Origin of the sequence: Kiloniella majae, assembly GCF_002118315.1 — a bacterium.
GTDB classification, from domain to species: domain Bacteria; phylum Pseudomonadota; class Alphaproteobacteria; order Kiloniellales; family Kiloniellaceae; genus Kiloniella; species Kiloniella majae.
In genome coordinates, this window is the sequence record NZ_MTSZ01000001.1 from 57,672 (window position 1) to 115,342 (window position 57,671).

Annotated in this window: 58 protein-coding genes (2 of these 58 cut by a window edge); 22 read left to right on the forward strand and 36 right to left on the reverse strand. The window is 45.9% G+C overall.

All coding sequences use genetic code 11. The annotated features are described in order from the left end of the window. A protein-coding gene (locus BKB51_RS00250) for an FAD:protein FMN transferase (protein ID WP_158090097.1) crosses the window boundary here: on the forward strand, positions 1–701 show its 3' portion. The gene continues 274 nt to the left of window position 1, outside the view; the window shows 701 of its 975 coding nt (coding positions 275–975); the start codon falls outside the window, past its left edge; it ends in the stop codon at positions 699–701. Between the two features lie 49 nt (positions 702–750). On the opposite strand, the gene BKB51_RS00255 is transcribed toward BKB51_RS00250, so the two are convergent. The 7 genes from BKB51_RS00255 to BKB51_RS00285 form a co-directional block, all read right to left on the reverse strand. Further along, entirely contained in the window at positions 751–1,566 is an 816-nt protein-coding gene (locus BKB51_RS00255) for an ABC transporter permease subunit (protein ID WP_085899103.1), read from the reverse strand. Then, positions 1,563–2,465 carry an ABC transporter permease subunit gene (locus BKB51_RS00260; RefSeq protein ID WP_085899104.1) on the reverse strand — a complete coding sequence of 301 codons (903 nt, stop codon included), beginning with the start codon at positions 2,463–2,465 and terminating at the stop codon, positions 1,563–1,565. The genes BKB51_RS00255 and BKB51_RS00260 overlap by 4 nt, the downstream gene beginning before the upstream one ends. Positions 2,466–2,476: 11 nt before the next feature. Next, on the reverse strand, positions 2,477–3,622 hold the full coding sequence (locus BKB51_RS00265) for an ABC transporter ATP-binding protein (protein ID WP_085899105.1): 1,146 nt from the start codon (positions 3,620–3,622) through the stop codon (positions 2,477–2,479). Positions 3,623–3,692: 70 nt separating this feature from the next. Next, a complete protein-coding gene (locus BKB51_RS00270; RefSeq protein ID WP_085899106.1) occupies positions 3,693–4,790 on the reverse strand; it encodes a polyamine ABC transporter substrate-binding protein in 1,098 nt (365 codons plus the stop codon). An 89-nt stretch (positions 4,791–4,879) separates the two neighbouring features. Further along, the gene (locus BKB51_RS00275; protein ID WP_085899107.1) at positions 4,880–6,253 is read right to left on the reverse strand and encodes an aspartate aminotransferase family protein; all 1,374 of its coding nucleotides are present in this window, start codon (positions 6,251–6,253) and stop codon (positions 4,880–4,882) included. Positions 6,254–6,296: 43 nt separating this feature from the next. Next, entirely contained in the window at positions 6,297–7,643 is a 1,347-nt protein-coding gene (locus tag BKB51_RS00280) for a glutamine synthetase family protein (protein ID WP_085899108.1), read from the reverse strand. A gap of 79 nt (positions 7,644–7,722) precedes the next feature. Continuing rightward, positions 7,723–8,478: a gamma-glutamyl-gamma-aminobutyrate hydrolase family protein gene (locus tag BKB51_RS00285; protein WP_085899109.1), complete on the reverse strand. Its 756-nt coding sequence runs from the start codon at positions 8,476–8,478 to the stop codon at positions 7,723–7,725. A 288-nt stretch (positions 8,479–8,766) separates the two neighbouring features. Between BKB51_RS00285 and BKB51_RS00290 the strand changes: the two genes are divergently transcribed. Genes BKB51_RS00290 through speB form a run of 4 tightly spaced genes read left to right on the forward strand, consistent with a single transcriptional unit; the run spans position 8,767 to position 13,053 of the window. Beyond that, positions 8,767–10,152: a glutamine synthetase family protein gene (locus BKB51_RS00290; protein WP_085899110.1), complete on the forward strand. Its 1,386-nt coding sequence runs from the start codon at positions 8,767–8,769 to the stop codon at positions 10,150–10,152. Positions 10,153–10,154: 2 nt separating this feature from the next. After that, on the forward strand, positions 10,155–11,432 hold the full coding sequence (locus tag BKB51_RS00295) for an NAD(P)/FAD-dependent oxidoreductase (RefSeq protein WP_085899111.1): 1,278 nt from the start codon (positions 10,155–10,157) through the stop codon (positions 11,430–11,432). A gap of 49 nt (positions 11,433–11,481) precedes the next feature. Beyond that, entirely contained in the window at positions 11,482–12,030 is a 549-nt protein-coding gene (locus BKB51_RS00300) for a cupin domain-containing protein (protein ID WP_085900149.1), read from the forward strand. 54 nt (positions 12,031–12,084) lie between these two features. Next, on the forward strand, positions 12,085–13,053 hold the full coding sequence (speB, locus tag BKB51_RS00305; RefSeq protein WP_085899112.1) for an agmatinase: 969 nt from the start codon (positions 12,085–12,087) through the stop codon (positions 13,051–13,053). Positions 13,054–13,115: 62 nt separating this feature from the next. Here the strand turns inward: speB and BKB51_RS00310 are convergent, their stop codons facing one another. From BKB51_RS00310 to BKB51_RS00340, 7 genes are all read right to left on the reverse strand, one after another. Next, positions 13,116–13,544, reverse strand: coding sequence for a GNAT family N-acetyltransferase (locus BKB51_RS00310; RefSeq protein ID WP_085899113.1), 429 nt, complete (start codon positions 13,542–13,544; stop codon positions 13,116–13,118). 30 nt (positions 13,545–13,574) lie between these two features. Beyond that, positions 13,575–13,832: a YjhX family toxin gene (locus BKB51_RS00315; protein WP_085899114.1), complete on the reverse strand. Its 258-nt coding sequence runs from the start codon at positions 13,830–13,832 to the stop codon at positions 13,575–13,577. Between the two features lie 285 nt (positions 13,833–14,117). After that, a complete protein-coding gene (locus BKB51_RS00320) occupies positions 14,118–14,558 on the reverse strand; it encodes an Rrf2 family transcriptional regulator (RefSeq protein ID WP_085899115.1) in 441 nt (146 codons plus the stop codon). Positions 14,559–14,685: 127 nt separating this feature from the next. Further along, entirely contained in the window at positions 14,686–15,474 is a 789-nt protein-coding gene (gene otnI, locus BKB51_RS00325) for a 2-oxo-tetronate isomerase (protein ID WP_085899116.1), read from the reverse strand. 15 nt (positions 15,475–15,489) lie between these two features. After that, positions 15,490–16,398: an NAD(P)-dependent oxidoreductase gene (locus BKB51_RS00330; RefSeq protein ID WP_085899117.1), complete on the reverse strand. Its 909-nt coding sequence runs from the start codon at positions 16,396–16,398 to the stop codon at positions 15,490–15,492. Positions 16,399–16,480: 82 nt separating this feature from the next. Further along, complete coding sequence (locus tag BKB51_RS00335) at positions 16,481–17,482, reverse strand: GlxA family transcriptional regulator (protein WP_085899118.1); 1,002 nt, start codon at positions 17,480–17,482, stop codon at positions 16,481–16,483. Between the two features lie 294 nt (positions 17,483–17,776). Continuing rightward, entirely contained in the window at positions 17,777–18,250 is a 474-nt protein-coding gene (locus tag BKB51_RS00340) for an MEKHLA domain-containing protein (protein WP_198946580.1), read from the reverse strand. Between the two features lie 397 nt (positions 18,251–18,647). On the opposite strand from BKB51_RS00340, the gene BKB51_RS00345 reads away from it, so the two are divergent. Further along, a complete protein-coding gene (locus tag BKB51_RS00345) occupies positions 18,648–18,857 on the forward strand; it encodes a cold-shock protein (protein WP_047765275.1) in 210 nt (69 codons plus the stop codon). 241 nt (positions 18,858–19,098) lie between these two features. Here the strand turns inward: BKB51_RS00345 and BKB51_RS00350 are convergent, their stop codons facing one another. The 3 genes from BKB51_RS00350 to BKB51_RS00360 all read right to left on the reverse strand — a co-directional run bounded on the left by BKB51_RS00350 (position 19,099) and on the right by BKB51_RS00360 (position 23,282). Beyond that, positions 19,099–20,727: a thiamine pyrophosphate-binding protein gene (locus BKB51_RS00350; RefSeq protein ID WP_085899120.1), complete on the reverse strand. Its 1,629-nt coding sequence runs from the start codon at positions 20,725–20,727 to the stop codon at positions 19,099–19,101. 59 nt (positions 20,728–20,786) lie between these two features. Then, entirely contained in the window at positions 20,787–21,995 is a 1,209-nt protein-coding gene (locus tag BKB51_RS00355) for a CaiB/BaiF CoA transferase family protein (RefSeq protein ID WP_085900150.1), read from the reverse strand. 99 nt (positions 21,996–22,094) lie between these two features. Beyond that, positions 22,095–23,282 (reverse strand): acyl-CoA dehydrogenase, encoded by a 1,188-nt coding sequence (locus BKB51_RS00360; protein WP_085899121.1) that lies wholly within the window; start codon positions 23,280–23,282, stop codon positions 22,095–22,097. A gap of 271 nt (positions 23,283–23,553) precedes the next feature. On the opposite strand from BKB51_RS00360, the gene gcvA reads away from it, so the two are divergent. Continuing rightward, a complete protein-coding gene (gcvA, locus tag BKB51_RS00370; protein WP_276327903.1) occupies positions 23,554–24,459 on the forward strand; it encodes a transcriptional regulator GcvA in 906 nt (301 codons plus the stop codon). Positions 24,460–24,664: 205 nt separating this feature from the next. Here the strand turns inward: gcvA and BKB51_RS00375 are convergent, their stop codons facing one another. Beyond that, on the reverse strand, positions 24,665–24,886 hold the full coding sequence (locus BKB51_RS00375) for a hypothetical protein (RefSeq protein WP_085899123.1): 222 nt from the start codon (positions 24,884–24,886) through the stop codon (positions 24,665–24,667). A gap of 315 nt (positions 24,887–25,201) precedes the next feature. On the opposite strand from BKB51_RS00375, the gene BKB51_RS00380 reads away from it, so the two are divergent. From BKB51_RS00380 to BKB51_RS00390, 3 genes are read left to right on the forward strand one after another with little or no spacing between them, the layout of a single operon-like run. Continuing rightward, complete coding sequence (locus BKB51_RS00380; protein WP_085899124.1) at positions 25,202–25,654, forward strand: hypothetical protein; 453 nt, start codon at positions 25,202–25,204, stop codon at positions 25,652–25,654. 59 nt (positions 25,655–25,713) lie between these two features. Next, positions 25,714–27,054 carry an NAD(P)/FAD-dependent oxidoreductase gene (locus BKB51_RS00385; protein WP_085899125.1) on the forward strand — a complete coding sequence of 447 codons (1,341 nt, stop codon included), beginning with the start codon at positions 25,714–25,716 and terminating at the stop codon, positions 27,052–27,054. 36 nt (positions 27,055–27,090) lie between these two features. Continuing rightward, the gene (locus tag BKB51_RS00390) at positions 27,091–28,371 is read left to right on the forward strand and encodes an NAD(P)/FAD-dependent oxidoreductase (RefSeq protein WP_085899126.1); all 1,281 of its coding nucleotides are present in this window, start codon (positions 27,091–27,093) and stop codon (positions 28,369–28,371) included. A gap of 7 nt (positions 28,372–28,378) precedes the next feature. Here the strand turns inward: BKB51_RS00390 and BKB51_RS00395 are convergent, their stop codons facing one another. After that, positions 28,379–29,137, reverse strand: a complete 759-nt coding sequence (locus tag BKB51_RS00395) for a DeoR/GlpR family DNA-binding transcription regulator (RefSeq protein WP_085899127.1) — start codon at positions 29,135–29,137, stop codon at positions 28,379–28,381. A gap of 153 nt (positions 29,138–29,290) precedes the next feature. Then, positions 29,291–31,783 (reverse strand): DUF3772 domain-containing protein, encoded by a 2,493-nt coding sequence (locus tag BKB51_RS00400; protein WP_085899128.1) that lies wholly within the window; start codon positions 31,781–31,783, stop codon positions 29,291–29,293. Between the two features lie 374 nt (positions 31,784–32,157). On the opposite strand from BKB51_RS00400, the gene BKB51_RS00405 reads away from it, so the two are divergent. From BKB51_RS00405 to BKB51_RS00425, 5 genes are all read left to right on the forward strand, one after another. Further along, entirely contained in the window at positions 32,158–33,462 is a 1,305-nt protein-coding gene (locus BKB51_RS00405) for an extracellular solute-binding protein (protein ID WP_085899129.1), read from the forward strand. Positions 33,463–33,550: 88 nt separating this feature from the next. Next, entirely contained in the window at positions 33,551–34,429 is an 879-nt protein-coding gene (locus tag BKB51_RS00410) for an ABC transporter permease subunit (RefSeq protein WP_085899130.1), read from the forward strand. A gap of 11 nt (positions 34,430–34,440) precedes the next feature. Next, positions 34,441–35,295, forward strand: coding sequence for an ABC transporter permease subunit (locus BKB51_RS00415; RefSeq protein WP_085899131.1), 855 nt, complete (start codon positions 34,441–34,443; stop codon positions 35,293–35,295). Next, positions 35,295–36,371, forward strand: a complete 1,077-nt coding sequence (gene ugpC / locus BKB51_RS00420) for a sn-glycerol-3-phosphate ABC transporter ATP-binding protein UgpC (protein WP_085899132.1) — start codon at positions 35,295–35,297, stop codon at positions 36,369–36,371. Before BKB51_RS00415 ends, ugpC begins: the two co-directional genes overlap by 1 nt. A 54-nt stretch (positions 36,372–36,425) precedes the next feature. After that, positions 36,426–37,190, forward strand: coding sequence for a DeoR/GlpR family DNA-binding transcription regulator (locus BKB51_RS00425; protein ID WP_085899133.1), 765 nt, complete (start codon positions 36,426–36,428; stop codon positions 37,188–37,190). Positions 37,191–37,195: 5 nt separating this feature from the next. On the opposite strand, the gene BKB51_RS00430 is transcribed toward BKB51_RS00425, so the two are convergent. The 5 genes from BKB51_RS00430 to BKB51_RS00450 all read right to left on the reverse strand — a co-directional run bounded on the left by BKB51_RS00430 (position 37,196) and on the right by BKB51_RS00450 (position 40,804). Beyond that, positions 37,196–37,969 carry a substrate-binding periplasmic protein gene (locus tag BKB51_RS00430; protein WP_085899134.1) on the reverse strand — a complete coding sequence of 258 codons (774 nt, stop codon included), beginning with the start codon at positions 37,967–37,969 and terminating at the stop codon, positions 37,196–37,198. Between the two features lie 129 nt (positions 37,970–38,098). Continuing rightward, complete coding sequence (locus tag BKB51_RS00435; RefSeq protein ID WP_085899135.1) at positions 38,099–38,452, reverse strand: VOC family protein; 354 nt, start codon at positions 38,450–38,452, stop codon at positions 38,099–38,101. 61 nt (positions 38,453–38,513) lie between these two features. After that, positions 38,514–39,002 carry an SRPBCC family protein gene (locus BKB51_RS00440; RefSeq protein ID WP_085899136.1) on the reverse strand — a complete coding sequence of 163 codons (489 nt, stop codon included), beginning with the start codon at positions 39,000–39,002 and terminating at the stop codon, positions 38,514–38,516. Next, positions 39,003–39,347 carry an ArsR/SmtB family transcription factor gene (locus BKB51_RS00445; protein ID WP_085899137.1) on the reverse strand — a complete coding sequence of 115 codons (345 nt, stop codon included), beginning with the start codon at positions 39,345–39,347 and terminating at the stop codon, positions 39,003–39,005. It abuts the gene before it with no gap. Between the two features lie 86 nt (positions 39,348–39,433). Next, on the reverse strand, positions 39,434–40,804 hold the full coding sequence (locus BKB51_RS00450) for an aminotransferase-like domain-containing protein (protein WP_158090098.1): 1,371 nt from the start codon (positions 40,802–40,804) through the stop codon (positions 39,434–39,436). 109 nt (positions 40,805–40,913) lie between these two features. On the opposite strand from BKB51_RS00450, the gene BKB51_RS00455 reads away from it, so the two are divergent. Continuing rightward, positions 40,914–41,654 carry a pyridoxine 5'-phosphate synthase gene (locus BKB51_RS00455; RefSeq protein ID WP_085899139.1) on the forward strand — a complete coding sequence of 247 codons (741 nt, stop codon included), beginning with the start codon at positions 40,914–40,916 and terminating at the stop codon, positions 41,652–41,654. A gap of 123 nt (positions 41,655–41,777) precedes the next feature. Continuing rightward, on the forward strand, positions 41,778–42,209 hold the full coding sequence (locus BKB51_RS00460) for a DUF1801 domain-containing protein (RefSeq protein ID WP_085899140.1): 432 nt from the start codon (positions 41,778–41,780) through the stop codon (positions 42,207–42,209). On the opposite strand, the gene BKB51_RS00465 is transcribed toward BKB51_RS00460, so the two are convergent. The 10 genes from BKB51_RS00465 to BKB51_RS00510 form a co-directional block, all read right to left on the reverse strand. Beyond that, positions 42,193–42,459, reverse strand: coding sequence for a metal-sensing transcriptional repressor (locus tag BKB51_RS00465; protein WP_085899141.1), 267 nt, complete (start codon positions 42,457–42,459; stop codon positions 42,193–42,195). The genes BKB51_RS00460 and BKB51_RS00465 overlap by 17 nt on opposite strands. Positions 42,460–42,574: 115 nt before the next feature. Beyond that, the gene (locus tag BKB51_RS00470) at positions 42,575–43,345 is read right to left on the reverse strand and encodes a DUF7847 domain-containing protein (protein WP_085899142.1); all 771 of its coding nucleotides are present in this window, start codon (positions 43,343–43,345) and stop codon (positions 42,575–42,577) included. A gap of 96 nt (positions 43,346–43,441) precedes the next feature. Next, positions 43,442–44,215, reverse strand: a complete 774-nt coding sequence (locus tag BKB51_RS00475) for a DUF7847 domain-containing protein (protein ID WP_085899143.1) — start codon at positions 44,213–44,215, stop codon at positions 43,442–43,444. Then, positions 44,205–45,215 carry an RDD family protein gene (locus BKB51_RS00480; RefSeq protein ID WP_085900152.1) on the reverse strand — a complete coding sequence of 337 codons (1,011 nt, stop codon included), beginning with the start codon at positions 45,213–45,215 and terminating at the stop codon, positions 44,205–44,207. The genes BKB51_RS00475 and BKB51_RS00480 overlap by 11 nt, the downstream gene beginning before the upstream one ends. Before the next feature lie 32 nt (positions 45,216–45,247). Next, positions 45,248–46,255 (reverse strand): stage II sporulation protein M, encoded by a 1,008-nt coding sequence (locus tag BKB51_RS00485; protein ID WP_085899144.1) that lies wholly within the window; start codon positions 46,253–46,255, stop codon positions 45,248–45,250. Positions 46,256–46,273: 18 nt separating this feature from the next. Beyond that, positions 46,274–47,590 carry a DUF58 domain-containing protein gene (locus tag BKB51_RS00490; RefSeq protein WP_085899145.1) on the reverse strand — a complete coding sequence of 439 codons (1,317 nt, stop codon included), beginning with the start codon at positions 47,588–47,590 and terminating at the stop codon, positions 46,274–46,276. Beyond that, positions 47,590–48,546, reverse strand: a complete 957-nt coding sequence (locus BKB51_RS00495) for an AAA family ATPase (protein ID WP_085899146.1) — start codon at positions 48,544–48,546, stop codon at positions 47,590–47,592. Before BKB51_RS00495 ends, BKB51_RS00490 begins: the two co-directional genes overlap by 1 nt. Beyond that, entirely contained in the window at positions 48,533–49,789 is a 1,257-nt protein-coding gene (locus BKB51_RS00500) for a hypothetical protein (protein WP_085899147.1), read from the reverse strand. Before BKB51_RS00500 ends, BKB51_RS00495 begins: the two co-directional genes overlap by 14 nt. Beyond that, entirely contained in the window at positions 49,789–50,532 is a 744-nt protein-coding gene (locus BKB51_RS00505) for a hypothetical protein (RefSeq protein WP_085899148.1), read from the reverse strand. The genes BKB51_RS00500 and BKB51_RS00505 overlap by 1 nt, the downstream gene beginning before the upstream one ends. 289 nt (positions 50,533–50,821) lie before the next feature. Then, on the reverse strand, positions 50,822–51,373 hold the full coding sequence (locus tag BKB51_RS00510; protein WP_085899149.1) for a TetR/AcrR family transcriptional regulator: 552 nt from the start codon (positions 51,371–51,373) through the stop codon (positions 50,822–50,824). Positions 51,374–51,505: 132 nt separating this feature from the next. On the opposite strand from BKB51_RS00510, the gene BKB51_RS00515 reads away from it, so the two are divergent. The 3 genes from BKB51_RS00515 to BKB51_RS00525 all read left to right on the forward strand — a co-directional run bounded on the left by BKB51_RS00515 (position 51,506) and on the right by BKB51_RS00525 (position 54,297). Continuing rightward, the gene (locus BKB51_RS00515) at positions 51,506–52,168 is read left to right on the forward strand and encodes a cupin domain-containing protein (RefSeq protein WP_085899150.1); all 663 of its coding nucleotides are present in this window, start codon (positions 51,506–51,508) and stop codon (positions 52,166–52,168) included. Positions 52,169–52,500: 332 nt separating this feature from the next. Further along, a complete protein-coding gene (locus BKB51_RS00520) occupies positions 52,501–53,499 on the forward strand; it encodes a D-cysteine desulfhydrase family protein (RefSeq protein WP_085899151.1) in 999 nt (332 codons plus the stop codon). A 147-nt stretch (positions 53,500–53,646) separates the two neighbouring features. Then, positions 53,647–54,297, forward strand: a complete 651-nt coding sequence (locus tag BKB51_RS00525) for a GDSL-type esterase/lipase family protein (RefSeq protein ID WP_085899152.1) — start codon at positions 53,647–53,649, stop codon at positions 54,295–54,297. 223 nt (positions 54,298–54,520) lie between these two features. On the opposite strand, the gene BKB51_RS00530 is transcribed toward BKB51_RS00525, so the two are convergent. Continuing rightward, positions 54,521–54,979 carry an Lrp/AsnC family transcriptional regulator gene (locus BKB51_RS00530; protein WP_085899153.1) on the reverse strand — a complete coding sequence of 153 codons (459 nt, stop codon included), beginning with the start codon at positions 54,977–54,979 and terminating at the stop codon, positions 54,521–54,523. 250 nt (positions 54,980–55,229) lie between these two features. Between BKB51_RS00530 and BKB51_RS00535 the strand changes: the two genes are divergently transcribed. Next, on the forward strand, positions 55,230–56,144 hold the full coding sequence (locus BKB51_RS00535; RefSeq protein ID WP_085899154.1) for a DMT family transporter: 915 nt from the start codon (positions 55,230–55,232) through the stop codon (positions 56,142–56,144). Positions 56,145–56,417: 273 nt separating this feature from the next. After that, positions 56,418–57,671, forward strand: the 5' portion of a protein-coding gene (locus tag BKB51_RS00540) for a hydantoinase/oxoprolinase N-terminal domain-containing protein (RefSeq protein ID WP_158090099.1). Its footprint extends 765 nt past the window's final position; only the first 1,254 of its 2,019 coding nucleotides appear in the window; its start codon is at positions 56,418–56,420; the stop codon falls past the right edge of the window.

Here is a 57,671-nt window from a genome sequence, read left to right on the forward strand (position 1 = left end):
AAGGCAAAATACAAAACCCTACACCAGAGCTTTATCACGTGATCTCAACAGCGCATAAGGTCTCATCCCTTACCAATGGGGCTTTTGACATAACGATACAACCCATGTGGTTACTCCATAGTGAGATGCCAAACCTGACAGACCATCAGCACCATAAAATGGTCCAATCAATCAGTGAGTTGGTTGATTATAGAAATATTGATGCTTCCCCCAAACAGATATCTTTCAAAAAACGTGGCATGGCAATTACATTAAACGGTATCGCTCAAGGCTTTATTACGGATCGCATATACCAACTTTTGGGAAATCATGGCCTGACAAACAGCCTCGTAAATATTGGCGAAATCAAAGCTTTAGGAACTCATCCCTCTGGTCGAGACTGGACTGTTGCGATAGATAATAAGGGTCAGCAACTCTCGGGAAATTCTGTTAATCTGCACGCAGGTAAAGCCATTGCTACATCAACGCCTACCGGAACAGTTCTGCGAGATGGGCATTCGCATTTACTTCCAACACACCATATAAACGCTCAAGCCCTGTACAAATCAATAAGTGTTATCGCTAATGATGCCACTAAAGCGGATGCATTATCGACAGGATTATCTTTTGTACCAGCACAAGAGTTGAACAACATGATATCAACCGAACATGGCATAGAGATTATCGCGCATACACTTACTGATGAGACAATCAGGATCTAACCAGAAGATTGGCTGAGGTTGGGGACTTCATAAACACACATCTTAGACCTTAAGCCTCGGCCATCCGTTCATCTGCCTTACGTTGTGCCTCTGCCCGTTTCGTCAAAATAGATGCTGTGATAACCCCCATCGTGACAATCAAAATTAAGATTGTCGAAAGCGCATTGATCTTTGGCGTCACACCAAGTCGAACCTGACTATAGATTTTCATTGGCAAGGTTGTCGCCCCCGGCCCCGAAGTAAAAGAGGCAATCACCAAATCATCTAAAGACAGGGTAAAAGACAGTAACCAAGCAGAAATAATAGCCGGAGCCATAATCGGTAGAGTCACCTTTATAAAGGCCTGAAAAGGCGTGCATCCCAAATCGGTTGCCGCTTCTTCCAATGAGTTGTCAAAGGTAACCATCCGCGAAGAGACCACGACAGCAGCATAACACATGGAAAAGGTAATATGGGCCATCGTGATGGTCCAAAACCCCCGATCAATGCCCATTGCCACAAAAAGCAAAAGCAGGGAAAGCCCTGTTATGACTTCAGGCATCACCAGCGGTGCATAGATCATTCCGGAAAAAAGAGTGCGTCCTCGAAAGCGTCCAGCCCGGACCATAACAACAGCGGCCAAAGTTCCAAGAATTGTCGCCATTGTAGCTGACAACAAAGCTACACGTAATGTGACTAGGGCTGCATCCAGAAAAGCTTCATCTTTAAAAAGCTCGACATACCATTTGGTCGAGAACCCCGCCCATACAGTTACAAGTCTGGACTCATTAAAGCTGAAAAAAACCAGAATAAGAATGGGCAGATAAAGAAAGACAAAACCCAGAGTAAGCGATGTGGTATTAAACCATGTAAAACGACCACTCATTGTTCTGCCTCCTGCGCACGTTCTTGCTGCTTCTGGAACAAAACAATCGGGACGATCAACAATAGCAAAAGTAATACCGCAACCGCTGAGGCAACCGGCCAATCTCGATTACTAAAGAATTCAGCCCACAGTGTCTTACCAATCATTTTGGTATTAGATCCGCCAAGAAGATCAGGGATAACGAACTCGCCAATAGCCGGAATGAAAACGAGAAAAGACCCGGCAATAATACCCGGAATAGAAAGGGGCAAGGTTACTTTCCAAAAGGCGGAGATCGCTGTACAGCCAAGATCTTGTGCCGCTTCCAAAAGAGACCCATCCATCTTTTCAAGGGAGGAATAGAGCGGAAGCACCATAAAAGGCAGGTAAGAATAGACAATACCGATATAAACGGCTGTATCTGTGTTCAATATCTGTAAAGGATCATCAACGATCCCCAAGAACATCAAAAGCTGATTAAGTAAACCTTCGGTTTTCAGAATACCGATCCAGGCATAAACCCGGATCAAAAAGCTTGTCCAAAAAGGCAGAATAATCAACATCAACAGCGTTGGTCGCCATTCAGAAGGTGCCTTGGCCATGGAATAGGCCAAGGGGTAGCCAATCAATAGCGTGAGAACTGTGGAGATAAACGCAATTCTTAAACTGGATAAATAACTCGTCCAATAGAGATCATCTTCGGTTAGCCAAATGTAATTCTCGAAGTCCAGCTCTGCCAGTAAAGCCTTAAAGCCTTCCCATCCGCTTTCAAAATCAAAGGTCGGGGTATAGGGAGGAATGGCGACAGCGATATCTGAGAACGAGATTTTCAGCACAATCCCGAAAGGTACGAGAAAGAGCAGGAACAACCAAAAATAAGGTATGCCAATAAGTAAAAAGCGCCCGAGTTTCTTATCCATGATCTCCGCCCTTAATCCAAGAGGACACCGGCGGTATTACGCCAGGATAACCAGACCTGATCTTCCCAGGTAAATTCACGGTTTGCGAGACGGCGGCGGTTTGATTCCTGTGCCTTGAAAATCATGCCATTGCTAAGCCTGACATAATAGGTCGATAGATTGCCAATATAAGCAATGTCATCAATCTGTCCCCTGATCCTGTTATCTGCATCCACAGGCTCTTCGCGCGAGACATGAACTTTCTCCGGGCGAATGGCGAAACATGCGTTTTCATTTTCGGATCGGCTTGTATTATTGGCAATAGCAATTTCGGGTTGCCCTTCGGCCCAGGATAACTTGACCCCCTCTTCCGTTCTATTACCAAGTTGGCCTTCGATAATGTTTACGTCACCGATAAAGTCGGCAACATATCGACTATTGGGGTATTCATAGATAACTTCAGGTGTTGCAACCTGCATAATCTTGCCATCGTCCATAACCGCGATACGACTGGCGACGGTCATGGCTTCTTCCTGATCATGCGTGACAATCACAAAGGTCATGCCCAATTTTTCCTGAATATCCATTAGTTCAAATTGCGTCTGTTCCCGTAGTTTTTTATCAAGCGCCCCCAAAGGTTCATCAAGTAAAAGAAGTTTAGGTTTTTTCGCAAGTGAACGCGCAAGTGCAACCCTTTGACGTTGCCCACCGGAAAGTTGATGCGGTTTGCGTTTGGCAAACTTGCGCAACTGCACTAGCGACAGCATCTCCTCAACACGTTCTTGAATAAGATTTTTGGGCCATTTATCTTGCTTCAGTCCGAAGGCAATATTGGCCTCAACCGTCATATGCGGGAAAAGAGCATAGGACTGAAACATCATATTCACTGGACGCTTATAGGGTGGAACGGTGCCAATATCATCCTCGCCAAGAGAAATAATACCTTCGCTAGGTGTTTCAAACCCGGCCAACATGCGCATCATTGTCGTCTTGCCACAGCCAGAGGGGCCGAGTAAGGCAAAGAATTCGCGCTCATAGATATCAAGGCTGATATCATCAATCGCGGTGAATGATCCGAAACGCTTGGTAACATTCTTAAATCGCACCAACGGCTTTTCATTGGGATCTTCCCAAGGTTCAAAGCGCGCGGATGGTTTTTTGGCTGATGAAATATTCATAGCACCCTCAAATAAGACTCTATACAAACAAAGCATCGCCTCAAAAATGAGGCGATGCTTTTATCTGGATTTAACTGCCGCTTTTGATCTTCGTCCACGCACGTGTAACCACACGCTGAGTTTTTGGATCATAGGGTGTCAATGTATAGAGCCCTTCCATGGTACCTGAATCAGGATAAATCGCCGGATCGCCGATAACATCTTCTTCCAGAAGCTTTTGGGAAGCGAGATTACCATTCGCGTAATAAACATAATTTGAAGCTTTCGCCATCACGTCATCACGCATGATATAGTTAATAAACTTATGTGCGTTTTCAGCGTTTGCAGCATCTGCCGGAATAGCCATCTGATCAAACCACATCAAGGCACCTTCTTTAGGGATGCTGTAATCAACAATAACGCCGTTATCTGCCTCTGTCGCTCTGTCCCGCGCGATAAGCATATCGCCAGACCACCCCACTGAAAGACAGATATCTCCATTAGCTAGGGCCGATATATTTTCAGACGAATGGAATTTCTGGACAAAGGGACGAATTGACATCAATAGCTCTTCAGCTGCCTTTAAGTCAGCTTTGTCCCGACTATCCGGGTTTTTACCAAGATAATTAAGGGCCGCAGGAATCATTTCATCCGATGCATCAAGAAGATAAACGCCGCAATCTTTGAGCTTTGCCAAGTTCTCCGGATTAAAGACTATGTCCCAACTGTCAATTCGCTCAATGCCGAGACGCTCCTTAACCATATCAACATTATAACCAATACCCGTGGTGCCCCACATATAATTCACAGAATAAACATTACCCGGGTCATATTTTTCGACGCGCTCGCTCACAACATCCCAAAGGTTGCCTTTGTTGGTCAGTTTTGATTGATCAAGTTTCTGGAAAACACCAGCCTGAATTTGGCGGGCGAGAAAAGTACCGGACGGGACGACCACATCGTAACCGGAACTACCAGCAAGAAGTTTTGTTTCCAGAACATCATTTGAATCAAAAACATCATAGACCACTTTGATCCCGGTTTCTTTTTCAAAATCCGCAAGAATTTCTTCGTCAATATAATCTGACCAGTTAAAGACATTAACCACTTCTTCCGCACTGGCTTGGGTACTCACAGCTAACCCAAGTGCCAGAACACTGGTCAGCAAACCATTTCCAATTTTTTTCACGATGTAGCCTCCGTTATGTATATGTACCCGGTAAAGTTATGTGGATATCAGTCTCATTTTTTGGATGAGTTATCAATATCCACTCCCAGTTATAACTTTCCAAGATCTTTAGCTGTCAAATCAAGACAATATTTTACTTTTTCCAACAACTCGTCAATTTCCGCCTTCGTCATGACCAATGGCGGCGAAAGAACCATCCGGTCTCCACAAGCCCTCATAATCAGGCCGTTGTTAAAACAATGATCGCGACAAATGTTACCGACTTCTGAACCATTTTCAAAGAGTTCACGGGTTTCCTTGTTTTTCACCATCACCATGCCGGCAACCAAGCCATAGCCAACAACTTCACCAATCAAAGGATGGTCTTCGAGTTCACGCAACCGCTTTTGGAAATAAGGGCCTGTTTCGTCCCGAACTCTGTCAACAATACCTTCATCGCGCATAAGGCGAATATTTTCAATTGCCACAGCACAAGACGCAGGATGACCGGAATAGGTATAACCGTGATAGAACTCGCCACTTTTTTCAATAAGACTGTCGGCGACACGATCCCCAACCATCACAGCTGAGATTGGCAGGTAACCAGATGACATACCTTTTGCCATGGACATAAGGTCAGGCTTGATACCAAAGGTCTCACTGCCGAACCAGTTTCCGGTACGACCAAATCCACAGATCACTTCATCAGCAACCAAAAGAATATCGTACTTTTCACAGATCCGTTGAATTTCTGGCCAATAGGTTTCAGGTGGAACAATCACGCCACCAGCACCTTGAATTGGCTCACCAATAAAGGCAGCAACCTTTTCCGGCCCAACTTCTAAAATACGTTCTTCCAATGCTTGTGCTGCTTTCAGTCCGAACTCTTCCGGTGTCAGGTCCCCGCCATCCTTGTACCAGTATGGTTGCATTATATGCTCGATCCCTGGCATCATAAGACCGCTTTGCTCGTGCATAGGGTCCATTCCCCCAAGAGAGGCACCAGCCACCGTACTTCCGTGATAGGCATTGTTCCTGCTGATAATCACATTTCTGTCCGGTTGTCCTTCTACCTGCCAATAACGACGAACCAGACGAATGACTGTATCAACTGCTTCAGATCCGGAGTTTGCAAAAAACACCCTGTTCAAACCTTCTGGCGTAATTTCGGCCAAAAGCTGAGACAACTCGGTCGCAGGCGCATTTGTGGTCTGAAAAAAGGTATTGTAATAGGGAAGTTCCATCATCTGACGCTGTGCAGCATCAACCAGTTCCTTACGACCGTATCCAATATTCACACACCACAGGCCCGCCATCCCGTCAAGCACACGATTGCCATCAGAATCCCACAGATAAATGCCATCAGCTTTCGTAATAACGCGGGTGCCTTTTTCATTCAGGCTCTTGGTATCTGTAAAGGGATGCAAATGGTGCGCCCGATCCAGTTCCTGCCAATATTCGGTACTTTTATTTATATGGTTCATAACACCCTCTTAACTGCCGATCTCACAAACAAGATCATGGGCTCTATACATTAAGCAACAGATGTTCGCGTTCCCACGAACTGATAACTTGATGGTAATTGTTGTATTCAACTTCTTTCGTTGCGCAGTGCGCTTCGACAAAACGATCACCCAACACATCTTTTATTGGCTTACAATCCATCAACGCTGTGATCGCATCTGATAAATACAGCGGCAAACCACGTGGTAGAACATAAGCATTATCTTCGATTTTTGCCTCGGGAGTAAGGCCTTCCGTCATCCCCAAGTACCCACAAAGTAAGCTTCCTGCAATGGCGAGATAAGGATTAACATCTGACCCGCACAAGCGGTTCTCAACACGTCGGCTCTGTGGACCGGAATTGGGAACTCTGAACCCGCAACTCCGGTTATCAATTCCCCAATGCATATTTATCGGTGATTCATCATATCCAAAACGCCGATAAGAATTCACATTCGGGGCAAAAAACGGCATTGCTGCACTGGAATAGCGTTGCAGACCTGCGATGAAGTTGCCAAATAGCTCAGTCGCATTACCGTCTGCATCACTAAAGATATTATTACCCGTTTTAGCATCGACCACAGAGTGGTGAATGTGCATTGAACTACCGGGCTCATCCTTCATTGGCTTAGCCATGAAAGTTGCATAAATATCATGAGACAAGGCCGTTTGCCGTACCGTGCGTTTGAAGAGAAAAACCTGATCGGCAAGTGACAAAGGGTCGCCATGCAGAAAGTTGATTTCAATCTGCGCAGCCCCGGCTTCGTGATTAAGTGTATCTATATCCAGCCCTTGGGCCTCACAATAATCATATACGTCTTCAAACACAGGATCGAATTCGTTCACCGCATCAATGCCGTAACACTGACGGGCGGTTTCAGGTCGCCCATTTTTACCGATGGGTGGCATCAAAGGCATATCCGGGTCAGTATTTTTTTGCACCAGATAGAATTCCAGCTCAGGAGCAATGACAGGCTCCCAACCTTTTTTCTCGTAAAGCCCCAGCACTGATCGAAGGATTTGACGGGCATAGAGGTCAACGGGTTTTCCATCGGGATAAACACAATCACAAATGACCTGGGCTGTTGGCTCTTTATACCAGGGAACAGGACGTATTGTACTGGTATCAACTTCCAGAATGACGTCATGATCAGCAATATCAACCCAAGTATCTTCTTCGGGCCATTCGCCGGTTATGGTTTGTGTAAAAATACTCTCAGGAAGACGATGTCCATTACTTCCAATGCCACGTAAGAATTTTTCAGTGGGCAAGATCTTACCGCGTGGCACGCCTGAGATATCAGGTATCATGCACTCGACTTCCGTAATCTTTCGCTCTTTACACCACTGTTCTAATTCTTCAAACGTCATAAATCACCTGTTCTATTGGATATCGGTTTCCTATACGAAATCCTGTTCTACTCACCGTCAACTCATTACCGCCTACTTGTTACCGTTGCTTGGCGCGTTCCCGGCAAGCATCCCCAAAAGCTTTAAAAATCTTGTTGGAGAACTCATTATTACTGGCGTTCCATTCCGGGTGCCACTGCACTGCCAGCGCAAATGCAGAAGCCCCGGAAACGCTGACGGCTTCAACCAGCCCATCTGGGGCATAAGCTTCAACCGTCAGCCCCTCTCCTAACCGATCAATGCCTTGAGCATGTACGGAATTAACTTTAACTGTCGGACCATTGTTTAACCCTGCCAGAATTCCGCCAGATACTAACTCAATATCGTGGGCCAGCGCGAAACGGTCTTCGATCGCTCCAGTCATATCAGCCCTGTGATCCATTTTTCCGGGTTGGTCCTGCACTTTCTGGAAAAGCGTGCCGCCAAAAACAACATTCAGCTCCTGATATCCTCGGCAGATCGCCAACATTGGGATGCCTCGTTCCAATACTTTTTTGATCAGCGGTAGTGTTGTGGCGTCTCGTGCGGGATCATGCAGAGTTCCTTCGTCGCTCTGCTCACCTGCATAGTGCCTGGGTTCAACATTTGAAGGGCTTCCCGTAAAAAGCATGCCATCCAGATGATCCAACAGAGCATCACTATCCAATTGATCACCTAATGCAGGTATCCCAACTGGGATTACTTGCGCAACATTAGCACTAGCCTCGGAATAATATCGGCTTACACTATCGTACTCATTGCCGTTCTTGGGCATACGACAGGTGGAAACACCAACAAAGGCCTTACCAATACTCATTTTCAAACTACCTTGACGCAAGTGATGATCGTTATTCTGAACAGAATGATAGTTCTCATTTAAAAAAAAGAGAACAGAAAAATTTATTTTTTTAAAAAATTAATAAGAAAATTTGCATATTATCATTTAATTACAGATAAATAACAAATGATCAATATAACGAACAGCACTTAACTTGAATCCTGAAATTCAAACAAAAGAGTTCTTTTTATTGGACATCTCTTGACAAATATAAGCACAAGATGTGCATAATCTTGAAAATTGCGTAAAATCTGGGCGATAAATAAAATGAACAATACAACCGATCATTATTCTGAACAGGCTGATTTTTTAGAGGCACATCCTGAAATTGGTTTGATTGAGCTTCTTATCGCAGATGGTAATGGCATTTTACGCGGCAAGCGTATTACACGTGATAAACTAGCATCTGTTTACAAAGAAGGTATTCTTCTTCCCGGGTCGATCTTTTGCCTCGATACGTCAGGGGCCAACGTAGAAGGTACTGGTTTGGTTTGGGCCAATGGTGATGCAGATCGTGTCTGTCATGTTGTCCCCGACACGTTAAAACCAGCTCCATGGCATAGAAAAGGCCTTGCACAGGTTCTATTGACCATGCACGAAGAAGATGGTTCCCCCTTCTTTGCGGATCCCCGTCACGTCCTCAAAGGCATTATCGATCGCTTCACCAAAATGGGCCTCAAGCCAGTTACGGCTGTTGAACTTGAATTCTACCTTATCGACAAAGATAGAACCATGGCTGGTTACCCGCAACCTCCTGTATCACCGATTTCAGGATTACGGCATGCTCAGCCCGCAGTTTACGGCATTGACGAGCTTTATGATTTTGATGACTTTCTCGACGAGGTTGCTGCAACAGCAAAAGCGCAAGGCATACCCGCCGACACCATGGTTGCGGAATATGCCCCCGGACAATATGAAGTCAACCTGCACCATGTAGATGACCCTCTCCTTGCTTGCGATCAGGCTGTGTTGCTCAAACGCCTGATCAAACACGTCGCTCAACGTCACGGTATGGAAGCGACCTTTATGGCCAAGCCCTATACACAAGAATCAGGGAACGGCACCCATATCCACGTCAGCCTGCTGGACGACGACGGGAAAAATATCTTTCAGGGTAAAGGGACAGAAGACGAAGAACGCCTGAGCGATGAAATAAAATGGGCGATGGGCGGCTTGTGTGATTCCATGGCAGAATCAATGGCACTTCTTGCCCCGAATGCGAATTCCTATCGTCGTTTTCAGTTAGGTTCTTATGCCCCCCATACTCCTTGCTGGGGGATCAATAACAGAACGGTTGCCTTGCGTATTCCCGCTGGCCATCCTGCCGCAACCCGGATTGAACACAGGTTAGCCGGCGCGGACGCCAGCCCACACCTTGTCATGTCAGCGGTTTTATCCGGTATACTCCATGGATTAGAGAATAAGATAGATCCCGGCCCCCGGATTACAGGGAATGCCTATGAGGAAAAAGAAGCAACGCTGCCTAACATATGGCCAGATGCGATAGATATCTTTGAAAAGGCAGAGATATTGCCAAAATACATGGGCAAAGAATTCTGTAACGTCTTTAGCATTTGCAGAAAAACCGAACGAGAGCGCTTCAACAGCCATATATCCCCTGTCGAATTTGATTGGTACCTGAGGAGCGTTTGATAATGAACGATCAGGACTACACAAATTCCTATTATACAGCGAGTATGAACCAAAGCCATGATCGCCCAGAAATAACCGGAGAACATAGCTGCGATGTTTGCGTCATCGGCGGAGGCATGACCGGAACGTCAGCCGCGCTACACCTTGCTGAACGCGGGTATAAAGTTATCTTACTCGAGGCCAGTAAAATTTCATGGGGCGCGTCCGGGCGCAGCGGCGGCCAAATGATTATTGGCTACAATCAATCTTATCAAGACATAAAAAAGATGGTCGGTAAGGATGATGCCAGCAAACTTTGGAAAATGGGTGAAGAGGCCATGTCTCTTGCCAAAAATCAGATCAAGAAACACGCCATAGATTGCGATCTGGCATCCGGGCATTACCACGTCAGCACCAAACAACGTCATGTCGGAGAATTGGAAGAATATCTCGAGGATTTAGAATCAGCAGGTTACACAGGCTGTAAACTTCTTGATAAAAGCGAAATTCGCCAAAAAATTGACAGCGATAAATATCTATCAGGTATGTATGACCCAAATGGTGGTCACCTGCATCCCCTCAACTACACATTGGGATTGGCTGATGCCGCCAAAAAATCTGGCGCCACTCTCTACGAACACAGCCGCGTCATAAACATTGAGCACGAAAAATCACCAAGGGTCTATACGGATAAAGGTGTTGTGAACTGCAAACACGTTGCGCTTTGCACGAATGCCTACCTCGACGGTCTTGATAAAAAGCTAGACAACAAGATTATGCCCGTCGGCACTTATATTCTTGCCACAGAACCCCTATCAAAAGAAGAGGCCGCAAAGCTTATTCCAGATAACGCTGCGGTTGCCGATATTCTTTTTGTCCTCAACTACTACCGATTATCGGGCGATAGACGTATGCTTTTTGGTGGTGAGGTCAACTATTCAGGTAAAGCCCCGTCGGATATCGGTAAAATCATGCAAAAAACCATGCTTGAATATTTCCCTCAACTTGCATCAAAAAAAATCGATTATGCATGGGGTGGAAATGTCGCCATTACCGTCAACCGCCTTCCCCATTTTGGTAAACTGGCCGAAAGCACTTACTTTGCCCATGGCTTTTCAGGTCATGGCGTTGTCTTGACAGGGTTGGCAGGAAAACTGATCGCCGAAGCTATTGCAGGATCGGAAGAACGCTTTGATGTATTCAGCCGTATTCCGCATCAATCATTTCCTGGCGGGCGCTTATTAAGAACCCCTGCTCTGGTTTTGGCTATGGCTTATTATCGCCTAAGAGACCTACTATAGAGAAAATCCATTGAACGAGATAACTATTGAACGAGGTGAAACAGAACAGATGTCAGCCAGTGTTGGAAAACGCCTAAAAGCACTCCGCGCCATGCATGGCCTTTCACAGCGGGAACTTGCCCGACGTGCAGGCGTTACCAACAGCGCAATCTCTATGATTGAACAGGATCGCGTTAGCCCGTCTATCGACTCGCTAACAAAAGTACTTGCTGGCTTTCCGGTCACCATGATCGAATTTTTCTCAATGGAGCCTGAGCAGGAAGAAAAGATCTTCTACGCCGAAGATGAATTGGTCGAAATGTCCGATGGCACTATGTCAGTTCGTCTGGTTGGCGCAGCCAAAAAAGATCGTAAAATGCGTGTATTACATGAAAAATATCCGCCCCATGGCGATACTGGTGAAAAGATGATCGTTCAAGAAGGTGAAGAAGCAGGCGTTATTATTCGCGGACAACTTGAGATCACTGTTGGTAATGAAATCAAAGTCCTCAATGCCGGTGAAGCCTATTACTTTAACACAGAAATTCCTCACCGCTTTCGAAACCCCGGGGACGAGGAATGCGAAGTCGTGAGTGCAGCGACACCTCCATCTTTCTAAAACCCAACCTGCTATATTTTACAACAAGATAGAAGATCGTTCTGGAGACACAACATGACCGATATATCCGGTATCAATTCCGAAGGTGATAACGCCTTTATGGCCAAAAGCCTACTGGGTACAGATGTTGAACCCATGTATTCCGGTGCAAATTCCTTTATGCGTCGTAAATACACCCGTGATCTTCGCGACGCAGATGTCGCCATCTCGGGCATCCCCTACGACTGTGCGACCACCGGTCGTTCAGGTACTCGGTTGGGCCCACAAGCTGTCAGAAAAGCCTCTGCCAACCTTGCCTGGGCACCGCATTTTCCTTCCGGGCTTGATGTGTTCGAAACCTTGGCCGTGGCAGATTACGGTGATCTGGTTTTTGATCCCGGCGAGCCAATGACCGTTCCCGATGCCATCGAAGCCCACGCAAAAGCAATTCTGGACACAAACACAGCGATGCTAACACTGGGCGGTGACCATTTTGTCACCTACCCCATCCTTAAGGCGCACGCAGAAAAACACGGGCAACTCGCCTTGATCCAGATCGATGCCCATTCTGATACCTGGGAAGAAGATCAACAACGAATTGATCACGGCACGATGTTTTATCATGCTGCCAAACAGGGAATTATTGACCCCGCGTCTTCTGCACAGGTCGGCATCCGCACCCACAATGACAAAACCCATGGCTTCAATATCATTCACGCCCCATGGGTCCATGAAAAAGGTCCTGAAGCTGTCGTTGCTGAGATCAAGCGTATCGTTGGCGATAGAAAGGCCTACCTCACGTTCGACATTGATAGCCTGGACCCCGCCTTTGCACCTGGTACAGGAACACCAGTAAGTGGAGGCTTAACCCCACATCAGGCCCTGACAATACTTAGAGGCCTAGAAGGCATTAACATTGTCGGCGCCGATGTGGTCGAAGTATCCCCTGCCTATGATGTCAGCGACATTACCGCCCTTGCTGGCGCGACCATGGCTTTTGAAATGCTCTACCTGATGGCGGTACAAAAACAGAAAAAAGGATAAGAGCGCCCACAAATAAAACCAACAGAACAAGGGCACTCCACACGAAGTGCCCTTGTTTTTTATCAATCTTTCGCCAATGTCAGTTTCAGCGAAATCTCATTCGTTGGTTCATGGCAATAGCGATCAACTTCGACAAAGCCATAGAGATCGTAAAACCGTCGACCCACTTTGTTTTTCTCAAAGACCTCTACACTCAGAGAACCTTTCAACTTCACCACATGATTAACCAAAGCCCGGCCAAACCCCTTGCCATGAAATACCGGATCAAGGAACAACGCCCCAATTTTATCATCGATGAGGGAAATGAAACCAACAGGATTTTGATCAAAAACCAAAACCCAGGTTTCAGCATTGGGAAGGTAAATATTCGGCATATCTTTGGCGACCTGGGCGACAAATTCATCGCTCAGGAATGGATGACCAACTTTGTTTGCTTCGAACCAAATTTTAATTAGTGCTGCCGTATCGGCAATTTCGTACTTTCTAATCATAACAACATACTTCTTTCTAGCTTTACTGATTTATCTGTTGTCCAGTTGAGATCTAACGGACCGTATACCTAATCGTGTAATTCGATAGGGCTGTCCTTTTTGAGATTTCACAAAAGACCGCTTCCTCAGACGCTGAAAAACGCGATAGTTACAATCAGCAAGCACATGACCATCCCGCGTATAACAAATTACCTTTGTAATTTTGCCATTTTCACCACGCTCATAGTGGATAGCCCCACCCTGAGCGAGAACGTGTAAAACACGCTGTTCATACTTTGAAATATTCAATGGATTTTCGTTTTATGTGAGTACAGAAAAGGTATCGCTCAGCGCATAGCTTGAACGTTACAACCGTTTCAAATGTTCCCGAGGTTCAGGAACTAGCGGATTACCGCAATCTCTAACATAAAATCTCCGTAGGGCCTGTGCGGACAAAAAGATTGCACAGGCAAAGTATATCTAACAAAATCGATGTTTGCGAACAAGGTAGAAAACTTCATACATACCAAAATAAAAAAGGCGGTTATGAAAAATCATATCCGCCAGGAACAAAAACATCTCAACAAACATAAATTAGATAAATGAAATGCTTAATGCCTTTTGAAGTCCTTGTCGATTAGACATTAAGTCTTCCAAAGTATAACGAGACAGAACATCAAAAAAGGCGATAACAGCTTCGCCCAAAATCCCCTGCAAACGGCAATAGCCATCAATCTGGCAGCAACCTTTTTCTTTATCAAAACATTCGACAATATCCAGGTTGTCTTCCATATCCCGGACCACATCCCCCAGATTTATTTCTGCCGGAGACCGCGCAAGCAGCATGCCACCTTTTTTGCCGCGAATAGTTTTGAGATACCCGTCCTGAGAGAGTTGATTAACAACTTTCATCAAATGGTTACGCGAAATGTCATAGCGTTCTGAAATTTCAGTAATCGTCGTTAACTCATCACCTTTTAGTCCAACAAAAATCAGAACACGTAGTGAATAGTCAGTATAGGTCGTAAGTCTCATTTCAGGCCAAACATCTCAAGCAACAGGTATTTCAACAAACATACAGTTAATATAAACACAAAATAGGGTCGCGCCATACGGAAAACAATAGGACAGGATGACGCTACCAAAATCAGGGCAATCTTAATCAAGAAAAGATATCACGCGCCGTGTCTAACCACCCAAGTCCAGATTTGGTGTCTGCCTTGGGCGTATATTCACACCCAATCCAGCCTTCGTATTTGGCCTTTAGCAATTCAGAGAATATCCAGCCATAGTTTATTTCTCCATCAGATGGCTCATGCCGGTCCGGCACACCTGCGATCTGAATGTGCCCCACATAGTCCATTTGATGGCGGATCAACACGGAAAGATCACCCTCCATAATCTGGGCGTGATACAGATCCATCTGTAGCTTGAGGTTCGGTGCGGCGATATGATCAATAATCTTTCGCGCCTGCGCTTGATGTGACAAAAGATATCCGGGGAAAGCCCTTGTATTCAAAGGCTCAATCAAGACCATAACATTTGCTGCCCTCGCCTGCTCGCAAGCATAAGCCAGATTTGCAAGATAAACTTCGAAACAGGCTTCCAACGTCTCACCTTCGGGGCAGATACCTGCCATAACGTGCAACTTGCGACAGTTTAAATGCTCGGCATATTCCAACGCCAGCTCAACACTTAGCTGAAACTCGCCTTCCCGGCTAGGCAAAGCAGCAATCCCGCGCTCACCCTTTTCCCAATTACCAGCGGGAAGATTAAACAACACCTGCTCTAGACCTGTATCGTCCAGCCTCGCCTTTAAATCTTGTTTTGAGTATTCATAGGGAAACAGGAACTCAACACCCTCAAAGCCAGCCTCCCGTGCAGCTTTAAAGCGATCAAGAAAGGAAACTTCTGTAAAAAGCATGCTGAGATTAGCTGCGAAACGATACATAGTATTAGCCTTAGTTTAATTAAGTTTTTCAACGGCCCGGATAAAACCAGCCTGATCAAGATCACCTAGCCCACCATCGACCATTCCCTGCCACAAGGTCAACGCGGTTTCCAGCCCCGAGAGATGAAGGTCATAATGCTCTGACAACTCCACAGCCTGCACTACATCCTTGAGCTGGACAGTCGCCCTTGCCCCCGGTTCAAAGTCGCGTTCAATCATACGCTGGCCGTGCAATTCAAGGATACGGCTATCTGCAAAACCACCTAACAGAGCATTGCGAACCTTGGCTGGATCGGCACCTGCCCTTGATGCCAAGGTCAAAGCTTCGGCAACGGCATCTATTGTCATCGCGACGATCATCTGATTAGCCGTCTTGGCAATCTGACCAGCACCAAGAGGTCCAACATGATTTATATTCTGACCAAGAACGTTGAAAAGTGGCAGAGCACGATGAAAATCATCATCTGCGCCACCAACCATAATTGAGAGAGCTCCCTGCTCCGCCCCGATGGCTCCGCCACTTACTGGTGCATCCAGATATTTAGCTTCTGCTTTTTCGATCTTTCCAGCAAGGATACGCGTATTCATGACCTGGGTCGTCCCCATATCAATCACCAGGGTACCGGGATCTATCGCCAATAACAGGCCTTGATCGCTACAAATTACCTGCTCAACAGCGTCTGTATCAGTTACGCAAATGATAATAAATCCGCCATCGATTTTTTGCGCAAGTTCCGCGGGTGTTTGGCAATAGACTAGACCTCGCGCTTCATGCTCAGATGCTTTTTCACGTGTTCTGGAATGGATAAAGACCTCTGCCCCATCATCATGCAAACGCTTGGCAAAGTGCCAGCCCATTTTTCCGAGACCGACAACGCCCACCTTGATACCGGAAAGAGAAAGAGATTCAGAAGACCCAGTCATACACAAAACAATCTAACAGCTGTTTATTCCTAAACATTCTGAAAGGCTTATCCAACAAGGTCAAAATAAATTAGCTTGCTCATTAACTCACGCGCGCAAGGCGATCTTCACGAGGGGTTGATCCAAAATATCCCCTGTACGCACGCGAGAAGTATGAAAAAGATGTAAAGCCACAGGCAATAGCAACCTCACTCACGGGTAAGGCCGTTTGCCGCAGGAGTGCGCGGGCTCTCTTTAATCTCAAACGTTTGTAATATCGCTTGGGGCTGCAACCGAGATGGCGGGCAAAAAGACGTTCAATCTGACGCTTGGAGCTGCCGATTTCTTTCGCTATTTCTTCTGCCGTCAACAAGACTTCCAAATTCTCTTCCATTATGCGGACCGCTTCGGCCAACTTACCCGAGAGCTTCTGTAAAGTAAGATTGCGTTGACGCAAAGGAATAGAAGCCCCGCCCCTGACTTCATAGTTAAAGGCCTCAGCAACTTGCCCCGCAACATCTGTCCCACATTGGTGCTCAATAATATTAAGGATCAAGTCCAGACAAGCAGCTTTCCCGGTGCAGGTAATGCGTTTTCTATCCCAGGAAAAGAGCGCGTCCTGTAACTCAACAGAAGGATATAGTTCCTTGAAACTGTCGTGATATGCCCAGGGAACAGCACATTGATAGCCGTTCAACAAGCCCGCACTTGCAAGTTCATAACAAGCCCCACCAACAGCACCGACATAAACACTCTGTCGATCAAGACGTTTTAGCCAATTTACAAAATAGTCGGATTTGCCCGTCCGGACACCCCATTCACCAAATACAAGGGCGAGATCAATAGATTCATCATCGCCCACAGCCATATCCGGTTGCAAGATAAAGCCATCTTCGAGATCAATTGCCTGCCCATCCATTGTTGCAATACGCCAATGAAAAGCAGCATAACCAGCAACAGCATTTGCTGTTTTTAAAGCCTGAATAGTCAGGCTGGTATCCAACGAAGCTGTACCAGGAAGAACAACAAAGACCACCCGCTGTAAATCTCTCCGCGGTGCTTTTCTCTTTATCTGTGGTTCTGCACTATACACTTTCAAATGCATCAATGCCTCCCTTTCCTGACAGCCGTCTCCCTCTGTTTTTGGGTTCTCAGCTTTTGGCTTTTTCACTATCTAAAAAAATTATGCAGCATCCTGCGTTTTTCGCCAAACAAACATATAAAGAAATCTTTATGCAGTCAACAAAATAAAGAATTCTTTATATGTTACGTTTTATTACTTTTAATACTTAAATATCAAATAGATATAGGCAATATACAATCTAATTTTTAAAGTTAAGCAGAGAAAAATAGATTTATAAGCGACTCATTTTCACTTATTTGCGCCCACACTTTACTCTTATAAGTATGCCCAGGAACTGAAGGTTGCTGCCTGTCCCTTCTTATGCGCATCCAAATTATCACTCCCGACAACCGGTGGTACAGTCCAGATTATTGCCTTCTGGATTAAGAATCTCTTCCCTGAACTGGATATTCTAATTCCTGTATAGTTATCAAAATAGCCTTTCTCTTTGGCTTGATCCAACATAGCAGCGCGATCATCACGAAATTCAGGCTCTGCTGTTTTACGTGAAGGTGTCTTTGTAAAATCTTTCCAAGCCATTTCCCATAGATTAAGGGCTGTTAAATTCCCGTAATTGAGAACAGGGTCATCACCACCATTGTGCGACACCACAACAAATGGTGCTTCGAATAATTGCAGCCCCAAGCTCTTATCTTTTTCGGCTTTGATTAAATCTTTTCCCGTAACAATCTTAAAGCTGCCTACTAGTCTTTTGGCATGCTGCTCTTGGAATTCACTGATTCTTGTCACCTTGAATATTTTCCTTTGATTTAAATTTTAAAGAATAATTCTATTAAAATTTCTCTCCAAATAGTTGTGAAAACAACAGAAACCAAATTAATCCTTGCTTAAAATCATAATATTTCAAATAATATATGCATACGATTATTATCTTATTTTTCAAATGGGCCACCAGCTGACAAGAGAATGCCGTACATGGTGTTACTCAAAACTTTAATATGCCCAAATCCCGATAATACTTGACTTTTCTCTAAATTCGTAGATAAAGCTACTATGGTTTTAAAAGTCCCGGCCTCCTCTGCCTGCCCTACACTGGTCACTAAAGAAGATTCCCGGCCTTGCCGAACCCTTTACCAACGGCTGATTTTGGCTGTCACACAAGATAAGTAATTAGGAGTCTCTTTAAATGGCGACTGGCGTAGTAAAATGGTTTAACTCCACTAAAGGTTTTGGCTTTATCGAGCCTGATGCTGGTGGGGATGATGCTTTTGTTCATATTTCTGCTGTAGAACGTGCAGGCCTACAAGGTTTGAACGAAGGCCAACGTGTTGAGTTCGAACTAGAACGCGGCCGTAACGGCAAAATGGCTGTCTCATCAATCGCGGTTGCTGAGTAAGTCATTTTACAATCATTAATTTGATTGTTATGCAAAAGATTAAAGGGTACCGACTAGGTACCCTTTTTTCATGCCTGATTTTTAAATACTGCCGTATAAACTAAGTCCACTAAACAAATCAGACCAAATAGAATCGGGCAGTTACATCTTTACGATAACGCTGAACGCCCAGATTGTTTTTGGACCATTCAGATTCTTACCTCCCCAAAAACATTTTAGTATAAAAGTCTTAGGATTCGCGTTATTCCCAGACGTTTGGCACCTTCATATGTATAAGGGCTGGCTTGCCACTATTCCTTGCCTGCTCAAATGCTTCTGGAAACTGATCTGCATTATCTACAGTAGCACCAAACCCACCATAAGCGCGTGCAAGAGCTGCAAAATCCGGGTTGTTCAAGCGAGTTGAAATAACGCGGTTCGGGTATTCTCGTTCCTGATGCATTCGAATCGTTCCAAAACATCCATTATCAACCACGATAATGATGACATTGGCACCATACTGAACCGCAGTTGCAATTTCCTGCCCATTCATCATAAAGCAACCATCCCCCGCCAACGTCACGACAACTCTGTCGGGCTCTGCTATCTTGGCACCGATACCCGCCGGAACGCCATATCCCATCGCACCGGAAGTCGGTGCCAACTGGCTTGGATAGGAAGAAAACTGATAAAATCGCTGCCCCCAGATGGTATAGTTCCCCGCGCCATTGGTAATAATCGCATCATCCGGTAAATTTTCCCTCAGATAGCTGCTGATTTTGTGCATTGGAAAGTCTTTGATGCCAGCTTCCTCTGCAATAAAAGCCTCATAATCAGCACGAGCCTCGGCAAGCATTGCCTTCCAAACAGGCGCGTCAACAGGTTCAAGGCCTAACGCTGCTTTGGTAAAAGCAGTCAAATCGCTCAAGATCGCCAATTCTGCATTAAAAACACGGTTAAGTTCCTCTGCACCGGGCAAAACATGCACAAGCTTTTGTTTGGTATTCGGGCTATCCAACAAGCTGTATCCACTGGTTGTCATTTCCCCCAAACGCGGACCGACAACAATCAGAAGATCACTATCTTTTACCCGTGCAGCAAGCTTTGGGTTGGGCGCAATACCAACTTCGCCGATATATTGAGCGTGATGGTTGTCAAAAGCATCCTGCCTGCGGAAAGCACAGGCAACAGGTAGATGATTTTTTTCGGCAAAGGACGTTATATTTTGGCTGGCTTCTTTTGACCAACCACCACCACCAATGAGTAACAAAGGTTTTTGCGCCTCCCCCAACAACGATCTGAAATCATCCATACCTTCGGGTCTAGGTGCGGAGGCTACCTTTTTATAGGCCGGAGTATCTGCAACTGTTGCCATTTCAGTCAACATATCTTCGGGCAACGCCAACACCACAGGCCCCGGTCGCCCGGACATGGCAGTATGGAAAGCGCGATTAAGATATTCAGGGATACGATCAGCCGTTTCAATCTGAGCTACCCATTTCGCCATTTCGCCGAACATGCGACGATAATCAATTTCCTGAAAAGCTTCCCGATCTTCCTGATCTCGTGCGACTTGACCAATAAACAAAATCATCGGCGTGGAATCCTGATAGGCGGTATGAACACCTATAGAGGCATTGGTTGCCCCCGGCCCTCGTGTCACAAAACAGATCCCCGGTGTCCCTTTCAACTTTCCATAGGCTTCGGCCATATAGGCTGCGCCACCTTCTTGCCGACAGGTCACAACATTGATGTCTTTGGTTAAATCATACAGACCATCCAGAACAGCCAGATAGCTCTCGCCCGGCACACAAAAAACCGTATCCACACCGTGTGCTTGCAGGCCCTGAGCCAGAATTTCTCCGCCTGAACGTTCCTTTAGATTTACCATCAATTTTTCCTGTCCAACTTTTTGATTTTATTTTGCTAATTCGCTTTTAATCTTCTTAATTATGCAATGGCCCCGATGCTTCGCAGCTTTTCAATATCACTCTTTTCCGTGCCAAGAATATCACTGAGCACTTCGTCTGTGTGCTGCCCCAACATTGGCGGAGAAAGTTCAGCACCAGACTTGGCTTGCCCATATTTGATAGGCGTAGAAACCAATTTCTGCTGGGCACCATCCGGATGCGTATATTCCTTGAGAATGCCGCGTTGCTGCATATGTGGGTCAGCAAAAACCTGTGAAAGATCATTAATGGGTCCACAGGGCACTTTCACTGTTTCAAGGGATGAAATCCAATACTCTGTTGGCTTGTCCTTCAATATTCTTTGAACAAAAGGAACAAGCTGCTCTCTGTTTTCAACTCTTGCTGAGTTTGTTTTGTACTTTGGATCGTTAGCAAGCTCTAAGCACCCCGCAACACCACAAAAAGCTTCGAACTGACGGTCATTACCAACAGCCAAAATCATGTAGCCGTCTGAGGTTTCAAAAACTTCATAGGGCGAAATATTGGGATGAGCATTCCCTCTGCGATGCGGCACCTTTCCAGAAACCAGATAGTTCGTAGCCTGATTGGCCAACATCGCCGCCTGACAATCCATCAAGGCAATATCAATATGATCGCCTCGGCCTGTTCGTTCCCGCTTGAATAGTGCGGCAAGAATACCCGTAACCCCATACATCCCACTGAACAGATCAACAACAGCAACACCGACTTTCATCGGTTGCCGGTCAGCCTCACCAGTGATGCTCATCAAGCCGCCCATGCCCTGTATCATCAGGTCATAGCCCGCCTTGTCCGCATAGGGACCTTCCTGACCAAAACCCGTAATAGAACAGTAAATGAGTTTGGGGTTTATCTTTGACAGACTTAGATAATCAAGGCCGAACTTTTTAAGACCGCCGACCTTAAAATTTTCAATAACGATATCGCAATGAAGAGCAAGATCCTGAAGGATTTTCTGTCCCTCTGGCTTTGTCATATCCACAGCCAGAGATCGTTTCCCCCGATTGGCAGACATATAATAAGCAGACTCTTGCGTATTTTCGCCCGCCGAAGTCTTTACAAAAGGAGGCCCCCAGGCACGGGTATCATCCCCGCAACCTGGACGCTCTACCTTGATCACATCACATCCCAAATCAGCCAATGTCTGACCAACCCAGGGACCGGCTAGTACACGTGACAGATCAAGAACCCTAATCCCCTCCAATGGCATATCCTCATGGGGTACGTCATTATGGGGCATATCATCTTTCTGACTATCAGAAGGCTTTGTCACCGCTATGAATCCCGTGTCTTACATAAAGGTCCGATTTTACATAAAAGCCTGTAAGCCAGTTTGTGCCCGTCCAAGAATTAGCGCGTGCACATCATGGGTTCCTTCGTAAGTATTTACGGCCTCCAAATTCATCACGTGCCGGATGACATGAAACTCATCAGACACCCCGTTACCGCCATGCATATCGCGAGCTGTTCTGGCAATTTCCAATGACTTGCCACAGGAATTGCGTTTGATCATGGAAATAAGTTCTGGTGCGATCTTGCCATCGTCAAACAACTGACCTGCACGCACACAGCCCTGTAAACCCAAAGAAATTTCGGTTTGCATATCGGCAAGTTTTTTCTGTACCAACTGGGTCTGCGCCAAAGGGCGACCAAACTGTTTCCGATCCAGCGTATATTGACGCGCCGCATGCCAACAAAATTCAGCGGCACCCAATGCTCCCCATGCAATGCCGTAACGCGCACGGTTAAGACACCCAAAAGGCCCTTTAAGACCCGTAACTTCCGGGAACATATTTTCTTCAGGAACAAACACATTATCCATAACGATCTCACCCGTTACAGACGCACGCAGACTAAACTTGCCTTCGATCTTTGGTGTGGAAAGACCTTCCGTGCCTCGTTCCAGAACGAAACCACGGATGATGCCTTCGTCATTTTTGGCCCAGACCACCATGACATCGGAAATCGGTGAGTTCGTGATCCACATCTTCGCGCCAGACAGCTCGTAACCGCCCTCAACTTTGCGCGCACGGGTTTTCATGCCGCCGGGATCAGACCCTGCATCCGGTTCCGTCAAACCGAAACAACCGACATATTCACCCGTCGCCAGCTTTGGCAGATACTTTTGCTTCTGTTCTTCTGATCCATAAGCATAGATCGGGTGCATCACCAAAGAAGATTGAACCGACATGGCAGAACGATAGCCACTGTCCACCCGTTCAATTTCGCGGGCAATCAGACCATAACTGGTATAGCTGACACCTGCACAACCGTAACCGTCAATCGTCGCGCCCAAAAAGCCAAGTTCGCCCATTTCACTCATAATGTCGCGATCAAAGTTCTCGTGACGGTTTGCTTCCAGAATACGCGGCATCAGCTTGTCTTGAGCGTAATCCCGTGCGCTATCCCTGACCATGCGCTCTTCTTCATTCAACTGAACGTCTAACAGGAACGGATCTTCCCAATCGAATTTTCCAAGTTTAGCAGATGCAGACATGTTCTTCTTTCCGAGCTATTCGCGGCACATGAAGTGCCTTAAGATTTATGGAGCCAGTTATTTGATCATTGATTACCCCACAGAGTTTAATCAACAAGCAATGCCCCATTTTTTAGTAGATGCTGTTCAATCTAAGTTTATTGTCCCTTGTGATAAGATTAAAGGCCAACGATTATTTTTCCAAACATCATTCATTAAACTCATGACTATTACATCAAATAGCTGTACTGTCGCATGAATAATTCTTTGTCAGATATCTGAGCTTTATAACGTGATATACCGATACGTCCCTTCCCTGACCGCCCTGCGCACTTTCGAATCTTCCGCAAGGCACATGAGCTTTACGAAAGCTGCCGAAGAATTGAATGTGACGCAAAGCGCCGTCAGTCGGCAAATCAGACAATTGGAAGATGAGCTGGGCATTCGACTTTTTGAACGCGTCCGGCAAAGACTAGTCCTCACCGAAGCTGGCGCAAGCTATGTTCAGGAGGTAAGAAAAGGCCTCGACCAACTTAAATCAGCAACCCTTAACCTGTTGGCTTATCAGGGTGTTGGCGGTGAGCTATTACTGGCGTGTTTGCCGACCTTCGGTAGTCGATGGCTCATCCCGCGTTTGGGACGTTTTACGTCGCAACATCCCGAAATCAATGTGAACCTCGTCACACGGATCGAAGCTTTTAATTTTGAGAGTGAAGACATTGATGCCGCCATCTATTTTGGGGATAGTAACTGGCCCGGAACAATATCTGATAAACTCATGGGCGAAGAGATGATCCCGGTCTGTAGCCCTTCTCTGTTGGAAGATGTGGGCTCTATAGAAACACCCGGTGACCTCAGCCATCATACCTTGCTACAGCTTCGTTCCAGACCCTATGCCTGGCAAGAATGGCTCAAGGGCAAGGAAACACAGGATATCAATCCCGCTGCAGGCCCCAAGTTCGAACAGTTCCACATGATTATCAATGCGGCTCTCACAGGCCTTGGCGTCGCCCTGTTACCTGCATTCCTGATCAAAGAAGAACTGAGCAAAGGCCTTCTGACCCAGCTTTTTGATGACAGTATCCGTGGTAAGAATGCTTACTACCTCGTCTATCCCGAAAACAAGCGCGGCCTGCCACGCCTGCAAACTTTCCGCCGATGGCTGTTACGGGAAGCCGCCCGGCACGAAAAGAAATAAGCTTTTGCTCCCTAGACAAGAAACTCTAGGAATAACCAGATATACAAAGGCATAGGAACAAGCACCCAGATCAGGCTGATGGTCAGGGCTTTGATCAGTAACTTATCTACTTCTAAAGGCATTTTTCTCTCCTTTTTTCAGTGTTTTCGTCAGTGGGCCACCAGTGCTTAAAGAGGTCATTACTGACCATAAGCAATTGATACTATTATGTTGCCAATCCATACACGTACACGACGGTTCCCGCATACACAGTCGTCAACCCAACAACGATGGCCCACTTGGCATTGGCAATAAAAAATCGGACCAGCGGATCTTTTCTGGGAAAGGCCGCCTTCTCCCCTTCTTTGACAAAACCAGCTATCAACAGGATATAATTCACAAACCAAAAGGCTGTAAAAAGCTCGGCTGCTAAAACAACATATGCCATAAGCTTCTCCTTTAATGTGTCTTTATTCTTTAAACATGTATTTTATATACATGTTATATAATTAAACTCAACAGCAGATATTCGTATTGGTCAAAATGCCGCAGTCGTGACCTCTATTTATTGGATATATCGAACTGAATTTATAATTCTGAATTCGCTTTGAGAGCGAACAATTGTTCACTCTGCCAATTAAGGCTTAACTGATCGTACAAATAGGTGTTAATACTGGAGCGAAGAAGATTCAAAGGCATAAGCTATAATAGAAACTGAACTTTCGAACTATTTGTTTTAGTTCATTATCGAGACATTATTTCTATGAAAATTAAACAGCACGAAGATATTAAAGACATTTTTTCTATCTTTCATGATGGAGTTATATCAGCTTCATCACTTCATGATGAGAGCATTATATTGGACATAGAAATACAATATCTATCTGAAAGGATTAACCCGGAATATACAGGTTTCAAAGTTTCTCTCTATGGCTTTTGTGATGTCGAATTCTCTACTTGGCCAAGTGATTTAAAGTCGGATCCTGAAAAAATTACAGACATAAAGTCGATCTTCAAACCGGAGCTAGAAATATTAAGGGCAAACATCAAAAACAATAAAATCGAAGTGGTTTGCAACCAACATTCTCATGAATATGATTACTGCGGTGGAGTATTATTGTTTACCCTTAATTCGGCTGAGGTCCAAGATGCCTCAGGCAAATTTTATTCGATTGAGGATTTAGACACATTATGTACAAATTATTGGAATAAGTAGGCAAAGTAAGAAAAATTAATGCCCCTCCTCGCCTCCTTTTAAAAAGCTAATTGCACGCCATGAAATACCTTTATGATATGCACGCCTTCTCTGCCCAAAATCATGCGCAGAGCTATTGGCGGGATACAGCGCCAAAGTTAGCGGATTTTCCCAGCCTATCAGATGATACCAAATGTGAAGTGGCTGTTATCGGCAGTGGGTACACAGGCATGATGGCGGCCTATCGCTTGGCAACGAAGTATCAGATTGATGTGAAGATCTTTGAGGCCGCGCAGCCCGGTTGGGGGGCTTCGGGGCGTAATGGTGGCTTTTGTTGTATGGGGTCGACGAAGCTCAGTTATCAGCAGATGATCCGGCGGTACGGGCTAGAGGCGACACAAGATTTCTTTGCGGCGCAAAAGCAATCTGTTGCCTTTGTGAAGTCTTTTCTGGAAACCCATAACATTGATGCAGATGTTACGGGTAATGGAGAGATTGAGCTGGCCCATAAGACTAACCGCATGGTTGATCTTCGACAGGAACAAGACTTTCTGGCTCAAACCTTTGGTCACAAAACGCACCTTTTATCCCCGGATCAACTAAACGAAATGGGCTTGGCCGGTGATTTTCATGGCGGTCTTCATAATCCCACCGGATTTGGTCTTCACCCGCTAAAGTATGCCAGAGGGTTAGCCCGTCTTTTACGCGATACAGGTATTGAAATTTTTGGCAACAGCCCTGTGACCAAGTGGGAAAAGCATATTGATGGTCATCATCTTCATACGCCCCAAGGCATTGTAAAAGCCAATCACGTTATCATGGCTACAAATGGCTATACGGCAGAAAACTTATCGACCAATGCATCCGGAAAATTACTCCCGGCCCTTTCATCCATTTTGGTAACCCGTCCATTAAGTCAACAGGAACAGCAGGATCAAGGCTGGAGCAACACAACAACGGTCTATGACAGCCGTATTTTGCTTCATTATTTCCGTTTACTACCTGATGGACGCTTTCTCTTTGGCGGGCGCGGCGGAACGGATAGCTCAGCCAAAGGAGAAAAGTTAGCAGAAAAAAGAGTTAGGGAAGATTTTAAAAAGCTTTTTCCTGCATGGTCTCATGTTGAGCACACACATTTTTGGCAAGGGTTTATTTGCCTCGCCAATGATCTTGTTCCCTATATTGGCCCAATCAATAAAGACAAGACCGCTTGGACTTCACTTGCGTATCACGGTAATGGTGTGGCCATGTCAGGTTGGGCGGGAAGTGCTTTGGCAGATGAAATTGCGGGTGACAGAACCCAGAGCAAGCTACCAACCGTCTTTACCAAACGTTTCAATAAATTCCCTTTGCCTGCGCTACGTTTGCAATATTTAAAAGCAGCCTATGCCTTCTATCAAATCAAAGATGAATGGCTTTAAAGATCATCCCTAAAGAACAAGAAACAAGTAGCAATAATGACCTATCCTGATACCTATTACAGTCGGACAGCGGTTGAACATGCAACCTATCCCCCTCTCACACAAAATCTGGAAACAGATGTCTGCATCATCGGTGGCGGTCTGGCGGGGCTAAGCTGTGCACTGGAACTTCTTAACAAGGGAAAGTCCGTAACAATCCTAGAGGCGAACCGGGTAGCATGGGGCGCATCAGGGCGCAATGGCGGCTTTGTTTCATCGGGCTTTGCAGGCGGTCAGGCCATTGTGGAAAAACGGCTGGGCATTGATAAGGCGCGCGACGTTTTTGCCTTGTCATTGGAAGGCGTGAATATGGTTCGAGATAATATCGCCGACCTAAAGCTGGAAGAGGTTAACCCAAGCCCCGGTATGTTGTCCGTCATACGCTATAACGATCCGGATGGCATGAAACAACACTGCGATTATATGGCAAAACAGTATGACTATCCGCTGGATTATTTATCTCAAGACGACCTGCAGGAAAAATTCAAGACCACGCGTTACTACCAAGGCAACTTTGACAAGGGTGCATTTCATTTCCAACCACTAAATTATTGTCTCGGCCTCGCAAGGGAAATCACAAACAAAGGTGGTCTTATCTTTGAAAACAGTGAAGCCATTGAAATGAAACTCGATGGTCCAACAAAAGAAATTCACACGGCAAATGGTCATATAAAAACAAAAGACGTTGTTCTCTGCGGTGGTGGCTATTCCGGAGGTGTTTTTGATCGCCTCAGACGTGCGTTACTTCCAATCGCAACTTATGTTGTTGTCACCGAAAAACTTGGAACCCGCGTTCATGATCTGGTGAAGACCAGTGCTGCGATCCTAGATGATCGCCAGGCATCGGACTATTACCGCATCATAGACGAAGACCGTTTGCTTTGGGGCGGCCGGATCACAACCAGAACAAGCCAGCCCAAGCGCCTCGCCCAACTGTTGAAACAAGATATTACAAACGTCTATCCGGAATTGGCAGACGTGAAAATTGATATGGCCTGGACGGGTTTGATGGCCTATGCCCGCCACAAGATGCCTTACATTGGTGAATTAAAGTCCGGCGTCTGGTCCTGTACCGCTTTTGGCGGGCACGGTATGAACACAGCCCCTATTGGGGGACGTCTTGTTGCCGAGGGTATAGCCCAAACATCTGACCGCCATAAGCTTTTCAAAGCGTTTGATCTGGAATGGAACGGCGGGATATTTGGTCCTCTGGCCGCACAGAGTGTTTATTGGGGCATGAGAATATCAGACCGATGGCGTGAGGCTACGTCACGTTAATCCAGATTTAAGTCGCGATTAAAGTTTCAACCCCGGCTTCCTCAAGGGCATCCTGAAGTTCTTGAGGTGGTTCTCTATCGGTTACCAGAAGATCCATATCACCCAAATTGGAAATATGGACAATCCCTTTGCGCTCGAACTTTGTGTGATCAACGGCAACGATTACACGTTCAGAACGCTCCATGACAGCCTGACAAAATTCTTTTTCGCTGAGCCGGAAATCCATCAAGCCAGCGGGACTAACTGCACCAATAGCAAACACAGCTGTCTTGACCTGAAATGTCTTGATAAATTCAATTGCCGTAGGTCCCACAGAGGCTGCATCGTCTGTACGCAACAAACCACCCGCCATATACACTTCGTTGCCTTCGCCACTCACCAGTGTGCGGGAAATTTCTGCAGAGTTTGTCAGAATAACCAAATCGCTGTGATCGCATAACGCTCTCGCAACATAGTTGGTGGTCGATCCCGGATGTAAAAATACTGTTTCACCATCTTCGATCATGCGGGAAACCGCGGTGGCAATCTTGACTTTCGCGTCCATATTTTCCTGCATACGCATATGGAACGGCGGCTCTTTGATGTCATCCGGCATGGTTACCTTGCCGTGAGTTTTAATGACAAGCCCCTTCGCAACCATAGGCTTGATATCACGTCTTATTGTTTCTTCCGAAACCGAAAGAGACGTCGCAATTTCAGATATGGCACAGGTGCCCTTTAAACGAATTGCGCGTAAAATTTCTTGCTGGCGAGACGAAGCAGACATGATGACCCCAAAAGATAAATTCACTACCTTTATGCCGCTCGAACAACTTCATTTCAAGAAATAAGCTTAAATAACCACAAAAATCCCAATTTTTTGTGTTTTCAATTGCAAAGACTATTCCATTTAGATCTTTCTTACAGGGGCAAATTTCCCTTACTCGGTTTTTTCTGGTTTTGGCTTTTCTGGCTTAGGTTCCTCTGTTGATGGTTCCTCTGCCTCTTCTGATTTTATATTCTCTTCTTTTGGCATCTGATCTATTGCCTTCGAAAGACCAGAGACCTGTTTGATATACACATCCTGTTGCGGGAAGGGTATTTCAATATCTGCTTCCTGAAAGGCCTTGCGAATAGAAAATCTCAGGTCACTGGCAATACTCATTTTATTTTCAATATCTTTCAGGAAACACCTGAGCTCAAAATCCAACGAGCTGGCGCCAAAATCCATGAAAAGTACGTAAGGTTCTGGACGGGACAGAACACCGGGATGCTCCGTCGCAATCCTGGTCAAAATCTCTCTCACCTTCTCTTCATCAGCGTCATATGAAACACCGATACGCACTTCCAGTCGGCCAAGTTTACTTTTATGGGTCCAATTCTTCATTGTCCCGGAAATAAGATCAGAGTTCGGGATAATGACGGATGCACGATCAAAGGTTTCTATTTCAGTTGCCCGGACTTTGATTTTTTTGACGTGCCCTTCTTCATTTCCGACAACAACCCAATCCCCTTGTTTGATGGGGCGTTCAAATATCAAAATCAAGCCTGAGACAAAGTTGTTTACAATAGACTGCAAACCAAAACCAATACCGACAGAAAGCGCACCCGCGACAATCGCAATATTGGATAGATCAAGCCCCGCCGCAGAAACCCCGATTAATACGGCGAGGCCAAGACCTGCATAACCAACAGATGCTTTAATGGCATTGCGCACCCCTGAATCAAGTTTTGTCTTAGGCAAAAGACGTTCATCAAGAACATTCGCAAAAACCTTTGTAAGCGCGAGCATGCCAATAAAGAGCATGCCGGCAACAGCTATATCAATCAGAGATATCCTGACTTCACCCAGTTTAAACCCGGTCAATGCGGCCTGGATAATGCCAAAGAGGCGCTGCCCACTCATGCCCCAAATCAACAGGGTTCCAATAATGCCGAATACGATCAGAGCACAGCCAACGCACAGCACAATCCAGAAGCCAAGCCGATCCGCCCCGTCATCGTCCAGTGACAGAATATTTCTGAGACTGCGACCGATATCCGCCTTGCCCGACAGTTCATAATGCGCAACCTCATGTACAATCACGTGTATCAAGAGCAACAGCAGAAAAAGTTCCAACGTCGCAACAAGGTTGAAAACCGCAAAATGTGCCATGGGAATAAAGCCGATAAAGGCCGCAGCGATCATTATGGACATAAAAGCAACAATCGTCTTCCGAAACCTCGACCATAGCATTGAGACGCGGCTAATTTCCTCGGGCACTTCACCTGCGAGCTTCCATAAACTTTTCCTGTGCAAAAGGATCACAAGAATTGCCATGGTTGTTGCCGTAAAAAAGCTTCCCAAAAGATGTTGGCTGGCAGAGGCGTGCACGATTTCATTCACAACCCGGATCAACAAATCAACAGAAAAGGTGAAGGCAATAATAATCGCAATAATACGCACCTGTTGAGCCGCAGGGATCGCCATGGCAAGAACACGCCAGGAAGAACGCGCAGGAAAGAGCGTTGCTTTTGTTATTGCTTCTGCAATGGTAATGAAAAGCAGGCCAAGAATAATGGCTTCGACCATTTTTTCTATCTCAGGATCCAGGATATCACCCCAGACCAAAGTGCCAGCAACCAAGATCAAGAGTGTTACAGGTATTAAGGCCCGCTTTAATGCGTTCAAAGATGCCGCCAAAACCCTTTTGTGATAATCAGGGCGCACAATGTCTGCTTGCACCCCATAGCGCCGCCTCATAACGCGTAATATCAACGAGGAAACAAAGGCAGCCGCAAGAACAATGATCCATAAGGGAATCACTTCTTCCCACTCAACCTTCGCCCCCGCTGTATTCAGGGCAAGCTCAAGCTGGATAAAAAAGATTTCCCAGTCTGTCCCGCTTAATTCAAAAGCCTCGCCCCATAATGAACGGGAAATAGGAACAGGTCCCCTGCTAAACACTTCATCAACAAATCGCTGCCGTTCGATCTTGTTAAATCTTCCGACAAGCTCATCCACACGCGGAGCAATCAATTCAGCCTGTTTTATCTGACTGCTGACAACCGACAGTTCAGTTTCAAGGTTCTGCCGGATCATAACGATCTGCTCGGTCTCGGGCGTTTGATTTTGCTCCGGAACGGGTCCAAGACCTTTTAATTGTTTTGTCAGCTGGCTTTGGATCGGCTGTAGCTGAGAAATAAAGTCTCTTGATTGTATGCGAACCTGATCCAGATCGTCACGAATGCTTTCAAAATCACTTTGAGTAAGGTCACCACGTTCTAAATCTTGCGTTTTTTCATAGAGTGCCAACTCCCACGTAGAGAGCGCCTCATCAAACTTTTGGCGCAACTCATCATTGGCAACAACTGATGACGCGACAGCAAGAGAGAAAAAACAGATGCAAAAAAGTGACAATGCCTTTTGAAACATTGTGGTTATTATTTTCATAAAATTCAATTCTCAAATTCGGGTCTTAAATTCAGGCAAACTATTTGAACGAAACTATATCATATCTATAATTAGGAAAGATATCTTACCCACATATTACAATATAGACAAAACCAAGAACAATAAGTCCACTATCCATTACCACTAAATACCAATTATCCACCAAAAGGCACATGTAAAAAACAAGATCAACCATAAGTAAAATCGATTCAATAGCTTGAATTCCTAGAAAAACCTTGGAGTTGCATTTTGTCTTTTATTTGACCAATTTTTGTAGTTATAGTTTCATATGAAGGCTATAAATGGTTCAAATGAACCCGGCACAACGGGTCTAATTTATTCTTTCGATGCTTTACCCACAGGGAGTTATCTCTATGTTAAAACGTACTCTTACGGCCATTGGCGCATTTTCGTGCCTGGCAACAATCAGCGTGGCAAATGCTGCGACTGAAGTTCAATGGTGGCACGCTATGGGCGGTCGCCTAGGCGAAGTTGTTGACGAAATTGCCGTTAAATACAACGCAAGCCAAAGTGAATATAAACTCGTACCAACTTACAAAGGTGGTTACGAAGACACAATGACTGCTGGTATTGCAGCATTCCGCGCCAAGCAGCAGCCTCATATTCTTCAGATTTTTGATGCCGGTGCAGCAACAATCATCAATGCCAAAGGCGCGACAGTTGCTGTTGCTGACCTGATGGCAGAGCACGGTGCAGGCTTTAACAAAGAAGATTACCTCGCAGGTGTGCGTAACTTCTATGCTGATTCCGATGGCAAAATGATCGGCATGCCGTTCAATTCTTCCACACCTTTGTTGTATTACAACAAAGAAGCTTTCAAAAAAGCTGGCATCGCAAACCCACCCAAAACCTGGGAAGAGTTTGAAGCAATCGCTCCCAAGCTAAAAGAAGCTGGATACATTGCCCTCGCACAAAGTCACAGCCCATGGATTTTTACTGAAAACTTCCATAGCCGTCACAACCTTCAGATGGCAACAGCGAACAACGGCTATGACAGTACAGATGTAAAAATCATGTACAACAACCCAGAACTGAAAATGCACTGGGGCAAAGTAAAAGAATGGTTGGACAAAGGTTGGTACGGTTATTATGGCCGCGCATGGGGTGACAACCAGGATGCGTTCATCCAGCAGAAAACAGCTATGTGGCTCGGTTCATCAGGATCTTTTGGTGGCCTGACAAAGAGTGCTGAATTTGAGTTCGGCGGTTCTTTCCTCCCATACTGGAAGTCAATCGTGGATGAGCCTAAAGGTACTTTCATCGGTGGTGCAGCCCTTTTCGCAATGTCTGGTCATGACGACGAAGAATACAAAGGTGTTGCAGACTTCATGAAGTTCCTGACCAGCCCGGAAATGCAATATTTCTGGCACAAAGAAACTGGTTATGTTCCGATCACCAATGCTGCTTATGATCTTGCAAAGAATGATGGTTACTACAAAACAACACCAGACGCTGAAATCGGTATTCTTCAGCTGAACCAGCCTGGTGGTGACTGGACAAAAGGCTATCGCCTTGGTTACTACGTTCAGATCCGTGAAGTTCTCTACAAACACTATGATGATATTTTCGCTGGAAAATCATCTGTTGACGATGCTTTCGCTAAAATCGAAGAAGAAAGCAACGATCTGCTAGAGCGCTTTAACGCGACTTATAACTAAGACCTGATGATGAGCGGCGATCTAACTGATCGTCGCTCATCGTTTTTACGATGTTTATTATCGACGAATATGGAGCGCGCTTTCTGCTATGAAACGAGTTCAATTTAGCCACAGCCCGATACCCTATCTGTTTATCGCTCCACAAATTATTATCATTTGTATATTTTTTCTGTGGCCCGCTGCTCAGGCCATATACCAATCATTTTTACTGGAAGATGCCTTTGGCCTTTCTTCACAGTTTGTCTGGTTCAAAAACTATAAAGATACAATCCTGACGGACGCATGGCTTCAATCCGCAGGCTTTACACTTGTTTTTTCTTTTCTGGTGACCTTCCTCTCCCTCGCCCTTGCCATGTTATTGGCAGTAAAGGCAAACGAGGTCATACAGGGTGCCCGTACATATAAAACCATGTTGATGTGGGCCTATGCGATCGCCCCGCCTGTTGCTGGTTTGATGGGTAACCTGATGTTTAACCCGCTGATTGGTGATCTCTACTATTTCCTGAACGCCATGGGATGGGACTTTAACCATAAACTTGATTCATTTGATGCCGGTTTTGTTGTTGTACTCATCGCCGTTTGGAAACAGGTCAGCGTAAACTTTATTTTCTTCCTGTCCGGTCTTCAGGGTATACCTAAATCAGTTATTGAAGCTGCAACAATCGACTGTAAAAGTAATTTGCGCCGTTTCTGGACCATGACGTTCCCTCTTCTGGCGCCGACAACCTTCTTTCTTGTCGTTATCAACATCACCTACGCTTTCTTTGAAACCTTCGGTATCATCGATACTACAACAGGTGGCGCACCGGGCGGATCAACCAGTACACTTGTTTACAAAGTTTTCACGGACGGCTTCCGAGGAAACGATCTCGGTGGGTCTTCAGCCCAATCTGTTGTTCTGATGCTTATGGTTCTGGCACTGACTGTCATCCAGTTCCGTTTCATTGAACGCAAAGTTCATTACTAGGAGGGATCAGAATGTTGAAGCTCAGTTGGCATGCGATCTCGGGACACTTGATCCTTATTCTTGGAGCAATTTTTATGACAGCGCCCGTTTGGGTTGCTTTTATGTCATCAACCCATTCCGCGGAAACACTATTCAGAGAAGGCCTTCAGGCATGGCCAGGCGGCCACTTTTTCGAAAATTACAATGAAGTATTATTTGTCGAAGGTGGCGTAATGAAACGCGTCACTGCCAGCATGATGCTCTGGAATAGTTTGTTATTAGGAATTGGTTTTGCCATTGGTAAGGTTGTCATCTCCACATTAGCAGCCTACGCGATTGTTTATTTCAGATTTAGACTCGCTGCGCCTTTGTTCTGGATCATATTCATGACCCTTCTCTTGCCCCTAGAGGTCAGAATTATTCCTTCTTACGAAGTGGTCGCGGGCATGGGGTTACTGGATACTCACACAGGATTGATTCTGCCGCTTATTGCCTCTGCAACCGGAACATTTTATTTCCGTCAATTTTATAAATCAGTCCCTGAAGAACTTCTGGAAGCAGCGCGTCTGGATGGTGCAAATGCCTGGCAGTTCTTTATTGATATTCTGGTTCCTATTTCCAAAACAATGATCGCTGCAATCCTGATCATCATGTTTGTTGTTGGTTGGAACCAGTATCTGTGGCCACTGATCATGACAACGAATGAAGACAATTACACCTTGGTCATCGGCATCAAGCAGATTTATCAAGTATTGTCAGAGGGGGGAGAACTCCCTCAATTCCAAAAAGCATATGCCCTGACCATTCTGGCTACCCTGCCCCCTGTGCTTGTGGTGCTGGTATTCCAGAGCTGGTTTGTTAAAGGTTTGGTAGAAAGTGAAAAATAATGGCCGAAGTTAAGCTCACCAATGTTAATAAAGTGTACTCAAACGGTGCCCACGCCGTCAGAGGCGTTAACATGGAAATTGCCGACGGTGAATTTATCGTATTCGTTGGCCCAAGTGGTTGTGGTAAATCTACACTGTTACGCATGGTCGCAGGACTGGAGACGGTTACAGAAGGTGATCTCTATATTGATGAAAATCGCATCAATGATGTCTCCCCGGCTGAACGTAACGTGGCTATGGTTTTCCAGAACTATGCCCTTTACCCACATATGACTGTTCGCGGGAATATGTCTTACGGTTTGAAAAACCGTGGTGATTCCAAAGAAGAAATCGAACAGAAAGTTATTGCTGCGGCAAAGACACTGCATATTGAAGACTTTTTGGACAGACAACCTAACCAGCTTTCAGGTGGACAGAGACAGCGTGTTGCGATGGGCCGCGCGATTGTCAGAAATCCGAAGGTATTCTTGTTTGACGAGCCTTTAAGTAACCTTGATGCAAAGCTTCGTGTACAGATGCGCATCGAGATTAAAAAGCTTCAACGCAAAATGGGTGTCACCAGTATCTACGTTACCCACGACCAGACAGAAGCCATGACATTGGCTGATCGTCTCGCCGTTATTAACAATGGTCAGATAGAGCAAATGGGTAAACCTATTGAGCTGTATAAAGATCCTAAAACGCTCTTTGTTGCCAGCTTTATTGGCTCCCCCCAGGTAAACCTGATTTCTGTAAGGTACGATGGCAAGTTCCTAAAATCCGGCTCCTTGGAGATCGATGGATTTGAAGGTTTACCAATCGCAGAAGAACTTGTTTTGGGGCTGCGTCCTGAACATCTTCGCATTGATGACCAAGGTAAACTGGCAATGAAAATTGACCTTGTTGAACAACATGGTGCTGATAACCTTGTGTATGGTTCCCTTGAAGGAGCCAAAAACGAGGATGGCGATGATCTCGAACTATGTTTGCGCCTCAATCAGGGCCAAGAGCCTTCCATTGGTGAGACAATCAATCTTAGCTACGATCACAGCAACGCGCTTGTTTTCAGCAAAGAAACAGGTAAACGTTTGATCTAACCTCTTCTTACTGGTCGGAAAATATTGGCCGAATAAAACGGACATCATCTGGATATGCGTCTGAGCGAGAGACAAAACCAAATACTGGAATGGACCAGCCGGGAAGATGCCTTGAGCATTGAAGACCTGTCCAACCATTTTCAGTTGAGTACTCAAACCATTCGCAAGGATATTAACGCACTCTGCGAAACCGGATTGCTCAGACGTGTGCATGGTGGTGTCTGTTTGCCTTCGGCGATCGAAAATCTGTCTTTCAATACCAGACAGGTTATGAACGCAAAGAACAAAGATGAAATAGCGCAAGCTGTTGCGGACCAGATACCGGATGGCTCAACAATTTTTCTGGGTATCGGAACAACCGTTGGTTCTGTCGCCAATGCCTTGTTGAAGTTTCAGAATTTACGTGTTCTGACTAACAACCTCAAAGCAGCGGCTATTCTTTGTAATAATGAGAATATTGATACTCATGTCTCAGGTGGACGCTTGAGACAAAGTGACCACGATTTGGTCGGCGTTGAAACCATCCGCTTCTTTTCCTCTTTCAAGGCAGATTACGCCATCGTCGGGACAGGCGGATTGGACCCAGCTTATGGCATGATGGATTTCAAACCTGACGAGGCCTATGTCACCCAATCCATTTTGGAAAACAGCCGTAAAAAAATTCTTGTCGCGGACAATACAAAGTGGAACAGACCAGCAAACGTAAAGGTCGCATCCTTCAAGGATCTCGATCTGATGGTGACTGATCTACTACCCGACGATAATGTTCGTGTGCAGCTGGAACTTTCCAAACTAAAAATAAAAGAGTGTAGTGCCTAAACCTTCTACATCAGCGGGATTGAATCTTTCCCAAGGTGCTTCACCCATACTTCCTTGATCACACCGCTCTCAAGTAATTGCAGAAATTTGGCATTAAATGCTTCAATCATCCCGTGTCCCCGTGGGTGTTTTTTTGAAATAATGAGATGTTCGGTTGAAATGTTTAGAGGGATCTCCGCTTCAGAAATCATATTGACAGCTTCGCCTTTCCACAGTCGACGTGCAGTCGCCCAGGCAACGGAGGAACTCAAGACGACAAAATCAGCGCGTCCAGAGGCCAGCCGCTCTAGACAGCCATCAACGCTTTCAGCGTTGAAACGATTGATCTGTCCCGTTTCAATCAAGTCAACAAGTTCAACTTCTGTCTTATACCCCAGAGGCTCACAGTTCGTAAGACCAATTAAATCCTCGGGCTTTGTATAAGGTTTTGCCTGTCCACGCCTTTGAAAAATACTCAATTTTATTTTATGTACAGGGTGTGAAAAATAAAATTTCTCTGCCCGCTCATTGGTGTGTGCATAGGGAAAGGTCGCATCACTTTTCAGGCTATCGACCCGCTTAAGGGCTCGGTTCCATGGATAAAACCCGAGCGATGGCTGATAGCCTATTTCTGAAAAGACCAGAGAGACAATTTCTGTTATCACACCGCCATTTAACGAGTCCGGGCTTGCATAGGGCGCATAGTCCAAACCCGTCACTAACTTCACCTCTTTTGACCAGGTTGTTATAGCCCATGTAAGACTATGAAATAGCACAACAAAGAAGATCAATAACTTCATCAAGCGCCTAACAAAAGATTATCTCGTGTTTAAGAATAGCGATAAGAAGTAAAATTATACTAAATGAACCTATCATAAAAAAAGCCCTGCCAAATATGACAAAGCTTTCAATACAAGATTTATATAGAATTAAGCCTCAACAAGCCCAACACGGCGCCCATCAGGATCATTAAAAAGACCGATTGTCGGACCACCGGGAATATCCATTGCCTCTAAAACAATGCTTCCACCTTTTTCAACGGCCAGTTTTAATGTGTCCTCAACAGAGGGCACTTCAACATAAAAAGTCAGATGACCACCTGTATCAGCCATATCTTCACCAATACCACCGTTAATACCCTTATCATCACTTTCAGTATCAACCATGCCGTAGTTCATAGGGTTATCAGCATCAATATCCCATCCAAAGAGATCGCCGTAAAAAGCCTGTGCCTTCTCTGCGTCTTCAGAAATAATTTCAAAATGTACGACGGGGCATCCCATTTATTTTTCCTTCTTATATTTTATAGCTGTTTCGTATTACATAATGCCAAATTAGTCAGCTTTATTCCTTGCCAAGAACATCATCCAGACAGTCGTAAGAACTTTCCCATCCCTGACGGTGTTGGTTACACTGCTCCGCATCTGCAAAGATCCTTTGGGAAAATTCCATCAAGGTTTTCTCGCCCTCGTCATGCAATAGTATTGTCACCTCTGTCTCGTGCCCTCGAATACCGTCATCTCCGATCCAGGCCCAGGTAAAGGCCAGCTTGTAAGGGTCTTCAACTTCCTTATAAACACCTCCTACCCGATTAGAGGAACAATCACCCCCTGTATTTTCCAACGTTGTTTGCCACTGACCGCCAACACGCAAATCGATTTCACAGTGACTGCAATCACATCCCTTTGGGCCCCACCAGGTTTTAAATATCTCTGGCTGGGTCAGCGCTTTAAAAACAATGTTTCTGGGCGCAGCAAAGCGTCGCGTAATTTCCAACGCCAAATCAGAAGAACCTGTATCTGAAAGATATTCTGGACTTTTATGTTCCGCCATTTACTTCGCGCCCTCTTCGGAATGATCCTTACCCACCATCGCCTTCAACGTATCGTCAAGCTGTGCAAAGCTGTCTTCCCAGAAGTGGCTGTAATGTTCCAGCCACTCAGAAGCACCTTTCAAAGGCTTTTCCTGCAAAATACAGCGACGTAACTGGCCGTCTTTCTCTTTACGGATAAGCCCGGATCGTTCGAGTATCTTGAGATGCTTTGTGATAGCTGGCGCAGACATTTCAAACGGCATAGCCAGCTCGCCCACTGTTGCCTCCCCCCTCGACAGCCTCAACAAAATGGCTCGTCGCGTAGAGTCAGACAATGCAAAGAATGTATCGCTTAAATTATCCATACCTTAACCGAAAAGAAAATTAACCCATTAGTTAAATAATATATTTCCAAACTCACGTCAAACAAATCACAATATTCACTCGGAAATTACATCTGAAATTTTGTTGCCTGCGGCATACTATTGAGAAGCTCGACAACAGCTGTAAGAGACTGTTGCAAAAGAGCATCGTCAATATTCGTGAGATTGATGCGTACGCCTGATGGTGCAGAAACCGGATCAACTGCGAAAAGACTTGAAGGTGAAACCCTGACCCCTCGTAACCCGAGAGTTTCAGCAAACTCTTCGGCTTTCCAGGTATCCTTCAAAGGGATCCAGAGATGAGACGTCGCGTCATTATAGCTATAGGGAATATCTTCAAGGCAAGCAGCCGCCTGCCTGAGCAAGTTAGCTGTTATCGCATTGCGCTGTACCTCCAACTCACTCGCTGTGCCATCTTTGATCCAATGGCATGCGACTTCAGCCATTAGCGGTGGAGCCATCCAACTGGTCGTTTGACTTGCCGCCAAAAACTGAGACAACAGTCCCTGCGGCGGCATTAGCGTTCCAACCCGCAGTCCCGGCGAAATGGTTTTCGACAAACTACTGATATAGACGGTACGTTCAGGATTAGATGCTGCAATTGGCTTGAAGTTCGATTTTGGGCTTCGCGGATTGACGTCATCTTCAATAACAAAGAAACCGTATTGATCCGCCATCTTTGCTATTTCGGTAATCCTCGCTTCAGACATCGTTGCCGTGGTTGGATTATGAGCAAAGGGCATACAATAAAGAGCTTTGACAGAATTTCTGAGGCAAGCTTGCTCAACAGATTGGGGAACCAAACCACCTTCGTCCAGCGCAACAGGAACCAGATTAATGCCAAAGAAACGTGCATAGTTTTTGATACCTGGATAGGAAAGCTCTTCAACCAACACAGTATCACCGGGTGATGTCAACGCCCCCAAAGCTGCGGTTAGTGCCTGCTGTGCTCCGCCAGTAATAATTAAGCGCTCGGGATTAGCATTGAACCCTCGACCACCGAGCCATTCACATAAAACTTCACGGTGTCGCAATAGCCCCTGGCTTTGGCCATACTCGAGCATACCATCAAGGTTACTATCCTTGCCAATCTCAATCAGTGAACGTCGTAATTGCGCTTCCAGATTAATAAAGGGCGGCGTGTTTCGACTAAGGTCAACAGCGCCTGTTTCATCTAATGCATCCTGCTTATGCTGCTCATGCTCCCTATGGGCGCGAACAAAACTCCCCCGGCCCGTTTGCTTGACAAGCAAGCCTCGCTGTTCCGCAAGGTCATAGGCGCGTAAGACAGTCCCCACAGTAACACCGAGTTCATCAGCAAGCTCTCGCATTGGGGGAAGTTTTTCCCCTTCAACAAGGCGTCCCTGCTCGATATCAAGCGCCAGACAATCCGTTATTGCGCGATAGACCGATAGTTTAGGATCAAGATTTTGTGGCATCCACATTGTTACCCCAACAATGTTTTTATTGACTAGAACAATAATAAGAACATTATTCTACAGAATACTACAACAATTTATATTGTTACCATAACAATATGAGGAAAAAATGACTGTTCTAAGCATCAACCTAAACAAAATTGCCCTGTTGCGTAACCAGCGTGACATTGACTACCCCAGTGTTACCGGTATGGCGAAAGTTGCCTTGGCCGCAGGTGCAGGCGGTATCACAGTCCATCCAAGACCGGACCAACGACATACCCGCAAATCTGATGTTTACGACCTGTCCAAGATGCTGCGCGAAGAATATGGTGCGCACATAGAATTCAATATAGAAGGTAATCCGACCGAAGAATTCATGGAACTTGTCGCCGATACCAAACCAGAGCAAGTCACACTGGTGCCAGACGATCCGGACCAAAATACATCTGATCATGGCTGGGATATCCACAATAACAAAGACAGACTAAAAGAGATCGTCGATCGTCTTCATGCACAAAATGCACGCGTATCCGTTTTTATCGATCATGATCCTGATGTTGCCCTTGCTGCGGCAGAGATAGGTGCTGACCGTGTCGAGCTTTATACCGGCCCTTACTACGAATGTTTCTTTCGGGATGATCGGGAACAGGTACTTTCCAAATACAAAAACACAGCGATTGCTGCCCGTGATTCAGGCCTCGGCGTTAATGCTGGTCATGACCTAAATCTCGATAATCTCGCTCATTTTTTACAAGCCATTCCCTGGACAGACGAAGTGTCTATCGGCCATGCACTCACCGCAGATGCCCTGATCTACGGAATGGATGGCGCGATCAAGGCTTATCTGGCTGAGATCGAAAAGAAATGATGGTTGAATAAGGTGCCTGACTGTTTAGGCTAGGCTATAGCTATACAGTCAAGCATCTTTTAGATTAGACTTCTGGCTTATAAAGAACTTACTGCGACCAGACTCTTTGAGACATAAAACCAAATGACTTCCAGATCGTTGCCAGATAATGTCGCTCCTGCATATGACAAATACCCTGTCACCATACGCAAAAAGCTCCTCAACCTCAGAAAAATGATACTGGATACAGCAGCCAGCATTTCTGAGGTTGGACCTATTGAGGAAACTCTAAAATGGGGACAGCCAAGTTTTCTGACATCAAAGTCCAAAAGCGGAACGACAATAAGGATTGATCAAACCAAGGAAGGTCAGGGACAATACGCTCTTTATGTTCATTGCCAAACCAACTTGCTTGACCAGTTTCGTGAACTCTATCCAACCGAGTTTATCTATAGCGGTAATAGGGCAATCCTGTTCAATGAGAAAGATGACGTAGCAGAGCACGCACTACAGCACTGTATCTCTCTGGCTCTAACCTATCATCTGAAAAAGAAATTAATCAGAGATACTTTGTGATCTCTTTCAACTCATCTAGGGTTTGATTGGATCGCGCATCTTGATCTTTTTGCCCCAAACAGTGATCAATATGATCGTGGATCAAGAGCCTCTTCGCTTTGACTACGGCTTTTTCAACGGCATATAACTGTTGAGCAACCTCAACACAGGATCGTTCATCTTCCAGCATTTCCATAATTTTATGCATATGGCCATGCGCCCGCTTAAGACGGTTTATAACCTGTTTATGGGATGTGTGCTGTGTTGACATATATTCTGCCGTCTCATCTAAATGGTTATTCTGCTTACCAAGATTTTACCACAACATAAAGAAAAAGCCTGAGACGAAACCGCTCCGGCTTTCCTTATTTATACCTGAATAGTTCTCAATCAAATACAGAGGCAATCTCGCCAGAAGAAACACCTTCTTTGCTATTGCGAAGATTGTTGTAGGTCACAGCACCGACAATCAAGAAAAATGTCGTTGTAAGAACCTGAATCAAGGTTGAAATAACAATAGCGATGGTATTCAAACTCGTACCAACAAAGAAAATCGTAATAAAGTTACTAATAAACCCGAGAACAATCGCAATAACCATAATGGCTAGGAAAAGCCCCAGTATAGACCAGCGATTACCTTTGGTAAGGTCAGCGCTTCGTCTCAGGCTGGCAAAGATACCCGGGCGTTCAACAACCACAACTGGGATCACAACAAAAAAGCATATAGCCGCAAAGATTCCGGGAACAACCAGTAATACAGTACCAATAAGAATGATAATGTAAGCCAAAAGGCCGGATAGAATTACAGGAATCAAAACACTCAGGCTCTTGGACAGGCACTCACCAATACTAATATTGCGTCCAGTGATATCCAGAAAAACCCCGTAAACAACGGCAGAGGCAGAGGCAAACGAAAGAATTGTTGAAACAATTGCAATCCAAATGAACTGGTTGCCAAAACTATTAAAGGCAGCTTCCGGGTTTTCAACACTGGCTGTTAATAAACCAGAAGATACAGACCAGATCAGCATTGGTAATTGAAAGATCAATACCAATAGATTCAAAGGAACAAAACGTTTCAGGAAAACACTAAACGTCGTGCCTAACGTGTCGCCAATACTAAATTGGCCAACAACGTTCTCATTCAGATTACTCATATTACCCCCTCAGATAATAAATCAACTTTTTAAAAACTAAAACGAGTGCACTCTATCTCAGAGTGTAATTAACTTCAACAATCAGTGCTTTTTAGATCACTCAAAAATAGACGCCACTTGCTCTTTTGTTGGACCTTCTTGTAGCTGGCGGAGCTCAATATAGGTAAAGGCACTTACAATAAGCCAATAAGCAGCTACAGCAGAGTTTATTATCTCTTCAACAACAAAATAAACAGGTGCAGAAAGCAATTCTTCGAAGAGAACAGTTCCATATGAAAAAACAACAGTTATAAAAATTGAAATCAGCAATAACCCAGTCAGAGGCCAACGACTACCCCGCGATAATTCACAACTCCGTTTTATACTCTTAATAATGCCCGGCTGTTCAACAACGATCACAGGAATAGCAACCGCCAATAGAACCATGGCATACACTCCCGGAACAATTAATAGAGCAAGTCCAAGATAAAACGAAACAACCGTGATAACTCCGATAGCCAAGACAGGAACGAAACGAGACAAACTACTCAATACACATTCCAGCATCGATATTTGCTTATTGGAAATATGCAAGAAAACACCGTAAACAACAGAAGCCTCAGCCAGAAACAACGGTAATATCAATAATAGATAAAGAGTAGCGTGTTCATACCAATCCATGTCTACCGCAGGGTTTTCCAGATCTAATAGATAATGACCTGAAAAAAAGGACCATATAATAAAAGGAATTTTGAACAAAAAAGTCAGGGTCGTAAAAAACCAAAACTTATTAGAGAAGAAAACGACGGAACCTTTCTTTAAAACGTTACCCAGATTTAAAGAACCATTTCCCCAATTATTTTCCAGTTTCACATCATTATCATTTATCATGTTTATTTTCCCGGCGAACACCAAAGAGCATCTTGGCTTCAAGCCTTTTACGCAGCGCAGCGTAATAAGCTTTTAGAAAAGCTTTGTCACTTTGTGTGCTTCCTGCTTTGTGGCCTTTCCAATAGAATGAAGATGTCTCGGACTTTGGCGGTTCAACCCATTTGATCTTCGCTTTTATACGTTCTGTAACTTCCTTGATCGTTTTGGGCGCTACCTCTGGTTTTCGCAATAACTCTTCCAGGGTTTGTAATTCGTAGATACCATAAGCATCAACCTGCTCATCCGAGAAGCTGTATAATTCCTTTTGCCCTGCCTTACTCGCCCCTAACTTATCTGAAAGCTTTTTGGTTCCGGACCCGAGGATATCTTTGTCTTGAACAATATCCCCTAACAGATTTGTTTTCGGTATTTTGACAACCCAGGTTCCGGCAATCATATCCCCTGCTCTCAAGCGATCCTTGTTAAAGAAAGGAAGGAAAATGAAAACGCCAAGCCAAACCCAAATCAAGAGATCAATGAGGCCATCATATCCGGATGCAAAAGGAGAAAAGAGCATCGAAATCGGCAAGAAGAGTTCCAGTTCACGCATGAGGTTTCGCGCAAAAACGGCATCGGGTTTTAACTGTCCCCCGTAACGATCAACAACCCTGATCCCCAGAGCACGTTTCCCCGGCGTTCGTCCTTGCCATTTAATTTCAAAGAAACTGAAATAGAAATTATACCAAAGAAACAAAAGGACAGTGACAAAAGAAAAGAGAACATAGAGGAACTCTTCCTTTTCAAGAAAATTTTCCCAAATACCAGAGAAAAGAAACCCGAGGATTATCAATAGCGGCAAGCCGTATACAATCATCAGATCCAGTAATACAGCAGCCAAACGGTCCCCGCGAGAAGCCAGCTGAAAGCTGACTGGAACACCTTCGGGGGTAATCACGCGCCGCCAGTGACTTTTCTCTTTTTCGGCTTTAGCCTTGATTTGCTTCTTGTTTGATCCAGACATTTGTAATGAAGGCGCCTTTGAAGAAGAAGTCGTCACTGTCTTTTGCATATTTTACGCCCCCAATAGCCAAAATACGCCCCCCAGAACGCAAGCATAGAGCCACCAATAAGAAAGCGTGTCGATGTATCCGTTATCCACTGGCGTCCAAAACCTTCTAGTATTGCCGCAATCAAAAGCATAAGAACGGCCCCAATCACAATTTTTGCCGCTTGCCGCCCTTCGTGTGCAAGGTTTGAAAGTCTGGATTTCCGCCCGGGCATAATCATCCCCTTGGCAAGTCCAAGCCCACCAGCACCACACAAAATAATCGCCAACAGTTCGGTCGTACCATGAATAAACAACCAGCCAGCAACATCCACGCCTAAACCACGGCTACTGTAGAGGGCGACAAATGAGCCCAGGGTAAGACCGTTATAAAAAATTAGGATAATCGTTGGCACTCCGAGAGCGAACCCGAGTGCAAAAGAAAACATGCCAACAGACGAATTGTGCGAGAACAGAGATGACGCAAAAACATTTAACTCATGAGCCTCAATGTCAGCACCGTCATACAAACCTTTTCGTAGATCCTCTGTCGCACTGGCCGGCGTACGACCGCTGGACATCCCATCGCTTACAATGGTGTAATACCATTCTTCATTTGTAATCGTCAGATAATAGGCGATAAGCGCGGCAATAAGCATGATAATAGTTGTCAGTAGTATGCGCCAACGCGCATTCCAAACAGCCGCAGGTAATTCTTCAAACAGGAATTTGAAAACAGTTCCTCCGAAACTGGCATGCACCCCATAGATACAGAAATATGCCCGCGTCGAGAGAAGCTCAAGATATTCAAGCAAGTTACGATCTAACGAAACACCTCGGGCAACAGACAAAGAGGAAAGTGTAAATCGATAAAGATTTGGCAGACGCATCAACTGATCTGCATCCAATGATTTGACACCCTTCTTTTCAATCTTTTCCACCAGATCCTGAAGCTCTTTCCAGGAAGCTTCCCGTTCTTTACGAAACTGGGAACTTTTCAGCACAGTATCCGACATTATATCAGTCTCTCCATATCAGATAAGCTCCTGATGCTTTATCGCCAGATAACGCTCAACAAGATCAGCACTCAATGAATCTGCCGGGGCCTGAATACAATGTACCCCGAGACGACGTAACCGCTCAAACACAACCCGCCGATCTCTCAGGAAATCATCAGCAACAACTGACTTGGCAATATCATTTACAGAATGAGGTTTTCTTTCGGCAACCTCTGCAAGTTCACGATCTTCCAACGTGACAAAAATAATCAAGTGACGTTTGGCGATCCGGGTTACATTTTCAATCATCAGCTCTGCTGTAACTGTATCGACAAAATCTGTATAGAGTACGATGAGTGATCTGCGTTGCAGCTTGCCAGCAAGATGAGAAAGTCCCAGCGTAAAGTTAGTTTCATTATGCTGGTAATCCAGCTCTGCACAATTTGATTGTAGATGGCTAAAGGCCTGATGTCCGCCCAAAGGTTTTGCAAGCCGTCTCACCTTGGCATCAAAACCATAAAGGCCAACCTTATCCCCGCCCCTAAGAGCCATAAACCCCAACAGTAATCCAGCATTGATCATATGATCCAGCTGCGGCAAGCCATCAATAGGTCTCGTCATCAGATGGCCTGTATCGAAAGCCAGAATAACATTATGATTTCGTTCGACCTGAAATTCCTTACAGACCAATTTTCGATGTCGCGCGGAATGCTTCCAGTCAATAGAACGCAGGTCATACCCAGGCTGATATTCGCGCAAGGCATCAAACTCGGTGCCGTCGCCACGTTGTTGTTGCACCTTTGTCCCGTGAAACGCATCGCGACTATCAATCTGTAATGCCGCAGTCTTTACGGCATGTACGTTTGGTACAATCGATACTTCGTGCCCCAGGCCCCACTTTGTCTGACGAACAATCAACCCCCAAGGGCTATACCACTTGAGCCATAAGTTGGTTATCTTGGCTTTCCCTCGGCGCTTTACAACAAGAGGAAAGGCCAGTTCACCAACTGCCTTTTGATCCAGACGATCAATAATTACAGGAGCGGCCTTTTTAAGATACTCAATCTCCACATCCAGCAATGCTGTTACACCAAATGCCCGAAGGCGACTGGAAATTGTGAGCGAGAAGAACGCATAGTCTTCGTGCCCGGCATAGAGTATTTGCGGGATATTTTGCGAAAGAGCTATTCGATTTGGCCCCAATGAATTCAGGGCATCAAAGCCAATGAGCAAAAGGGCCAGGAACAAATAAACCACACCAAACAGCCACAGTCCCTCATCCCAAACAATCAGAACAAGGCTGAGGGGTATTCCCAGCGAAATAAGAAGGGCACTACGAAGCGTTGGTCTCATTATCTCGGGGCAGCTGTCTGTTCCAGAATTTCACGAATAACATTATTTGTCCGTGTTCCTTCAATCTCTGCACTTGGCGCCAGAACAACACGATGATGCAATCCGGGAATAGCTACAAACTTCACATCATCAGGAATAACATAGTCCCGTCCCTGTAAAGCTGCATATGCTCTGGAAGCAGCCGCCAGCATCGTTGCAGATCTTGGTGATCCACCGAATTGAAGTGCAGGATGTTCACGCGTGGCACGGACAACAGATACGATATAGTTGGTTATATCCGGGCTTAATCTAATTTTGGCAACCAGTGCTCTCATCTCTTCCAGCTTGTCCAAATCAGCGATACCCTTCATACCAAATTCATCCAGCTTTGGCATTGATGTCTGATGGCCATGCATTGCAACAATCGACCGTTCCTCAGCTTCACTGGGGTATTCCAAAACGTGCTTGAACATAAAACGGTCTAACTGAGCTTCCGGCAGGGGATAAGTTCCCTGCTGTTCAATAGGGTTTTGAGTTGCAATCACTAAAAATCCTGCGCCAAGATCATGGCTGGTGCCGTCAATTGTTACGGATCGTTCACTCATAGCTTCGAGCAAGGCAGATTGTGTTTTAGGCGGTGTTCTGTTGATTTCGTCCGCCAAAAGCAAATCAGTAAAGATAGGTCCTTTGGTGAGTGAAAACTCATTGGTCTGAAAATTAAACAAGTTGGTACCTAGCACATCACCCGGCATAAGATCAGGCGTAAACTGGATACGACCAAACTTTAAATTTAAGGCTTTTGAAAAGGAACGAACCAACAGCGTTTTACCTGTTCCCGGCACACCTTCCAACAAAAGGTGCCCCTTACACAAAAGGCTGACCAGCATCAGATCCAATGCGCCTTCTTGTCCGACAATTGTACGGCGAACTTCCGTCTTCAAACCTTCACTAATGGTCCGGATATCATCCAGTTCCATGCAGCATCTCCTGTTTCCATCTATGGATATTCTGTGCTGCGCGAATGGCAGCTAAAACGTTAAATGTATTTGCTTGGTATAAATCTTCTGCTGTCTTGATAACTTCGCTACTGCTCATTTCAACACCACGCGCGTAACCAACACGATCAAGCCACTGCAAAAGTTCATATGATTCCAAATTCTTCGGCGCATGCAAGTTCATAGCAACAGATTGCAAAGATCTGTCCACGTACTGTTTGAGCATCAATGCCCCGTGCCCGCCAAAAGCAAGAAGCTCAGCTGTGTTTCCAATTAAAAATTCTTTGCCTGCCTGATACTCTTTATTACTTCGCTCAGGTGATCCAAATCGGGTAAAGCTACTCCATGCGAGAAACAGAACCGATACAGCAACCAACAAAGTGACAACAGCAAAAGGAAATTCGAACATCTTTTGCCATAAACTTGGCTCTGACGCATAACCATGAGATGTTTCATCAATGATTACGCCACCGGTTTTACCATGTGTAAGTTCATTGATGACACTAACAATAAAGGCAGCATTTCCAGCGTTATCCAGACCATGATTTGACAGGATATCCGGATCACTTAACACCCAGGTACGATCAATGTCATAGAAAAAATCTGACTGAATGACTTCGGCTAAAAGAATACCCTGATCATTATAAACTAGTGGACGTAAAACATCTGTATTTTCAGCAATCAACTGCGGTGCAAGTACAGATAGCTGCTGATCCAGAGAAAATAACTCAGAATCCCAAGTGAAATTTTCAGCGGTTAGAGTAACGTCATTTCGGACCAGTTCCAGATCACCATCAACATAATCCAGAATATCTTGTACCTGCCCTGATTGACGTAACTCCATTTCTTTGACCCAGCGGCTATTTTGCGGGTCCGGACGGACATCCCATTTAGGCAAAACAATCAATGATCCGACACCGCTAAAACCTGTCAGAGTATTCGATAATCCAGATGCCGATTGCGGTTCGATCACCAGTTTGACGTCAGAAAAATTAAACCCGCCACGAATTTCTCGACTAATCCTTGTCCGAAAATTCATTTTTTGCAGAAGTTTGGTAAAGGCTTTATGGCCAACAGCGGACTCAGAATAGGAATTGGCCCCGTAGGAATTCAGCTTAACGAGCTTGTCCTGATAGATAGAAGCAACAAAAGCGCCCAAAAACGAAAGCATTCCAATCACGACCAACCACAACAGGGTACGCTTTGAAAAGACCCGATCGTCCATTATGCCCCTCCCTGCTGAGAAACAGTTTGATGACTTGATGTCATGCTTTCAGGCATCAAAAAAATTTGAAATGCTTCACGGCACGATGAGAATTCTTCTGGTCCAGCCGAACGTCCGCCAAATTCGGTTAACTCTTCGGCGTTTACGATAACAGACATTTTTTTCTTGATATCAGCTGGTAGCCAATCTGCCTGTAAAATCTCTCTATTCGTCAAAGCATCGGGTAACGTCGTGTGGTAACTTTCTTTGACGTGTTTCAGGCAACACAAAAGAATGGCCCGAATTGCAGCTTCGAAGTGCCCTTGCCGCGCCAATTCATCCGCATGGTCAAGTGTTTCCTTACTCAATTCATCTGAAATGCGCGTCACTCTGGCATAGGAGTTCGCCTCGTCTTCAACGACTGTTTTATTCTGCGGTCGCCGCTTTAGATCGCTGAAATAGCGATAGGCAGCTTTAGCGAGCAAGACCACAACAACAACCAGGAAGCCATAAAGAATGATCTTCCCTAAAAACTCCAATGCCGAGAGGTCAAAGGGTTCAGAATCTTCTTTTTTCTTCTCTGGTACCTTCTTTTCGACCTTCTCGGTCTTTACATCAAAAGGCGGTTCACTTTGGTAACGATCTCCGGAATAGATATCTTCAATTGCCTCATCGGCAGCTCCATTGATTGCGCCATCACTTGATTGCGCAACAGCACCAGATGGAACAAGGGATAACGCCCCCAAGTTCAACAACAGAAACAAAGAGCCTACCAGAATATATCTTTGGATATTCAGACATCGACAGTGCGATATCGTATTTCTAACTAAAAAAAGCAAAAGATAAGGACCCCCACACAGCCTTATCAAGTCGATGATACTTTGGCAGACGTTAATCTGCTTGAAACGAGAATAAGTTATAAAATAGTAACCAGTACGCACCAAAACCTTGACGAGAATTCAACGCAGAATGGCACAGCCACAAGAATAGTGTCCATAGTTTTTTTCGACCTGACAGGACAATGAAAAGAATTGCTGTTACAGCTCGTTATTATTACTGGGGATTGTAGTCAATAATCTGATCAAAAGTCTTCAGACCGTCCAGCGTGCGGGCCACAATAAGCCCCCCTTCCAGCAACGCCAAAAGTTTCAGGGCTTCGCTTTGTGCACTGTCTTCAGAATAGGCGCTTGCCTTATCAGATAGAAAGACACGGGTAAGCCAGGACATATTTTGATCAAAGAAGGCCTTGGATTTCATCATCACGTTATCTGGGAGTGATGAGATCTCGGCCCCTAACATACCGCAGAGACACATTTGTTCCCCCGCAGCGTAAGAAGACCGAAAGGCTTCTTTATAGCGCCGAACCTGTTCCATTGCGGGATAGGCATCAGCGTCCCCCAGACTTTCTATAAAGCGTTCGGTGTATCGTTGCGTGACCGCGACGCCCAAATCCGCCTTGGAGGGAAAATGATAGTGAATACTGGCTGTCTTGATGCCAATTTCGGCAGAGATATCGCGAAAGCTAAAGGCGTTATAGCCACGTGTACGAATGTAGTCTTCTGCAATGTCCATAATTGCCGATGCCGTTTTTGATCTTTCGCTCATTTATCTCTCTTAATTTAGCTTATAGTCCAGCTTACCTATTAATTGATAGATAATCCCTTGACGTTTCTTTTTAAAGACATAAATGATAAACATTACAAATTACCTACTCATAGGTATATGACGGAGAGCACGATGCGCATCAATGCTGATTTCACGAAACCTGTTGAACTACATCCTTCGGATACAAGCCTGTCGCCTTCTCCGGCACCGGGGGTTAACAGGACGATGCTTGACCGCATTGGCGATGAGGTCGCACGCGCAACAACGATTGTGCAGTTCGATCGCGACAAGTATTTCCCGGAACATAGCCACGATGGCGGCGAAGAGTTCTTTGTGCTTGAGGGAACCTTCTCTGATCAGTACGGCGACTTTCCCGCCGGGACCTATGTGCGCAATCCGATTGGCACCAGCCACTCTCCCCATACAGTCGAGGGTTGCACCATCTTTGTGAAGCTCTGGCAGTTTGATAAAAACGATGCGGAACAAAAGTCCGTGAACACAAACAACAAAAGCTTTTGGACAGAAGGTTGTCACAAAGGACAGACAGTTCTGAACCTGCATGAGTTCGAGAGCGAAAAAGTCACCCTGCAAAAATGGGATGTGGGTTCCAACGCAACACTGACCACCCCGGACAAAGGCATGGAAGTTCTGGTCGTTACCGGTGAGCTACAGTCCAATGGCCGAACTTTTCCCAAAAGATCATGGTTGCGCTATCCAGCCGGAACAGAGATCAGCTACGATTTCACAAAAGACACAACGCTGCTGGTTAAAACAGGACATATTGAAGAAGCTTAATCTGTTGGTCTAGCTCTTCCTCCTGTTTTTTTGGTGCCACCTTTTAGCCCATGAATCTTATTGCTGAACCTTTTATTTGACGGATTGTTTAATAAAGCTTTTCATGCCGTAAGCAGAAATGGCTCCCCGCCTTTTTGCACATTGTAATCAAAGACGAAGCTTGACGCCTATAGGGCTCCGATAACGAAAAAATCTGAAAACACTCCACAAACAATTAATGCCCGCAAGAAACCAGAAATTCACCCCTCCCTATTGAAGTAGAACCAGAAAGCGATCAGAGTAACCCTCTGAACAGTTTTAAGCCTTTTGCCCTCTCGTTTCTCAGGTACCCCATGCTCACCGAATTCAATTCATCTGTGCCGCTGGCCTTCACCCCGACGCCCCTACATCTTTTAAGTAAGTTATCAAAAGAACTAAACGGGCCAGAGATCTTTATCAAACGGGATGACTGCACAGGCCTTGCCGGGGGCGGCAATAAAACCCGCAAGCTTGAGTTTCTGATTGCGGATGCGCTCGACAAGGAAGCAACCTGTGTGATTACGGCTGGTGGCCTGCAATCCAACCATGTTCGACAGACTGCTGCCGCAGCGGCACGTTACGGGTTAAAGTGTCATCTCGTTCTGGTGCGAAATGTTGACTGGCAAGATCCGGCTTACCAGACATCAGGGAACCTTGTTCTCGACAAGTTGCTCGGCGCCGAGATTGCTATTCATCCCGGCGGCTCTGACCGGGACCGCATTATGGACGAATTGGCATCGGATATGACAGAAGCTGGCGAAACGCCCTATATCATTCCCGTTGGCGGCTCTAATGCAGTTGGCGCCCTTGGCTATGCCAGTGCCCTGATGGAAATTCACGAACAGTGCCGCAGCTTGGGCCTCAGCCCCAAAGCGCTTTACCACGCCACATCCAGCGGCGGAACGCAAGCTGGCCTCATTGCCGGCATGATCACCTTGAAACGTCCCTTCCCTATTCTCGGGGTAGAAGTTGATGGAGACCCCGCGCCAGTTACAGACGCCATCAAGTCTATTGTGCCGGAAACGCTGGAGCGCCTTGGTCGGTTCGAGACTTGGGACCCAGAACAGGACTTGCAGGTGATAACGGGCTATGGCGGCAGTAACTATGGCATTCCATCTGAAGCAGGAAACGAAGCCATTGAACTGCTCGCCAGAACCGAAGGTATATTGCTGGACCCCGTCTATTCCGGCAAAGCCTTTGCTGGCCTTGTCGATCATATCAGACAGGGCCGATTGACCAAAAGCGATACAGTGATCTTCCTCCACACGGGCGGTGCTCAGGCACTTGGGGCTTACCCTTCCCTCTTCACCTAATTCACGTAGTTAATCATCTTAACCCTTTCTCTTCGTTGCTTCATCCTTCATGTAGGTTACCTACACTTCTCTCTTCACGCCTTGAGCAAAGATTAATTTGAATAACTATACAAATTTGAACCGCTATAAAGACCGAAAGATAAAAAGATGAAACGAGTTTGTTTTCTGGGCGCATCTGTCATGGAGGGTATGGGCGATGAAGCGCGGCTGGGAATGCCCGGACGCCTCGCCCTCTTGGAAACAGATAGCAGCGAAAACTTTATCCACTATAACCTGGGTGTCAGAGGGCAAACGCTCAAGGAAATATCAGATCGGGCCGCAGCTGAATGTCAGGCACGATTTAAAGATGCAAAGGACTTTATTGTCTTTGCCACGGGGTCTAACGATTTCGCCCTTATCGAAAGTGGTATACCCCAAAAACCTATGCCGAGAACACCACGCCGTAGAGCCATGAACAACTTCAAAGCCCTGATGACAGAGCTTTCAGAAATCGCCCCCTTGCTTGTCTTTGGCCCGACACCTGTTGATGAAAGCAAGCTGCCCTTTTTCTCGACAGTATCTAATATGAATTTTGACTTCAAAAACGCGGAACTGGCCAGCGGTTCAGCAGAATACAGTGCGATCTGTCAGGACCTGAACATCCCCTATATCAATATGCACAAAGCCCTGAGCGCGAGCGATGATTTCATGGCCGGACTGACAGAGAATGACGGTCTGCATTCAACCGGAAAAGGCTATCAGGCCATGGCAGAAATCGTGCAATCTTCGCCCCATTGGCAGGGCCTGATTCAGGCCTAAACATAGTCGTCTAACTTAACTTTTTCTTCCAATATCTCACAGGCTGTTTCATCACTCATGTAGGTCACCTACACGTCGCGCTTTACGCCTTAAGCTAAAATTAAGTTAGACAACTATTCCAAACACCTCGATTTATGAGGCTACAGAGTTCAGGAACTTCCGACAACGCGCCGCCAAATAAAATAGCCCTAACTAAAGCAGCCCCAATTAAAACAGCTAGGGGCTAAATTGGTAATTCCAGACCACGTTTGACGTTTTCCATCACAACGGTGGTAGTGAATTCCTGTATTGCCGGGTTGTCAAAAAACACCCGCTTGGTGAAGCTGTCATAGGTTGTCATGTTTTCCGCTGTGACGATCAACAAAAAGTCAAAAGCCCCGGTTACGTTGTAACACTGCTGAATTTCAGGTTCGGCAAGGAATTGGACCGTTAACTTCTTCAACATTTCTGCGTGGCAACGCTCGATAATTACCTGCACAATCAGGGTCAGGTTATGGTTTGAAACATCGGGGTTGATCACCGCAATTTCTTTTTCGATGGCCCCCATATCGCGCAAGCGTTTAATACGGCGTTGACATGCGGTCGCGGACAGACCAACCTGCTCCGCAATGCTATCTGATTTAAGGCGGGAATTTTCCTGTAATAATCTCAGGATAGCTTTGTCGAAATTATCTATTTTCATCTTGGTCTTTATGTTGGTCTGTCTTTGAAGTGGTCTGGCTCAAGCTAATCAGAGGGGCAACACTAATCTGTTGCGGCTTCCAGTTACAGGTCGAAAAAACGCTTCGATTTCTATTTGTTGCAGTTTTTTGATCTGGAAACCACTTATTTTGCAGCAAAACGATGCAAATAATCAGCTATGGTTAAGATAATAAACACTAAGTACTGGCTTTTTCAGTTTCAGGTTAATTTTTGAGTATCAGGTAACGGGTATGGATCAGGTTTTAAAAGCAGAGCAAAGCACACTGACAATGGGTATTATCTACGGCCTGATGGCTGCTCTGTTGTGGGGGGCGTGGCCTGTGGTATCCAGCCTCGGTCTTCAGAACCAGACCCTGACGCCATATGATATTACGGCCCTGCGCTTTGGGGTGGCGGGCACCATCCTTCTACCCCTGATCCTCAAACGTGGTTTCAAAGGCATCGGCTTGCCTGGCGGGCTTCTTTTTGCCTTCGGAGCTGGCGCGCCCTATATGCTGCTCACTGTGACAGGACTTAACTTTGCCCCGGCAAGTCACATGGGGATCATTGCGCCAAGCTGCATGATGACCCTGTCTACAATTGGCGGCTGGTTTATCCTTGGGGATCGCCCCGACAGAAACCGTTTGCTCGGTCTGGGGGTTATTATCCTCGGCGTTGCCCTGCTCGGTTGGTCAGGTCTGGCGATGGCGGGTGATAACCAGTGGATGGGACACCTGTTGTTTGTCGCCGGGGGTGGCTGTTGGGCGTGCTATACGGTAGGCACAAAGTATTTCAAGGCAGATCCACTCCACGCCACAGCCTTGGTTGCCGTGCTTTCCATGGTGATTTACCTGCCGCTCTACTTTATCTTTGGCGATCCACAGATCTTTGTTGCACCGATCAAAGAAACCCTGTTTCAGGCCGCTTTCCAAGGCATCGGTTCTGCTGTTCTCGCCCTGCTGTTCTATACCAAGGCAGTTGCCTTGCTCGGCGCAGCAAAGGGCGCAGTCTTCGCCGCACTGGTCCCCGGTATAGCCGTTATTCTTGCCCTGCCCGTTCTTGGTGAAATCCCGACGACCATAGAGATCATTGGCGTCAGTATTGTGACCATCGGCATGATCGGTGCGCTTGGCCTTATTAAGGGCAACAAAAAGAAGAGTACCTGATTAAAAACAACAAAAAGAAGAGTGCTTAAAGGTGGTGTGGCACCACGCCCCCTTTTTTTGATCTATTTGCGTCAGGAAAATTCGTCGCTTTTAGAGAAGCAGTATTCCGAGTAAATTGCTAGGTCATATAGCAGTAAAACTAAACGATCAATCAGCGTTATGTCATCGCTCGTGTAGGTCAGCTACACTTCGCTCTTTACGCCTTGATTAAAAGTTCGTTTTCGCGACTATTAACTCTTTATGGCTCAGGTATTTTCAGGGAATTATTCGGGAATGTTGTTAGGTATTGATACGGGTGGCACCTATACGGATGCGGTTCTTTTCACAGAAGAAGGCGGTGTGCTGCGGACCGCCAAGTCACTGACAACCAAACACGACCTGTCCATCGGCATCTGTGATGCGGTCAACCGGATTATGGATCGCGAAGGCGACCAGATCCGCATGGTATCCCTGTCCACCACCCTTGCCACCAACGCCATTGTCGAAGCTCATGACAGCCCGGTCTGTCTGATCATGATCGGCTATGACAAGGGGTCACTCGACCGATCCAACCTCGGCACCGCCATTGGCAAGAACCCCTATGTCTTTATTGATGGCGGGCATACACCCCTGGGGGATGAGCAATCCCCGCTGGATATCGACGCAGTGAAACGGGCCATTGACGAACACGCCCCAAATGTATCCGCCTTTGCGGTTGCGGGCTATTTCTCGGTGCGCAATGCATCCCACGAAGAAGCCGTCCGCAACCTGATACTGGAAAAGACAGACCGCCCGGTGACCTGTGCCCACGAACTGTCATCGGGGCTGGATGCCCCGCGCCGCGCCCTCACCGCATTCCTGAATGCACAGTTGATCCCGCAACTGCATCAGCTGATCCATTCCGTCGATATCATGTTACAGGAAAAGGGCATCAAGGCCCCCGTGATGGTGGTCAAGGGCGACGGGTCACTGATATCTGCGCAAACCGCGCTGGAACGTCCGGTTGAAACTATTCTGTCCGGTCCTGCAGCCTCTGTGGTCGGGGCCAAGTATCTCTCTGGCGCCAGCGATGTCTTTGTGGTCGATATGGGCGGCACCACCACCGATATCGCGATCTTGATGGATGGCGAACCCAAACTCAGCGAAGAAGGCGCCAACGTCGGCGGCTGGCGCACCATGGTCAAGGCCGTCGCCGTCAGCACCTATGGACTGGGCGGCGACAGTGAAGTCGCCCTCAACCGCCCTAAAAAGGGCCTTACTATTGGTCCTCGACGGGCTTATCCCATTAGTCTGTTGGCGCAACAACACCCCGGGGTTCTGGGAGAACTACAACAACAGCTCCGTAATGATCGCATTGGCGAGCACGACGGGCGCTTTGCCCTGAAGCTGCGCGAACTCAACACCGCCCTGACCAGCCTGTCTCGGCTGGAGCTGGAAATATGGGAAAGTCTGGCCGATGGCCCCGTTGCCCTGAACAAGTTACTGGAACGTCCGGCCATGGCTGGCCCCTTGCAACGATTGATTGATCGCGGCCTCGTGATTAATGCG

Excerpts from the sequence above, each read along its gene's own strand:
- BKB51_RS00455 (WP_085899139.1), top strand. The coding sequence starts at position 40,914 with ATGACTGTTCTAAGCATCAACCTAAACAAAATTGCCCTGTTGCGTAAC.
- BKB51_RS00265 (WP_085899105.1), bottom strand. The coding sequence starts at position 3,622 with ATGAATATTTCATCAGCCAAAAAACCATCCGCGCGCTTTGAACCTTGG.
- BKB51_RS00360 (WP_085899121.1), bottom strand. The coding sequence starts at position 23,282 with ATGTCTGCATCTGCTAAACTTGGAAAATTCGATTGGGAAGATCCGTTC.
- ugpC (WP_085899132.1), top strand. The coding sequence starts at position 35,295 with ATGGCCGAAGTTAAGCTCACCAATGTTAATAAAGTGTACTCAAACGGT.
- BKB51_RS00295 (WP_085899111.1), top strand. The coding sequence starts at position 10,155 with ATGAACGATCAGGACTACACAAATTCCTATTATACAGCGAGTATGAAC.
- BKB51_RS00495 (WP_085899146.1), bottom strand. The coding sequence starts at position 48,546 with ATGGAACTGGATGATATCCGGACCATTAGTGAAGGTTTGAAGACGGAA.
- BKB51_RS00405 (WP_085899129.1), top strand. The coding sequence starts at position 32,158 with ATGTTAAAACGTACTCTTACGGCCATTGGCGCATTTTCGTGCCTGGCA.
- BKB51_RS00465 (WP_085899141.1), bottom strand. The coding sequence starts at position 42,459 with ATGTCAACACAGCACACATCCCATAAACAGGTTATAAACCGTCTTAAG.
- BKB51_RS00255 (WP_085899103.1), bottom strand. The coding sequence starts at position 1,566 with ATGAGTGGTCGTTTTACATGGTTTAATACCACATCGCTTACTCTGGGT.
- BKB51_RS00400 (WP_085899128.1), bottom strand. The coding sequence starts at position 31,783 with ATGAAAATAATAACCACAATGTTTCAAAAGGCATTGTCACTTTTTTGC.
- BKB51_RS00530 (WP_085899153.1), bottom strand. The coding sequence starts at position 54,979 with ATGAAAATAGATAATTTCGACAAAGCTATCCTGAGATTATTACAGGAA.
- BKB51_RS00260 (WP_085899104.1), bottom strand. The coding sequence starts at position 2,465 with ATGGATAAGAAACTCGGGCGCTTTTTACTTATTGGCATACCTTATTTT.
- BKB51_RS00320 (WP_085899115.1), bottom strand. The coding sequence starts at position 14,558 with ATGAGACTTACGACCTATACTGACTATTCACTACGTGTTCTGATTTTT.
- BKB51_RS00430 (WP_085899134.1), bottom strand. The coding sequence starts at position 37,969 with ATGAAGTTATTGATCTTCTTTGTTGTGCTATTTCATAGTCTTACATGG.
- BKB51_RS00500 (WP_085899147.1), bottom strand. The coding sequence starts at position 49,789 with ATGGACGATCGGGTCTTTTCAAAGCGTACCCTGTTGTGGTTGGTCGTG.
- BKB51_RS00310 (WP_085899113.1), bottom strand. The coding sequence starts at position 13,544 with ATGATTAGAAAGTACGAAATTGCCGATACGGCAGCACTAATTAAAATT.
- BKB51_RS00460 (WP_085899140.1), top strand. The coding sequence starts at position 41,778 with ATGACTTCCAGATCGTTGCCAGATAATGTCGCTCCTGCATATGACAAA.
- BKB51_RS00410 (WP_085899130.1), top strand. The coding sequence starts at position 33,551 with ATGAAACGAGTTCAATTTAGCCACAGCCCGATACCCTATCTGTTTATC.
- BKB51_RS00335 (WP_085899118.1), bottom strand. The coding sequence starts at position 17,482 with ATGCATTTGAAAGTGTATAGTGCAGAACCACAGATAAAGAGAAAAGCA.
- BKB51_RS00525 (WP_085899152.1), top strand. The coding sequence starts at position 53,647 with ATGAAACGAGTTTGTTTTCTGGGCGCATCTGTCATGGAGGGTATGGGC.
- BKB51_RS00330 (WP_085899117.1), bottom strand. The coding sequence starts at position 16,398 with ATGACTGGGTCTTCTGAATCTCTTTCTCTTTCCGGTATCAAGGTGGGC.
- BKB51_RS00445 (WP_085899137.1), bottom strand. The coding sequence starts at position 39,347 with ATGGATAATTTAAGCGATACATTCTTTGCATTGTCTGACTCTACGCGA.
- BKB51_RS00350 (WP_085899120.1), bottom strand. The coding sequence starts at position 20,727 with ATGGTAAATCTAAAGGAACGTTCAGGCGGAGAAATTCTGGCTCAGGGC.
- BKB51_RS00275 (WP_085899107.1), bottom strand. The coding sequence starts at position 6,253 with ATGAACCATATAAATAAAAGTACCGAATATTGGCAGGAACTGGATCGG.
- speB (WP_085899112.1), top strand. The coding sequence starts at position 12,085 with ATGACCGATATATCCGGTATCAATTCCGAAGGTGATAACGCCTTTATG.
- BKB51_RS00515 (WP_085899150.1), top strand. The coding sequence starts at position 51,506 with ATGCGCATCAATGCTGATTTCACGAAACCTGTTGAACTACATCCTTCG.
- BKB51_RS00375 (WP_085899123.1), bottom strand. The coding sequence starts at position 24,886 with ATGGCATATGTTGTTTTAGCAGCCGAGCTTTTTACAGCCTTTTGGTTT.
- BKB51_RS00475 (WP_085899143.1), bottom strand. The coding sequence starts at position 44,215 with ATGATAAATGATAATGATGTGAAACTGGAAAATAATTGGGGAAATGGT.
- BKB51_RS00450 (WP_158090098.1), bottom strand. The coding sequence starts at position 40,804 with ATGCCACAAAATCTTGATCCTAAACTATCGGTCTATCGCGCAATAACG.
- BKB51_RS00345 (WP_047765275.1), top strand. The coding sequence starts at position 18,648 with ATGGCGACTGGCGTAGTAAAATGGTTTAACTCCACTAAAGGTTTTGGC.
- BKB51_RS00535 (WP_085899154.1), top strand. The coding sequence starts at position 55,230 with ATGGATCAGGTTTTAAAAGCAGAGCAAAGCACACTGACAATGGGTATT.
- BKB51_RS00510 (WP_085899149.1), bottom strand. The coding sequence starts at position 51,373 with ATGAGCGAAAGATCAAAAACGGCATCGGCAATTATGGACATTGCAGAA.
- BKB51_RS00390 (WP_085899126.1), top strand. The coding sequence starts at position 27,091 with ATGACCTATCCTGATACCTATTACAGTCGGACAGCGGTTGAACATGCA.
- BKB51_RS00285 (WP_085899109.1), bottom strand. The coding sequence starts at position 8,478 with ATGAGTATTGGTAAGGCCTTTGTTGGTGTTTCCACCTGTCGTATGCCC.
- BKB51_RS00425 (WP_085899133.1), top strand. The coding sequence starts at position 36,426 with ATGCGTCTGAGCGAGAGACAAAACCAAATACTGGAATGGACCAGCCGG.
- BKB51_RS00395 (WP_085899127.1), bottom strand. The coding sequence starts at position 29,137 with ATGTCTGCTTCGTCTCGCCAGCAAGAAATTTTACGCGCAATTCGTTTA.
- BKB51_RS00280 (WP_085899108.1), bottom strand. The coding sequence starts at position 7,643 with ATGACGTTTGAAGAATTAGAACAGTGGTGTAAAGAGCGAAAGATTACG.
- BKB51_RS00490 (WP_085899145.1), bottom strand. The coding sequence starts at position 47,590 with ATGAGACCAACGCTTCGTAGTGCCCTTCTTATTTCGCTGGGAATACCC.
- BKB51_RS00290 (WP_085899110.1), top strand. The coding sequence starts at position 8,767 with ATGAACAATACAACCGATCATTATTCTGAACAGGCTGATTTTTTAGAG.
- BKB51_RS00355 (WP_085900150.1), bottom strand. The coding sequence starts at position 21,995 with ATGCCATTGGAGGGGATTAGGGTTCTTGATCTGTCACGTGTACTAGCC.
- BKB51_RS00485 (WP_085899144.1), bottom strand. The coding sequence starts at position 46,255 with ATGTCGGATACTGTGCTGAAAAGTTCCCAGTTTCGTAAAGAACGGGAA.
- otnI (WP_085899116.1), bottom strand. The coding sequence starts at position 15,474 with ATGTATCGTTTCGCAGCTAATCTCAGCATGCTTTTTACAGAAGTTTCC.
- BKB51_RS00520 (WP_085899151.1), top strand. The coding sequence starts at position 52,501 with ATGCTCACCGAATTCAATTCATCTGTGCCGCTGGCCTTCACCCCGACG.
- BKB51_RS00385 (WP_085899125.1), top strand. The coding sequence starts at position 25,714 with ATGAAATACCTTTATGATATGCACGCCTTCTCTGCCCAAAATCATGCG.
- BKB51_RS00435 (WP_085899135.1), bottom strand. The coding sequence starts at position 38,452 with ATGGGATGCCCCGTCGTACATTTTGAAATTATTTCTGAAGACGCAGAG.
- BKB51_RS00480 (WP_085900152.1), bottom strand. The coding sequence starts at position 45,215 with ATGTCTGGATCAAACAAGAAGCAAATCAAGGCTAAAGCCGAAAAAGAG.
- BKB51_RS00440 (WP_085899136.1), bottom strand. The coding sequence starts at position 39,002 with ATGGCGGAACATAAAAGTCCAGAATATCTTTCAGATACAGGTTCTTCT.
- BKB51_RS00300 (WP_085900149.1), top strand. The coding sequence starts at position 11,482 with ATGTCAGCCAGTGTTGGAAAACGCCTAAAAGCACTCCGCGCCATGCAT.
- BKB51_RS00380 (WP_085899124.1), top strand. The coding sequence starts at position 25,202 with ATGAAAATTAAACAGCACGAAGATATTAAAGACATTTTTTCTATCTTT.
- BKB51_RS00470 (WP_085899142.1), bottom strand. The coding sequence starts at position 43,345 with ATGAGTAATCTGAATGAGAACGTTGTTGGCCAATTTAGTATTGGCGAC.
- BKB51_RS00415 (WP_085899131.1), top strand. The coding sequence starts at position 34,441 with ATGTTGAAGCTCAGTTGGCATGCGATCTCGGGACACTTGATCCTTATT.